Source organism: Spirosoma oryzicola (assembly GCF_021233055.1).
GTDB classification, from domain to species: Bacteria; Bacteroidota; Bacteroidia; order Cytophagales; family Spirosomataceae; genus Spirosoma; species Spirosoma oryzicola.
On record NZ_CP089538.1, the window covers coordinates 1,955,317 to 2,012,987 of the forward strand.

At 50.0% G+C, this 57,671-nt stretch carries 48 protein-coding genes (2 of these 48 only partly in view); 22 read left to right on the forward strand and 26 right to left on the reverse strand.

What is annotated here, in order from left to right; genetic code table 11:
- On the reverse strand, window positions 1–1,268 hold the beginning of the coding sequence (locus LQ777_RS07925) for a ligand-binding sensor domain-containing protein (protein WP_232561981.1). The gene continues 1,825 nt to the left of window position 1, outside the view; only the first 1,268 of its 3,093 coding nucleotides appear in the window; its start codon is at window positions 1,266–1,268; its stop codon lies beyond the left edge, outside the window.
- Between the two features lie 278 nt (window positions 1,269–1,546).
- On the opposite strand from LQ777_RS07925, the gene LQ777_RS07930 reads away from it, so the two are divergent.
- From LQ777_RS07930 to LQ777_RS07945, 4 genes are all read left to right on the forward strand, one after another.
- The gene (locus tag LQ777_RS07930; RefSeq protein ID WP_232561982.1) at window positions 1,547–2,308 is read left to right on the forward strand and encodes an HpcH/HpaI aldolase family protein; all 762 of its coding nucleotides are present in this window, start codon (window positions 1,547–1,549) and stop codon (window positions 2,306–2,308) included.
- 235 nt (window positions 2,309–2,543) lie between these two features.
- A complete protein-coding gene (locus LQ777_RS07935) occupies window positions 2,544–3,761 on the forward strand; it encodes a class I SAM-dependent methyltransferase (RefSeq protein WP_232561983.1) in 1,218 nt (405 codons plus the stop codon).
- A gap of 68 nt (window positions 3,762–3,829) precedes the next feature.
- Complete coding sequence (locus tag LQ777_RS07940; protein ID WP_232561984.1) at window positions 3,830–4,189, forward strand: hypothetical protein; 360 nt, start codon at window positions 3,830–3,832, stop codon at window positions 4,187–4,189.
- A 565-nt stretch (window positions 4,190–4,754) separates the two neighbouring features.
- Window positions 4,755–6,749, forward strand: coding sequence for a hypothetical protein (locus LQ777_RS07945; RefSeq protein ID WP_232562817.1), 1,995 nt, complete (start codon window positions 4,755–4,757; stop codon window positions 6,747–6,749).
- Between the two features lie 299 nt (window positions 6,750–7,048).
- Here the strand turns inward: LQ777_RS07945 and LQ777_RS07950 are convergent, their stop codons facing one another.
- On the reverse strand, window positions 7,049–8,068 hold the full coding sequence (locus LQ777_RS07950) for a transglutaminase domain-containing protein (protein WP_232561985.1): 1,020 nt from the start codon (window positions 8,066–8,068) through the stop codon (window positions 7,049–7,051).
- Between the two features lie 72 nt (window positions 8,069–8,140).
- Between LQ777_RS07950 and LQ777_RS07955 the strand changes: the two genes are divergently transcribed.
- Entirely contained in the window at window positions 8,141–8,608 is a 468-nt protein-coding gene (locus LQ777_RS07955; protein ID WP_232561986.1) for a PPC domain-containing DNA-binding protein, read from the forward strand.
- 62 nt (window positions 8,609–8,670) lie between these two features.
- On the opposite strand, the gene LQ777_RS07960 is transcribed toward LQ777_RS07955, so the two are convergent.
- From LQ777_RS07960 to LQ777_RS07970, 3 genes are all read right to left on the reverse strand, one after another.
- Window positions 8,671–9,267 carry a bifunctional nuclease family protein gene (locus LQ777_RS07960; protein ID WP_232561987.1) on the reverse strand — a complete coding sequence of 199 codons (597 nt, stop codon included), beginning with the start codon at window positions 9,265–9,267 and terminating at the stop codon, window positions 8,671–8,673.
- Between the two features lie 110 nt (window positions 9,268–9,377).
- Entirely contained in the window at window positions 9,378–10,340 is a 963-nt protein-coding gene (locus tag LQ777_RS07965) for an electron transfer flavoprotein subunit alpha/FixB family protein (RefSeq protein WP_232561988.1), read from the reverse strand.
- A 77-nt stretch (window positions 10,341–10,417) separates the two neighbouring features.
- Complete coding sequence (locus LQ777_RS07970) at window positions 10,418–11,155, reverse strand: electron transfer flavoprotein subunit beta/FixA family protein (protein ID WP_232561989.1); 738 nt, start codon at window positions 11,153–11,155, stop codon at window positions 10,418–10,420.
- A 162-nt stretch (window positions 11,156–11,317) separates the two neighbouring features.
- On the opposite strand from LQ777_RS07970, the gene LQ777_RS07975 reads away from it, so the two are divergent.
- Window positions 11,318–11,647 carry a tetratricopeptide repeat protein gene (locus LQ777_RS07975; RefSeq protein WP_232561990.1) on the forward strand — a complete coding sequence of 110 codons (330 nt, stop codon included), beginning with the start codon at window positions 11,318–11,320 and terminating at the stop codon, window positions 11,645–11,647.
- Between the two features lie 48 nt (window positions 11,648–11,695).
- Here the strand turns inward: LQ777_RS07975 and LQ777_RS07980 are convergent, their stop codons facing one another.
- The 4 genes from LQ777_RS07980 to LQ777_RS07995 all read right to left on the reverse strand — a co-directional run bounded on the left by LQ777_RS07980 (window position 11,696) and on the right by LQ777_RS07995 (window position 15,728).
- Window positions 11,696–12,499, reverse strand: a complete 804-nt coding sequence (locus tag LQ777_RS07980; protein ID WP_232561991.1) for a hypothetical protein — start codon at window positions 12,497–12,499, stop codon at window positions 11,696–11,698.
- Window positions 12,500–12,945: 446 nt separating this feature from the next.
- Window positions 12,946–14,133 carry an NRAMP family divalent metal transporter gene (locus tag LQ777_RS07985; protein WP_232561992.1) on the reverse strand — a complete coding sequence of 396 codons (1,188 nt, stop codon included), beginning with the start codon at window positions 14,131–14,133 and terminating at the stop codon, window positions 12,946–12,948.
- Between the two features lie 89 nt (window positions 14,134–14,222).
- On the reverse strand, window positions 14,223–14,696 hold the full coding sequence (locus LQ777_RS07990; RefSeq protein WP_232561993.1) for a Dps family protein: 474 nt from the start codon (window positions 14,694–14,696) through the stop codon (window positions 14,223–14,225).
- 93 nt (window positions 14,697–14,789) lie between these two features.
- Window positions 14,790–15,728 (reverse strand): sugar phosphate isomerase/epimerase family protein, encoded by a 939-nt coding sequence (locus LQ777_RS07995; RefSeq protein WP_232561994.1) that lies wholly within the window; start codon window positions 15,726–15,728, stop codon window positions 14,790–14,792.
- 344 nt (window positions 15,729–16,072) lie between these two features.
- Between LQ777_RS07995 and LQ777_RS08000 the strand changes: the two genes are divergently transcribed.
- A complete protein-coding gene (locus LQ777_RS08000; protein ID WP_232561995.1) occupies window positions 16,073–17,221 on the forward strand; it encodes a hypothetical protein in 1,149 nt (382 codons plus the stop codon).
- Between the two features lie 12 nt (window positions 17,222–17,233).
- Here the strand turns inward: LQ777_RS08000 and LQ777_RS08005 are convergent, their stop codons facing one another.
- Genes LQ777_RS08005 through LQ777_RS08015 form a run of 3 tightly spaced genes read right to left on the reverse strand, consistent with a single transcriptional unit; the run spans window position 17,234 to window position 22,570 of the window.
- Entirely contained in the window at window positions 17,234–17,980 is a 747-nt protein-coding gene (locus LQ777_RS08005; RefSeq protein WP_232561996.1) for a class I SAM-dependent methyltransferase, read from the reverse strand.
- Window positions 17,981–17,986: 6 nt separating this feature from the next.
- On the reverse strand, window positions 17,987–21,814 hold the full coding sequence (locus LQ777_RS08010; protein ID WP_232561997.1) for a hydantoinase B/oxoprolinase family protein: 3,828 nt from the start codon (window positions 21,812–21,814) through the stop codon (window positions 17,987–17,989).
- A gap of 3 nt (window positions 21,815–21,817) precedes the next feature.
- Window positions 21,818–22,570: a DeoR/GlpR family DNA-binding transcription regulator gene (locus LQ777_RS08015; RefSeq protein ID WP_232561998.1), complete on the reverse strand. Its 753-nt coding sequence runs from the start codon at window positions 22,568–22,570 to the stop codon at window positions 21,818–21,820.
- A gap of 45 nt (window positions 22,571–22,615) precedes the next feature.
- On the opposite strand from LQ777_RS08015, the gene nudK reads away from it, so the two are divergent.
- The 3 genes from nudK to LQ777_RS08030 all read left to right on the forward strand — a co-directional run bounded on the left by nudK (window position 22,616) and on the right by LQ777_RS08030 (window position 24,268).
- Complete coding sequence (gene nudK / locus LQ777_RS08020) at window positions 22,616–23,227, forward strand: GDP-mannose pyrophosphatase NudK (protein WP_232561999.1); 612 nt, start codon at window positions 22,616–22,618, stop codon at window positions 23,225–23,227.
- A gap of 1 nt (window position 23,228) precedes the next feature.
- The gene (locus LQ777_RS08025; protein ID WP_232562000.1) at window positions 23,229–23,576 is read left to right on the forward strand and encodes a DUF4406 domain-containing protein; all 348 of its coding nucleotides are present in this window, start codon (window positions 23,229–23,231) and stop codon (window positions 23,574–23,576) included.
- A gap of 155 nt (window positions 23,577–23,731) precedes the next feature.
- On the forward strand, window positions 23,732–24,268 hold the full coding sequence (locus LQ777_RS08030) for an REP-associated tyrosine transposase (protein ID WP_232562001.1): 537 nt from the start codon (window positions 23,732–23,734) through the stop codon (window positions 24,266–24,268).
- 91 nt (window positions 24,269–24,359) lie between these two features.
- Here the strand turns inward: LQ777_RS08030 and LQ777_RS08035 are convergent, their stop codons facing one another.
- On the reverse strand, window positions 24,360–26,894 hold the full coding sequence (locus LQ777_RS08035) for a PIG-L family deacetylase (RefSeq protein WP_232562002.1): 2,535 nt from the start codon (window positions 26,892–26,894) through the stop codon (window positions 24,360–24,362).
- A gap of 223 nt (window positions 26,895–27,117) precedes the next feature.
- On the opposite strand from LQ777_RS08035, the gene LQ777_RS08040 reads away from it, so the two are divergent.
- Together LQ777_RS08040 and LQ777_RS08045 are read left to right on the forward strand one after the other, a co-directional pair.
- The gene (locus tag LQ777_RS08040; RefSeq protein WP_232562003.1) at window positions 27,118–28,998 is read left to right on the forward strand and encodes a beta-N-acetylhexosaminidase; all 1,881 of its coding nucleotides are present in this window, start codon (window positions 27,118–27,120) and stop codon (window positions 28,996–28,998) included.
- Between the two features lie 448 nt (window positions 28,999–29,446).
- Window positions 29,447–32,128 carry a sodium-translocating pyrophosphatase gene (locus LQ777_RS08045; RefSeq protein WP_232562004.1) on the forward strand — a complete coding sequence of 894 codons (2,682 nt, stop codon included), beginning with the start codon at window positions 29,447–29,449 and terminating at the stop codon, window positions 32,126–32,128.
- Between the two features lie 100 nt (window positions 32,129–32,228).
- Here LQ777_RS08045 and LQ777_RS08050 read toward each other — a convergent pair whose 3' ends face one another.
- Together LQ777_RS08050 and LQ777_RS08055 are read right to left on the reverse strand one after the other, a co-directional pair.
- Window positions 32,229–32,798: a 50S ribosomal protein L25/general stress protein Ctc gene (locus tag LQ777_RS08050; protein ID WP_232562005.1), complete on the reverse strand. Its 570-nt coding sequence runs from the start codon at window positions 32,796–32,798 to the stop codon at window positions 32,229–32,231.
- 55 nt (window positions 32,799–32,853) lie between these two features.
- Window positions 32,854–33,795, reverse strand: coding sequence for a ribose-phosphate pyrophosphokinase (locus LQ777_RS08055; RefSeq protein ID WP_232562006.1), 942 nt, complete (start codon window positions 33,793–33,795; stop codon window positions 32,854–32,856).
- 205 nt (window positions 33,796–34,000) lie between these two features.
- Here LQ777_RS08055 and LQ777_RS08060 point away from each other — a divergent pair, with 205 nt between their 5' ends.
- From LQ777_RS08060 to LQ777_RS08070, 3 genes are read left to right on the forward strand one after another with little or no spacing between them, the layout of a single operon-like run.
- On the forward strand, window positions 34,001–35,158 hold the full coding sequence (locus LQ777_RS08060; RefSeq protein WP_232562007.1) for an acyl-CoA dehydrogenase family protein: 1,158 nt from the start codon (window positions 34,001–34,003) through the stop codon (window positions 35,156–35,158).
- Window positions 35,142–35,903 carry a PIG-L deacetylase family protein gene (locus LQ777_RS08065; RefSeq protein WP_232562008.1) on the forward strand — a complete coding sequence of 254 codons (762 nt, stop codon included), beginning with the start codon at window positions 35,142–35,144 and terminating at the stop codon, window positions 35,901–35,903. Before LQ777_RS08060 ends, LQ777_RS08065 begins: the two co-directional genes overlap by 17 nt.
- 44 nt (window positions 35,904–35,947) lie before the next feature.
- Window positions 35,948–36,529, forward strand: coding sequence for a class I SAM-dependent DNA methyltransferase (locus LQ777_RS08070; RefSeq protein ID WP_232562009.1), 582 nt, complete (start codon window positions 35,948–35,950; stop codon window positions 36,527–36,529).
- A gap of 42 nt (window positions 36,530–36,571) precedes the next feature.
- On the opposite strand, the gene LQ777_RS08075 is transcribed toward LQ777_RS08070, so the two are convergent.
- From LQ777_RS08075 to LQ777_RS08100, 6 genes are all read right to left on the reverse strand, one after another.
- A complete protein-coding gene (locus tag LQ777_RS08075; protein WP_232562010.1) occupies window positions 36,572–37,738 on the reverse strand; it encodes a glycosyltransferase family 2 protein in 1,167 nt (388 codons plus the stop codon).
- A gap of 140 nt (window positions 37,739–37,878) precedes the next feature.
- A complete protein-coding gene (locus LQ777_RS08080) occupies window positions 37,879–38,454 on the reverse strand; it encodes a phosphatase PAP2 family protein (RefSeq protein ID WP_232562011.1) in 576 nt (191 codons plus the stop codon).
- Window positions 38,455–38,521: 67 nt separating this feature from the next.
- Window positions 38,522–39,436 carry a sugar phosphate isomerase/epimerase family protein gene (locus LQ777_RS08085; RefSeq protein WP_232562012.1) on the reverse strand — a complete coding sequence of 305 codons (915 nt, stop codon included), beginning with the start codon at window positions 39,434–39,436 and terminating at the stop codon, window positions 38,522–38,524.
- Window positions 39,437–39,557: 121 nt separating this feature from the next.
- Window positions 39,558–39,800 carry a response regulator transcription factor gene (locus LQ777_RS08090; protein WP_232562013.1) on the reverse strand — a complete coding sequence of 81 codons (243 nt, stop codon included), beginning with the start codon at window positions 39,798–39,800 and terminating at the stop codon, window positions 39,558–39,560.
- A gap of 316 nt (window positions 39,801–40,116) precedes the next feature.
- Entirely contained in the window at window positions 40,117–40,311 is a 195-nt protein-coding gene (locus LQ777_RS08095; protein WP_232562014.1) for a hypothetical protein, read from the reverse strand.
- A 139-nt stretch (window positions 40,312–40,450) separates the two neighbouring features.
- Window positions 40,451–41,308, reverse strand: a complete 858-nt coding sequence (locus tag LQ777_RS08100; RefSeq protein ID WP_232562015.1) for a dienelactone hydrolase family protein — start codon at window positions 41,306–41,308, stop codon at window positions 40,451–40,453.
- Window positions 41,309–41,589: 281 nt separating this feature from the next.
- On the opposite strand from LQ777_RS08100, the gene fumC reads away from it, so the two are divergent.
- Window positions 41,590–42,990: a class II fumarate hydratase gene (gene fumC, locus LQ777_RS08105; RefSeq protein ID WP_232562016.1), complete on the forward strand. Its 1,401-nt coding sequence runs from the start codon at window positions 41,590–41,592 to the stop codon at window positions 42,988–42,990.
- Window positions 42,991–43,097: 107 nt separating this feature from the next.
- Here fumC and LQ777_RS08110 read toward each other — a convergent pair whose 3' ends face one another.
- Window positions 43,098–45,437: a glycoside hydrolase family 3 protein gene (locus LQ777_RS08110; RefSeq protein ID WP_232562017.1), complete on the reverse strand. Its 2,340-nt coding sequence runs from the start codon at window positions 45,435–45,437 to the stop codon at window positions 43,098–43,100.
- A 456-nt stretch (window positions 45,438–45,893) separates the two neighbouring features.
- Here LQ777_RS08110 and ygiD point away from each other — a divergent pair, with 456 nt between their 5' ends.
- The 5 genes from ygiD to LQ777_RS08135 all read left to right on the forward strand — a co-directional run bounded on the left by ygiD (window position 45,894) and on the right by LQ777_RS08135 (window position 51,679).
- Window positions 45,894–46,775: a 4,5-DOPA-extradiol-dioxygenase gene (ygiD, locus tag LQ777_RS08115; protein ID WP_232562018.1), complete on the forward strand. Its 882-nt coding sequence runs from the start codon at window positions 45,894–45,896 to the stop codon at window positions 46,773–46,775.
- A gap of 346 nt (window positions 46,776–47,121) precedes the next feature.
- Window positions 47,122–47,559 (forward strand): MarR family winged helix-turn-helix transcriptional regulator, encoded by a 438-nt coding sequence (locus tag LQ777_RS08120; protein WP_232562019.1) that lies wholly within the window; start codon window positions 47,122–47,124, stop codon window positions 47,557–47,559.
- A complete protein-coding gene (locus LQ777_RS08125; protein ID WP_232562020.1) occupies window positions 47,556–48,878 on the forward strand; it encodes a TolC family protein in 1,323 nt (440 codons plus the stop codon). The genes LQ777_RS08120 and LQ777_RS08125 overlap by 4 nt, the downstream gene beginning before the upstream one ends.
- A 20-nt stretch (window positions 48,879–48,898) precedes the next feature.
- On the forward strand, window positions 48,899–50,008 hold the full coding sequence (locus LQ777_RS08130; RefSeq protein WP_232562021.1) for an HlyD family secretion protein: 1,110 nt from the start codon (window positions 48,899–48,901) through the stop codon (window positions 50,006–50,008).
- Window positions 50,009–50,122: 114 nt separating this feature from the next.
- Window positions 50,123–51,679 (forward strand): DHA2 family efflux MFS transporter permease subunit, encoded by a 1,557-nt coding sequence (locus LQ777_RS08135; RefSeq protein ID WP_232562022.1) that lies wholly within the window; start codon window positions 50,123–50,125, stop codon window positions 51,677–51,679.
- A 179-nt stretch (window positions 51,680–51,858) separates the two neighbouring features.
- Here LQ777_RS08135 and LQ777_RS08140 read toward each other — a convergent pair whose 3' ends face one another.
- Both LQ777_RS08140 and LQ777_RS08145 read right to left on the reverse strand, forming a co-directional pair.
- Window positions 51,859–52,542: a DUF3667 domain-containing protein gene (locus LQ777_RS08140; RefSeq protein ID WP_232562023.1), complete on the reverse strand. Its 684-nt coding sequence runs from the start codon at window positions 52,540–52,542 to the stop codon at window positions 51,859–51,861.
- A 171-nt stretch (window positions 52,543–52,713) separates the two neighbouring features.
- A complete protein-coding gene (locus tag LQ777_RS08145; RefSeq protein WP_232562024.1) occupies window positions 52,714–53,367 on the reverse strand; it encodes a hypothetical protein in 654 nt (217 codons plus the stop codon).
- A gap of 158 nt (window positions 53,368–53,525) precedes the next feature.
- Here LQ777_RS08145 and LQ777_RS08150 point away from each other — a divergent pair, with 158 nt between their 5' ends.
- Window positions 53,526–54,278 carry a LytR/AlgR family response regulator transcription factor gene (locus LQ777_RS08150; protein WP_232562025.1) on the forward strand — a complete coding sequence of 251 codons (753 nt, stop codon included), beginning with the start codon at window positions 53,526–53,528 and terminating at the stop codon, window positions 54,276–54,278.
- A gap of 132 nt (window positions 54,279–54,410) precedes the next feature.
- Here the strand turns inward: LQ777_RS08150 and LQ777_RS08155 are convergent, their stop codons facing one another.
- Together LQ777_RS08155 and LQ777_RS08160 are read right to left on the reverse strand one after the other, a co-directional pair.
- Complete coding sequence (locus LQ777_RS08155) at window positions 54,411–55,940, reverse strand: malate:quinone oxidoreductase (RefSeq protein ID WP_232562026.1); 1,530 nt, start codon at window positions 55,938–55,940, stop codon at window positions 54,411–54,413.
- Between the two features lie 506 nt (window positions 55,941–56,446).
- Window positions 56,447–57,671, reverse strand: partial view of a heparinase II/III domain-containing protein gene (locus LQ777_RS08160; RefSeq protein WP_232562027.1) — the 3' portion only. Its footprint extends 731 nt past the window's final position; only the last 1,225 of its 1,956 coding nucleotides appear in the window; its start codon lies beyond the right edge, outside the window — the gene reads right to left on this strand; the stop codon is at window positions 56,447–56,449.

Here is a 57,671-nt window from a genome sequence, read left to right on the forward strand (position 1 = left end):
ATGTGCCGAACATTGCCCTCGGTGGTGACGCCCTGCTTTGCGGTGTAAGCCTTCATGGAACCCGTAGTAGAGTTGTAATAACGGATACCGCCGTCGATAGTGCCGATCCAGATAGTACCACGCTGATCTTCGCTCATACCTCGGATCGGGTGATTATTCAGATCGGTGGTATCCGTCGGATCATCAGCGATCGTTTCGACCATGTACGCATTGGGATATATGACGTCAATACCAAACGGATCACTGTTAGTCCAGACCAACCCCAGGTTATCGACGTACACTTCCGCTACTTGATTGGTTAGCAGCGCACCTACCTTCGGTCCACCAGGAGTTATTTCTCGTAGCAAGCGCATCGAGTCGGGGTTGTAGAGCCATACTCCCGATCCGGAAGCGCCTAACCACCAGCGACCCTGCGCGTCTTCGTCCATGCTGACAAAGCGATACAGTGAAGTACCTGACCGCAAAGGATGATGGCGAATTAGTCGGGTAAGGGTGGCATCAAACTCAAAAATTCCCTGTGCGCCAGCCAGGCAGTAGTTGCCGTAGTGAGGCCCTCGGACGTGACAACGGTGAATCGAGTGAAATAAAATTCCTTTCGTGGAAGGAGATGCGCGTTTGTTCTGGATAGGCTGATCGGTGGGGCTGCCCGTCAGGAATGTTTTGAGTTCGTGAGTCTGGTAGTTGTAGCGGGCAAATCCGGTGGGCAAGAGGTAGATCAGCGTTTTTTGAGTGGGTTGTAGATCGATCCATTCAGTGCTGATGCTAAACTTGGGTTTCACAGACGGATGAATACTCGTTTTACGCCCGGTACGGTAATTCAACTTCATAATCCCTTCCTGATTACTGGCGTACCAAACGGTCGAATCATCGGCAAAGAATGGTTCCTGGAGAGCGGACAGTCGTCGTCCCTGCCGATCCGTAGCGTAGATTCGTCGGAAAGTATTCGTTCGCCGGATGTATTGATTCAGGCATTCTTCAGTGCCTATCCATAAGTCGCCGGAAGGTGCTTCGACAATGCCCCGAACCTCACCCTTGCCAATCGTCGTCGAATCCTGATCGTTAAAACGGTAAGCGGTAAATTGAGTACCGTCAAAACGATTAAGCCCGTTCTGCGTACTGATCCACATAAAGCCACGTGAATCTTTTATGATGTAGTAACAAGACCCCTGAGAAAGTCCGTCGGCAGTAGTAAGATGACGGACATAGAAAGGACGTTGCGCCCGTGCCAACTGAGTTGAGACAAGTAAGCAGAAGAACAGCCAGCGCATACCAGAAAGAGAAAGTAAGTTTAAATCTACGCGACAATCTCCACTTGTAAACTATCAGGGTATCAGTATTTCGCAGGAAGAAGCCACTTCTAGATCTGTAAAAGCGGCAACAACCCGATTTTCTTGTTGAGCGTTTCGGTTTTGGCTGATTATGTATTCAAACTAGATTCAGTCGTATCTTGCCACACGAAGCAATCGAACCGTACAGCACATCGGGTTGGTCGTTGACAATATCTAACGCAAAACGAGTTCGTTCACAAACCGTTCTGCATGACTCTATGAAGCAAAATATCGTTAAAACGCGGCTTAAAAACAACCAGCCAGTGCTGGGTATTCTTTCGAACAGTACCGACCCAACGGTTGCCGAACTCTGTGGTTTTTCGGGGCTGGATTTTTACATGATCGACGGTGAGCACAGCCCAGTCACAACGGCGCAGGTGCAGGACATTGTACGAGCTTGTGAGGTGAGTGGTATTACGCCCCTGGCCCGTGTTCGCAGCAACGATTCCAAACTTATTTTACAGTATCTGGATGCCGGTGTCATGGGAATCATGATGCCGGGTGTTAACTCGGTAGCGCAGGCCGAGGCTCTGGTGCAAGCCGTAAAATACCCGCCGATGGGTAGCAGGGGCTTTGGACCTGCGCGGGCTTCGGATTATTTGCTGGGTACGATGAACCAGGGTGAATACGTCGAATTTTCCAATGAGCAAACGTTGGTGCTGCCGCAGATTGAAGATCGGGAAGCGATTGATAACCTCGACGATCTGCTGACGGTCGAAGGAATAGATGGTTTTGTAATCGGACCGCGCGATCTGGCTATGTCGATGGGCTATTATGATGGTCCCGGTCATGACGAGGTTAAGCGGACGATTGCGGGCGTTGTCGAAAAGATTCGTAAAGCCGGATTAATCGCTGGGACCACATCCGCAACGGGTGATCAGGCCCGGGCGCTGATTGATCGTGGGGTACTGTTTTGCCTGAATTCGTTTGCGGGGCTGCTCAAGTCAGCAACGACCGATTTCATGAAAGGTCGTGAGTAACAATCGAGGATTTAATCGTCATTCTTGGCAGAAACACTGCCGAAATAGGCACAACTCGATTAAACGCAGGGAACCAGTTCACAAGTACTCATCCGTCATTTGATAAAGTCAGAACTAGGACATATAAATGATTAAATAGAAAGCAATTTGTAGGGATTCGGTAAAATAAGGTAGTCTTAAACCTTTCAGATAACTGGCAGTTAATAACCAGCACGAGACAAAACTGAATTGCCTGATGAACAAAACCGACGAAAAGGATCAAGCTGTACACCTGCCGCCGGTCTATAATAATGCACAGAAGCACGCCGTGTTTCCTAATGTTTCGCAGGATGAAAAGGCTCGCTTTAATTTTCTGACCGCCTTACAACAGCACCTTGCTTCGACGGTTGAGTTAGGGAATAAAGCAGCTTTCGACAAACGGGTGAAACCCCAGTCGCTGGCGCGTACCGGTCGGGATTTTAAAACGCCGGAGGAGGTAGGGGAGGCCATGAGCCAGGACCTGTATTACCAGATGTGGTGCGCTTTACAGCGGTCCGCTCAGGAGATGATTCAGCAGGCAGGTCGTTCGGTGGTGTTGCGCCAGATTGAGAACTTGGTCGAAAAAGTTAAACAATACAACGCGCAGCGTCCCGAAACCCTCAGCCTTGATCCCTCATTGGCGATTCCTCACTATTTAACCCGCGTCGATCACCAGTGCATGCCCGGCGGTTACCATACCGAATACATCGCCGATGATGTGACGAATGCCGCTGTAGAGGAGATTACGGGATCACTGGAAATTGGTAAGGGAAGCGGTCTGTTATCCGATGGAAAGGGATATGCCGTCGTTGACTGGTTAAAAAAGAACTACCCTGATTTCAAGCCCAAACGAATTCTTGACATTGGTTGTGGTATAGGTAATAATACGTTGCCGTTGGCTGTTGGTTATCCTGAGGCTGAGGTCGTAGGCATTGATGCAAGCGCAGTAGCATTACGGTATGCTCATGCACGCGCAACGGCCCTAAAAACACCAAATGTTCGGTTTGTTCAGGCCAATGCTGAAACATTACCCGTTGATAACGGTTCATTCGATTGGGTCCAGTCAACCATGTTTCTTCACACAACGTCGGCTAGTGCTATAAACGCTGTCGTTCGCGAAACGTATCGGGTGTTGACTAGCGGTGGGCTAATGTTACATCTCTGTCCAGCACCCTACCCACCCGGAACATCGTTATTCGAACAGTTTATGGGCAACTGGGAAACCTTCAATAACAACGAACCTTTTCTAGGAGTTGTGCATAAAATGGATCAAGTAGAGTGGATGAAATCGGCTGGTTTTCTAGAACGGAATTTACTCCAGTTTGGGCTATCAGTTGCCAGTAATAATGACAACAAAAGTCAGTCGTTAGTTGATCATTCATATGGACATGGGGTCCTGACTACGCAAAATGCATTTGGTGCCTGGAAAGAATAAATTCTAGGGATTATATAAATTGATCGTGATTTATATAGTAGCCTACACTACAATCATAACCTGTAATTATGATTAATGACATTCTGCTTTCGAACAATAAAGCAAAAGGCCAGCGGCCCTATTTTTTTGGTGATAAATCGGTTGAGCGGGTTTTAAATATTACAATGGCGGTTGCTGGTGAATTAGCCGTTACGCGCGAACGTTTAGACACCCTGGAACAATTGTTAATTACAAAAGAAATAATTACTAAAGATGAAATTGAATCATTTCAGCCAACGCCTGAGCACGCAAAAATGCGGCAACGCTGGCATACGGAGTACGTAGCCCGTATCCTTCGTATCGTGCAACAGGAACTGGAAGCTATCCAACAACCGGCCGAAAACGATCGAAATATGGAAGAAATCCTAGAAGAATTGGGAAGAAGCTAGGAAATTAAAAGTTATACGAAACCTTTTGTTGGGTAATTAGCAGTTAATACCTATACTTGACGGTCAATATAATTTGACTGTACGTAGCGAAGAACCGCTTTATTTCGACGGGTAAACATGGTTAGGTAGACTAAGAAAGTAGCGTAACCAACTGTAGCTTTTACTGAAACCTTTCCAGACTTTTTTTATTTTTTCCAACGAAAAACTTGCAAAAGGAATCCTGTAGCAAGAAGTTGACTAAAAGACTTTTGGACGATCAGTGCTTAGCAATGAGCTTCGTCTTTTTTGGAAAAAAATAGGCTCGTTTACTAGAATTGACCGTCTTTGTAATAAAGTTATCCTAGTTTTGCGTGGCAAAAGAAGCGGTAAACCGTATGAGGGCCATTGACCGAAACTAACAAGAAAAGTACTTGATGAACAAAAAGTAAAATGAGTTAGTCAAGTAATTTGACCGTTCCATAAGTTTCTTTAGTGGCTTTTGGTAGAATTAAAGTTTAGTTTGAAACATTGCGTCAAAATTAATTACGTACCTATGCGAACATTTATCCAACGACACCCCCTGCGGATGCTGGCTGGACTCGTGTTGCTGAGTTTTGCTGCCCCTTACGGCACACAGGCCCAACAGGCCGACACTGTTCGGACTACTTCTCCGACAACGACAAATCAATCTTATCCACGCGAGAATATCTATCGCTTAGGGAAAGGAGTTTATACCGATACATTACGTCGAGATGAATTCAAAGCCCAAGCTAGCGATGTTGCCGAGTTGGACGATTGTGACACAACTTTCCAGACGTTCGTGTTGGTACGCAGACTCTCACCCTGGCGTATCGGTTTGTTTGCTGGTCCCAACTTCGCTTATTGCGGTACTTGGGAGAACACGTTCGGACCAACCAAGCGGGATAATACATTGTACAACGGTGCTGGTTTCAACATCACGGCCAATGTAGACTATTTCTTCACGCCTGCTACCCGTCGGCTGCGTTTTGGCGTAGGAACGGCGTTTGGTTACCAGAATTACATCACTCGCAGTATCTACCGCGATTATTTGTATGGTCTGGCTGCGGCCCGCACACCAAGCGTCGGTCGTGATCAAGTAACAATCAACCAACGGGCTTCTGAAGATATGTTCCTAACGGTTGGGCCGGTGCTGACGTTTACCATCGCCCGGAGCCGCAAGAACCCAGATGCAACGACGTTTATTGAAGCAGGTGCACGCGGAGGTTTGTTCCGTACGGAAGCCGCTACGATTGCCGCCTTCATCCCGTCGCAGGGTGGTGTGATCCAAAGCGGACCGCTTGTAACGGGTGGTAGCCTGATTCGCTCGGTAAATCCAAGCTCTAACCTATACCACTTAGGTGCTATCGGTAACCTGGCGATCTTCTTCCCGATTGGTCGTAACAACTGGAACATCGGTATTCAGGGACAAGGGTTCATCACCAAGCTTAACTACCTGATCGTTAATGGTCAGCAAGATCTGCTGTATGAATTCAAACGGACTCACGGTGGATTCAGCGCTGGCTTGGCCGTTCGTAAAGGATTTGTTCAGAAGAAGCTTATCCCAAAAACACCAACGGTTTGCCCAACTTGCGACTCTATCCCAGAGCTTCGTGTGCAGTTCAATGGCAACTCGCTTAAAGGTGTATCGCTTGCTTACGTTGACAGCACAAACGCGCAACAACAGCCACCCGTTAATACGTCAGCAACGGCTCCCGTTATTAGCTGGCGCAGCACAACCCCGAATCCGAAAAACGAAACCTTCACCGCTCGTCTGTACTACCGTCCGGATTCTGTAGTGGCTGGTGCATCGGATCAGGTAATTGCTCAACTGGAGAACACGACAGATACAACATTGACGTTCCCAACGACCTACTTCTCGAACGGTCAGGTGAACCCAGGTTTCTACTATGTAACGGTTCACAACCGTCAAACAGCTAAGTGTGGTACCTGTATGAGTGAGGTTGCAACAACAAGCTTCTCGGTGGTTCGTCCGAAGAGAGACGTAGTCGAGTGCGAATACCGTCACCGTCTGGAACGTCTGGAAGTATACTACCGGACTCCATACACTCGTGAAGTTGCTAACGTTTGTTACTGTAACGGTACGATCACTTCGGTTGGTGACACAGTTACTCGCCTACGCTACCGTGGTCTGAACCGTCGTCTGGCAACCAGCGCTATCGAATTTGATACAAACACGGTTATCCTGAACCTGCGTGATCTGCCAGGTGATCTAGCTCAACAGCTACAAGCTGAGAAAGCTAAAATCGAAAGCGGTAACGCGATTCGTTACAAAGGCCGTCGGGTACGCCCACAAGTTCAGTACTTCCGCGCAGTGTTCACGGTTACGAAGCTTCCATGCAACGGTCAGCCTGAACAACCAGTGGGTAGCTTCAACACGACGATTAGCGACAACAGCTACTCGATCACTGACCTGAAGCCGCTGACAGATGCTCAGAAAGCGAAACTGTTGACACCACCTGCTCCAGCTAAAAAGAAAGCGACTCGTCGCCGGGCTGGTAACAGCGGTCGTCGTTCAGACGTAATGTTCGGAGTAGAATAATCTGATCTGAACAACACAATACAAAAAAGCCGGGAGCCAACGCTTCCGGCTTTTTTGTGTATAAAAATGATTCTTCAGTAAAGGACAACGTTACTAAAAATGGCTACCTAGTGATCAGAATAGGCTGCGACTGCTTACGGCTTCATTCTATACGCTGAGGCCGTAAGCAGTCGCAGCCTATCGCTGTTGAAACAAGAGTAGTAGGAAATCAATTAAAGAATGCCTCTTATGATATCAAGCAAATTGACACCTAATCAAGACCATTGATCGGCATTCTTCTAAGTTCTCTTGTTAGTAGCTTAGTTTTTAACCACCGTAAACGAGGCAATTCCTTCGTATGATTTTACCCGCTCCATACGGGGGCCTTTAGGCTTTGCAAAAACGTAGAGTGTTGAGTTACCTCGTTGCGCGACCGGAACAGTAAGTTCATACTTGTTGCCTGATCTGCGTACAAAAACCGGCACATGCGAAGCGGTTGAACCTCCCTGACGACCAATCGAGCACATGAACTCAACGTCTTTATCGTTTTGCAACGACAGCGTTAAGCCGTCACTAGCTCGCATCAAACCCGACTTGGGAAAGTCAGAATCGAAACCTAAGCGGAAGTAAGCGTCGTAAATTTTAGGGAACAGATCGAATTGCTTTTTGCTAACAAGTGGATCGAGAAGTTGCCAGCGTGTATCTGTTGGGAAATGGTTGGCCGCAAAAGCAACGGGTTCAGTCAGAAAAAAGAAATCATTGGGCTGTACTTTCCCGTCAGGACCGGGCTTTGCAGTTGTTTGCGCCCAGGCAAGGTCTAGCAGGTACCAGTCGCCATCAAGCTGAACGGCATTCCATTCGTGATCTACGCGTTGAGTAGGCTGACCGGCTTCGCTGTCATTCGTTCGTGAGTAGCCTTTGATGTTAGCGACCTGAATCCCTGTTTGATTTAACAGATGCTTGAACAGCAAAGCAAAGCCAGTACATACTGCTTTCCGACTCCGCAATACGCGGTTTGCATAATCAACCTCGGAAGAGTAGCGCTGACCACTGAATGCCGATTCGTCATACCGGATATGTGAAGTAATCCAGGCATATACCGAACGGGCTTTTGCCAGATCCGTTCGAGCGGGTGACGTGAGGTACTCGCTAAGCGTCGTTAAGTTTTTAGCTGCCGACTCAGGTGCACTACGAGCATAGTTGTCAATCGTGCTGTAGTCGATTTCTACAAACTTCGAAGGGCGTGGAATATCCGGCCCGGTCTGAGTTGGAAAAGTAAGCGCTGTGCTGAAAGATAAAAGAAAAAAAAGTAATATAGGGCTTCCTGTGTAGTTTCGCATTCCTCGGTTCTGTCTCACAATCTGATAACACAAATGCGAAGATTTTTATTGCTACTTGTCCTGTATTGCTTTATGACACCTTCTGATGCACAACCACAACCCAGTCACGCAAGCGCGGTAGCCGTTGATGCAACCATGCATACGTACTCTGTTCGGCTACGGCCGGGACAGGATTTAAAGAAAGAGTTGGACGCGCTCGTGCAAAATCAGCGAATCGGTGCAGGAGCCATTCTGACCTGCGTTGGTAGCCTAACCCATGTGAAGCTTCGTTTAGCGAATCAGGAAAGCTTTACCGAGTGGCAGGGGCACTTTGAGATAGTGTCGCTTGTCGGAACGTTATCCGCCAATGGGAGTCATGTTCATTTGTCGGTGTCAGACTCAACGGGCCGTACGCTCGGAGGGCATTTGGTGGAAGGCTGTAAGATTTATACGACTGCTGAGTTGGTAATTGGAGTTATGCCTGATCTGGATTACGTTCGGGAGCCTGATCCAACCTTTGGCTACCGTGAGTTAGTCGTTCGAAAGCGTAAACGAAAATAAGGCTGTCTATAAAAAACAAAAGCCACCCGGTAGGATGGCTTTTGGTGTATAGTAGAAATAACTTAGTTGCGCTTACTCATTTCGTCACGAATCTTGGCGGCACGCTCGTATTCTTCGTTGCCAAGCGCTTCTTCAAGCATGCGCTGTAGCTCTTCAGAAGAAGCATTTTTCAACTGATCGCCAAACGACCGGGCGGTCGAACGACTGGATGAGCGAACCAACTCTTCCTGCTCTTCTTCTTCGTCATTCGAGCTGGCCGTGATACCTGCTTCCGACAGGATCGATTCATTGGTGTAAATCGGTACATCAAAGCGAATACCTATAGCAATAGCGTCGGATGGACGAGCGTCAATAACGGATTCCCGAACACCGTCAAAGCAAACGATCTTAGCAAAGAATATACCTTCGCGCAAATCAGAAATGACGATTTCTCGTACCGTAAACTTGAATTGTTCGGCAAATTGCTTGAACAAGTCGTGCGTCATTGGCCGATTCGGTACAATCTTTTCGATCTCGATGGCAATTGCTTGAGCCTCAAACATGCCGATAATAATTGGTAGCCGACGGTTACCGTATTCTTCTCCCAATACCAGTGCAAACGAACCCGATTGCGACTGACTGGGCGATAGTCCTAATATTTCCAGTTTAATCTTGTCCACGGCGCGAATTTAGCAATTTTTAGTCGTCAGTCGTTAGTCAACAGGCGTCAGTAATCGTAAGTTTTTAATAAAAAAACGGCTTCCAACGACTATTTTCCAACGACTCCGGACTATAAAGCCTTCACCGCTTTTGTCAGACGTGGCAATACGTCGAAAACGTCGCCGACGATGCCATAATCAGCTGATTTAAAAAACGGTGCATCAGGGTCTTTGTTAATAACAACAATTACCTTCGAGGAGTTTACTCCTGCCAGATGTTGTATAGCACCGGAAATCCCACAGGCGATGTAAAGATTTGGACTAATCTTTAAGCCTGTCTGACCGACGTGTTCAGAATGGGGACGCCAATCCAAATCGGACACGGGTTTTGAGCAAGCAGTTGCCGCATGAAGTGTGTTGGCTAACTCCTCGACAATACCCCAGTTTTCCGGGCCTTTTAAACCTCTGCCCGCCGATACAACTAGATCCGCTTCGGGTAAAAGCACGTCGCCAGATGCTTTCTCAGTACTTTTCACCGAAATTACAAAATCGGCATCGCTTAGTGAAGGATTAAAAGCCTCAACAGGAGCCGTTGCCTCAGATTCTACAGGAGAAACCGTATTTTTCTTGATTGCCAGGATTTTAACGTCGGCTTTCAGGTCGTTGTACGCGAACGCTTTGCCCGTATAGATACTGCTTTTAACCCGAAATCCATTCGAAAGATCGGGTAGCTCGATTACGTTAGCGGCCAAGCCTGCTTTTAATTTACCCGCTAGTCGTGCCGTCATCGCATCAGCTAATGAGGATTTGGCCAGCACGATTACTTTTGAACCCTCCTGTTGAGCTGCCGCAGCGACGGCTGTAGCATAGGCCATTCCGTTGGGTTCGTTCAGTTTTGCATCTGCCGCATGCAGCACTTTGCCCGCACCAAAGCGGCCCGCTGACGCCAGTTCGCTGTCGTCAGCCTGACCAATGACAATAGCCGTTGCTTGCGTTCCTAGCTTTTCGGCAACTTGAGCACCGTAGAAAATAGCTTCCTGAGACGACTTTCTGATTTTGCCTTCGTCTAATTCGGCGAATATGAGAACAGACATAAATCTTGATTTTTTAGTGTAAGGGTTTCGCTTTATCGACATTTTCAGTAAACCACTGGATATCGATAAGTCGAATACTAAATTACTTTTGCTTCGTTGTGGAGCAGCTGAATTAGCGTTTCGGCTTCCTCGGCCTTGATCATCTTTACAGCGCCACGGGGAGCTGGTAATTCGTAACTGGCAACGGTCGTTAGTTTGTCCGTACCCGTTGGTTCAACGAGTTTAAGGGGCTTTGTCCGGGCGGTCATAATACCACGCATATTCGGAATTTTCCATTCGGCGATGGGTTCCTGACAGCCTAATATCAACGGTAATTTAGCTTCCAGTTGCTCTTTCCCCCCTTCAATTTCGCGAGTGATTTTTGCTGTATCACCGTCTATGTCGAGCTGCATTACGGGTGATATGGAGGGGAGGCCAAGCATTTCGCCAACAATACCGTGAACCTGACCACCGTTGTAGTCGATAGACTCACGACCCATCAGGATCAAATCGTAGCTGTTTTCTTTGGCGATGGCCGCAATCTGCTCAGCAACGAAATAAGCGTCGGTTGGTTCGGCGTTTACCCGAATGGCATCGTCAGCTCCGATCGCCAGACACTTACGAATGACAGGCTCGGCATCGGCTTCGCCTACATTGAGTACTGTTACGGAGGCTCCTGTTTTCTCTTTTAATTCGACCGCCCTAGCCAGTGCATAGTCATCGTAGGGGCCAGTAATAAATGTCACCCCTGCCTTGTTCAGCTTCGTATTGTTATCCGTAAAGGCAATCTTGGTAGTGGTGTCGGGCACACTCGTCACGCACACTAAAATTTTCATGCTTATTGGGGTTTTGTTTGCGTAATCCGGTAAATCAAGGCATTTAACCTAATTGCGTACGTCAAGCACACCACATTGATAGAAGTCAAATCCTTAACTTGGCGGCTAAATTACAAACTGTCTTAAATAAAAGTATGCAAGCATACTATTTTTTATCAGCAAATGAATAACGAACGTATCCAACAATTAATTCGATTTGTACAGGAAGAACCCAACGAGCCGTTCAATGTTTACGCGTTGGCTATGGAGTTTTTGGCTAGTCAGCCTGAGCAGGCTAGTATTTATTTTAATCAGTTACTAACTGAACACCCGGATTATTTGCCAACGTATTATCACGCAGCAGCGCTGTACGCTAATCTCAATGAGCGTAGTAAGGCCGCCGATTTGTACGAAAAAGGCATAGAGCTGGCGCGCGTGCAGAAAAATCAGAAGACGCTTCTAGAGTTGCAACGAGCTAAGCAGGCGTTCGAGGATGATGAGGATGAATGGTAGTCTCCTGCCAGCGAATCGATAGCTGGACGGTAGCCTTTGCGCAAGACGTTACCGGCGTTGTTTCTTCTGCTGAACATACTCCTGCTTAAACAGCACAGGTACAACTGCTTGTTCAGGAACGGTATAGGTCATGGCCAGATAAGTAGCGTTGGCCAGCTTAGGTACGTAGACAAAACCGCGTACGGATTCACCGGGAGCTAGCGTATTTGCGCGCAGTGCCAATTCACGCCAACGATACTCTTCATAATCGTAGCGTTGCATCCGATCGGCGAAAGTGCTGTGATCAATAGCGCGCTTAACGGCAATACCCTGGTAAGCCAGGTAATGCGCAGCTTGTTTGTTCGCGTATTCATGGTATGAACGGCTGTTGCTCGATGAGGATACGTCGGAAGCGATAGCTGCTACCATCAAAACGGTGTTGAAAATTTTCGCCCGTTTCAAGCGCTTCTCTTCCTGTTTTCGTTTCAGCTTGACACGTCCGGCTTCGTAGTTTGGATCGGCAGCGGATCGTTGTAAAACAAGCGCCGTGTTGGTAGGCTCGGATAGGGTATCTTGGCTGGCACCGAGGGCGACAAAATGAAAATCGGCTGGATTAACCTCAATGGAATGATCAGTTCGATTTTTCACCTCGATGTCCAACGTAATAAACTCCATATCCTCCCGCTCAAACGAAGCGACAACACCGATGCCATTTTGCTCGGCTTTAGTGACCGGACGACCATCAATCGTGATCACATCACCCGTGACGGGTTCGAGTCGGTAGGAGGAAGTAACGGAAGGTGCACAACCAATCAGCGTACCGGCCAGCATACCAACAGCGAGGATCGCTTTTAGAGAGGAAAAAGATTTCATACGCACAACTATTAGCTGTCAAACCATCGCGTTAACCGACGTAAAGGTAGATATTTCAATGATTCTAATCAGCTGATATACGGTTAGTTTCGTAGACGGTATTTTATTTTCTGCCGTTCTTCTTTACTTTTCGAAAGGAGGTGTATCTAAGTTCGCCACATCCCAACCATTTTCGGGTACAGAGATTTTAACACGCATCAAATCAAGCCGTTGACTTAACAACATTATTGGCTACGCTGGTGCAGAAAAACGAAGAGCTAACCCTGCACCTGATCGATCAGCAGAAGCGTATTGAGCGGTTAGAAAGACAGAATCGGCAATTACTGAAAAAGAAGAAATAGAGCGCAGTTTACACCCAAAAACGGCAAGGCGACTGAATTTCTCCAACAGGGAAATTCAGTCGCCTTGCCGTTTTTGGGTATCTGTATAGCATGAGAAAACAACTACTAACCGGCCTGAATAGCTAGCCAGATATTCCAGATGCCTAGTACGGCAGTAACCAGAACAACCAGCCCCATGGCCAAATTCTGCGCCGGCGAATTGCGGTGATCGCCTAATAACGACCGATTGTTAACGGCGGCAAACAAAAAGATCGTTACGAAAGGAAGTAGAATGCCGTTGATAGCCTGCACCGCGACGATTACCGGGATCGGTGTCACGTTAAGCAAACCAAAGGTTAATCCAGTTGCCATGACAGCAATCCAGATGCCTCGGTAAGCAACCGAATTTTTACGGATTCCCAGTAGACTATGCGCCGTTACCGAAGCCGCCAGAGGAGCCGTCAGTGATGACGCAAATCCAGCGGCAAATAAACCAAAAGCAAATAAAAAGCCCGCCCAGGAGCCAAGACGGTCGGTCAATACCTGCGCCATGTGCAGATAGGAAAAATCGTTTGGGATAAGCAGCCCCGCCAGTAGCAATACGACCGAAATAATACCACCTAATACCACCGCAACCCAAATGCCGAGCCGCATCTCACTCAATGATTGACCCGGTACAATACTGGAGCCGAAGAACAGGTTATAAGGAACAATGGTTGTGCCGATTAAGCCGTTGATCAGCAATAATGAGCCATCCGGAAGAGCGGGAGTTATTAACGCTTTAGTCAGTTCGATAGGGGTAACCGGCGTACCGAAGGCAACATATACGAAAGCGCCCCCCATGGCAAAGACAATCAAACCCAAAAAATTGGCCAGGCTCTGCGTTGATCCGATCCAAAGGAGAACGATACAGACTAGCCCAACCACGACTGTCAGTGTCGGAACCGGAAAGCCCGTAAGCAAGGCTAGCCCCGATACCGCGCCCAGGATATTACCTGCCTGATAAGCCGCACAGCCCAAAAAAATTGCCAGAAACAAAGCCCACGCGATCCGGCGACCTTTTGCGCCCGCGTAGGTTTGTGTAATGACCTGCCCCAGATCGCTACCGGTGGCAATCGTGATACGGGCGGCTGCTTCCTGCAACCAGACGGTACCTAGCGTAGCAAAGGTTAAAACCCAGAGTAGCTGAAGCCCGTATTTGGATCCGGCAATAGCACAGGCAGTGACGGAGCCAGGACCAATAAAAGCAGCTGAAATAACGGACCAGAACAAGACGCTGCCAAGACCGGCACGCAGGGAAAGGGATTTGGGCACGAGGGTATAAAAAAGTGATGACTGCGCAAAATGCCAATTTTTTCGGCACTTTACACAGTCATCACCTGACAAAATTTGGTCGTGTCGAACTACGACAAGTATTTGCGTAGCATCCAGGCCATAGCTTCGTGGGCCTCCATCAGACCGGTCAGGAAGTCAGCAGTACCCGCGTCATTCAATTCTTCGTCGCATTTGTCTACGTCTTCACGGAGTTCGCGAACGATTTGCTCGTGGTCAGCTAGCAGATTTTTGAACATATCAGGTGTTCCGTTTGGCGTACCTGTATCTTCTTTCAGGCTGGTGTTGTGGATAAATTCAGCCATCGTTGCCAACGGCTTGCCACCTAACTGACGGATACGTTCAGCTACCTCGTCGATTTCGGCTTCAATCGCTTTGTACTGCTTCTCGAAAAACTTATGGTACTCCATGAAGTTCGGGCCAGCAACATTCCAATGATATTTGCGGGTTTTGATGTACAGGACGTGTAGATCAGACAGGAAGTCGTTCAGTAATATATTGTCCTGTTTGAGGACATCTTCTTCTAAACCGATATTGGGCTGCATAATAACGTGAGTTGGTTGTGTTGTTAAGTTCGTTGCAGAATGCGTGATGCAAACTACTTAGCAGAATAACTGACAAGTAAACGGTTTGTTTTGTTATTCGAGTAAACCAGCAAACACCGCTTTGGCATGGATCAAATCCTGCTTGTGAGCATTGAGTGCTTGCATCGTATTAGGGGATTCATTCTCTAAACACTGTTCCAGAACTAAATTGGGCCGAACGTTCAGCGTTTCCAAATCAGCAGCCAACCGTTGGTAATCAATGTCGCCACTACCGAACGTTTCCTGCCAGACTCCGTTCTTCGACTGCCGGATGTGTAGCTCAACAATGCGTTTCCCGTATAGCTTTACTACATCGAACAACGCTACTTGTGAGTTACCTGAGCCCCGATACACCCAATGCGCGTCCAGGCATAACGATACGTTTTTGGGATCTGATGCTAACAGCATATGGTGAAATTCGCGGGCTCCCTGGCGATGTTCGGGCGCGTGTGTATGATAAGCCAGTGTGATGCCACGCTTACGGAGTTCGGCTCCGAGTCGGTCAAGGTTTTTGGCTTGTTCGGTGAGCTGAGCATCAGTTTTGTCGTCGTTACTTCCCCATTGGATTGGGCTGGGATTCGTCACGAAAATGGTTGTGCCAGCCGATTTTGCGGCATCCGCGATAGCCAGTACGGAATCAATCGATTGCTGCGCTTCGTCCGCTTTGTGAAGGGTACTATTTACGTACAGCGAATGCATCGACAGCTTGTACTTCCGAAGCAAAGGTATCAGCCGGGTTACTTCCTCGGCTGCGTTGATGCTTGGCTCATAGGCGGTTATGCCTGATTGAGCCAACTCAGCCAGCGATGCATCGGGGTTGGCCATCCAGGTTTTTCCCTGACGTTCGTAGAAGGTCAGCCAGCTATACGAGTTGCAGGCAATAGGAAACGATTTTACCATCGGATGGGCCTGGGTTAGCGGGTGGCCAACTAGGGTTGCGGCTCCGGAACCAGCGAGTAAAGAGCCAAGAAAACGACGACGGGACAAGGGCATATTTTGAGTCAGACTTGCGATTCTATAAGTAGCCCCAGGTCTTTTTTCTACCGTTTAAAAAATAATCTATTTTGGTAGGCCTATGGTCGCGTTCTATCGTATTTCTTGCGCGAAGAATGATCAATTGGTTAGGTACCTGTTGTTGAAAAGGGTATCTGACAGAAAATTTGTTTTAGATATACATGCGAAAACGTTTACTCTTCATTTTTACCCTTCTTTCTTTCTACCAAGTCTACGCTCAATCATTCATTCCGGCTTCAATAGTATTGCTTAACGGTGATAGCCTATCGGGTTGCATACGACCTGACTATTCAAATGATGACTTTTATTTCAGACGTGATTGTATGGCTAAGGCTATACGGTATTCTGCTGCTACTGTAAAACAGTTACGAGTGGGCAGCCTGATCTATGACCGCAATGAGGTTGACGATAAAATGATTTTCATTCAAAAGGTCGTTGGAGGTAGTGCTACGCTGTATACGTTGGAACATAAGCCATTGGGAAAGACGCGCTATTTTCTGAAAACAGGGAATGCGTTTGAAGAACTGGTGTACACGAAGGAGGAAGTCGTAAATAACGGCCAACGGTACCAGCAAACGGATCCTAAGTTTCTGAAAACGTTCGCCAGACTTCTTTCCGACTGTAACGAATTTACCAATTCAAAATGGGAAGCAGCCTTTACGACTAAAACATTAGCCAAGATGGTAGACGCCTACAATAGGTGTAAACAGCAAGATGGATCAGGAATACAATCGGTTGTCTACCCGGTGTCGGCCAAGATACCGGCTAAGTTCTTTATTCGTTTGGGCATTAACTCAGCCTTGGTACCATCACCCGTTGTTCGCGAAACAAAAGAGCTTTATACCAGGCATATAGTTGGAGACAGTAGAGTCTTTGGTACACCTACGTACGCATTTGAGGACCAAGGTAGTCGTACATCGACAAACTTAGGATGGACAGCTACTGCTGGCTTAGAGCAGAAGATACTGGGGGGTAGATATGCCTGGGGAGGTCAATTGTCATATAGTTCGTCGTACTACAAGCGTCAATTACTAACAGGTGGCACAACGGACGCTTATACCGATCAATACAACTACATGACCCCACAAAATTATGAATTGAGCATACCTAGTCAACAGCCAGTACGCTTTGATGGAATTGTGAAGGAGCAGACATCCATAGCTGAACTCAGTATTTTCGCCAGGAAATATCTATTTACCAACCAATCAATTTGGTACCTTGGGATAGGTTTGGGGTATGGACTGGTCCAGTCAGACTATACCTCATCGATAAAACTATCTACCACCGATAAGACAGCTCCCGTTTATCTGGGAGAGATCGTTCGCTATGCTCAACCGCATACAATTCGACGTGGGCAGCTTGGAGGATTTGGCGAAGTCGGCTGGCAAAAAAGCCCGAAATTTGGCGTTGTAGCCCAATTCAACTGGCTGTACACCGGCTTGTTAAATCTCCAGGTAAATCACTATTTTTAACGTCGGTCTATATTAAGTAATCGGCTTCTCACCGACAATCCCCGACGCGCATCCGAAAAAGTAGTTTGTTTGGCGGCAGATCAGACCAGCATTTTCGAAAAGCTGTAACGCCTGATTGGTGTTTTTGAACTGGGCGCAGTAAATACCAAGCATCCGATAGGTCTGTGGATTACCCAGAAACAACGCGCCCAGAATCGGAATAATCCGACGTAAGTAGAACAGGTAAAAAGCGCGTAACAAAGCGGGTTTGGGAACAGATACTTCTACACACGAAAATTGTCCGCCGGGCTTTAAGATGCGATAAATTTCTTTAGATAACTGACTAATTTGATCATCGTTGAACGTTTTTAGCCCGAATGCGACAACCACATGGTCGGCGCATTGATCGGGTAGAGTGCTGGCTAGTACGTTCTGTTTATGAATGGTGATGGCATAGGACGCGTATTGTTTTCGCTGTCGTTTCTGATTGGCATAATGAAGCATTCCCTCGCTGAAATCAACGCCCAGTAAAGCTCCGTTCGATTCGATTTTCGGGCAAATGTAACCCCACGTTTCGCCCATGCCCGACATTAAATCAACGACGGTCTGGCCGGGCTTTATGTCGAGTTCAAATACGCATTGCCGACGCCAGCGGTTCGAGAAGCCAAACGACGTGATCGTGTTCATCCGTTCGTAGGTCAAACTCATCTCGTTGAAAAGCGCCTGAACGAACTCCGGCTCGTAAATAGACTGCGTAGCTTTTGGCCGTTGAAATGCCATACATGATTACGGTTTGTCGTTAGCACCTCCACCGCCCGGCGTTTCCAGCCGTATCCGTTCGCCCGCTTCCATCGCCCGCGTAAAAATGCCGGGTAGTGCTTCTTGCTGGCCGTCTGCGTAAATCAACGTTTGCCGCCCCACAAATCCCGACGCTCCTCCGTTCAACCCATAAGGAGCCGCGACGCGATGCTGACTGACGAGTGTTGCCTGTACCGGCTCTAAAAACTCAATCTCGCGAACGATACCGTCGCCACCCTGCCACTGTCCCAAACCGCCGGAACCCTGCCGAATCGCAAAGCGGTGCAATCGAACCGGGTAACGTCGTTCGAGTTCTTCCGGGTCAGTCAGTTTCGTGTTGGTCATGTGCTGATGCACTGCCGAACGCCCGTCAGCGCCAACCGTAGCACCCGTGCCTCCGCCAATGGTTTCGTAATACCCGAAACCACCCAGTGCGGATGATCGGCCAAATAGAAAATTGTTCATGGTACCCTGGCTACACGCGGCTAATCCCAGCGCTTTGAGCAGAGTATCCACCAATCGTTGGCTGACTTCGGTATTACCTCCGACAACGGCCGGGCACTGCGCTGGGTCATCCGGAAAGATCGGGTTGAGGAATGATTCGTCGGGTAAAATCAGATTAACAGGTATCATCAGCCCTTCATTCAGAGGAATGTCTTTCTGGCACCAGAGTCGGAGAACATACAGCACAGCGCTGTACAGGATAGAAATATTAGCGTTGAGATTATGCGGATGGACGCCTGATGTACCCGAAAAGTCGAAGGTAATCTGTCCGTCGTTTATCGCCAGATTGACCCGAATGACATGACCGTCGTCAAGGGCTTCCTCGGCGTAGAAATGCTTTCCGTCGAGTGGTCGCAAGACGGCAAGGATGGCATCGGTAGCGGACGCTTGCAGTCGGTTCATGTACTGGTGTACAGTTGGTAAACCGTGTTGCCGGACAAGGTTTTGCAGCGCTGTTTCGCCCGCTCTCAGCGAGGCAAGGGCTGCTTCGATGTCCGCCCGGTTTTCGGCCAGCGCGCGCGTTGGGTAAGGTGCTGTCGTAAAGCGTTCCTGCAATCCGTCTGGCTGGTCCCATTGGAAAACACCTTTTCGGACAACATACTGAGGTTCCAGTACAACGCCTTCTTCAACCAACGATACCGCATCGGGAGGCATCGAGCCCGGTACTTTACCGCCAATTTCGGCGTGGTGGGCTCGGTTGATTACGTAACCAATCAACTCGTCTTCATCGGTGAAAACGCCACTGAGTAACGTCACGTCCGGCAAATGCGACCCACCGTATTTTGGGTGATTCGTAATAACCACGTCGCCTGGTTCGAGTCGGATGTTGGCGAGAACCAGCCGCGCACAAATACCCAAGCTACCCAGATGCACCGGAATGTGGGGAGCGTTGGCGACGAGTTCGGCGTTCGCGTTCAAAAGTGCGCAGGAGAAATCGAGTCGTTCCTTAACGTTGACCGAAAAAGCCGTTCGCTGCAATTGAGCACCCATTTCTTCGGCAATTGCCCGGAACCGCTGCGTAAACAGTTCAAGCTGAATAACGTCCTGGCTTTCGGGATCAACGCCATTGGCCGATTGCAGCGGCAATGTGTCAACATCCTCAATGTAATCAACAAGCACGTTTTTGTCGGACTGCACAATTACCCGCCACCCCGGTTCGATAAAGGCCGATGAGGTCGTATTCAGTAACAAAGTAGGGCCGCGAAACGTATCGCCTTCCTGTAGCTGTGTCCAGTCGTAAGCGGGGTAAGTATCTGTTTCGAACGAAGCCACCGCATGACGATGACTGTTGGGCGGACCACTCACGGCCGTTTCGGTAGTCTCAGTGCTGGCAATAACCCGGATGCTTTCGACTTCGATAGGGCGCGGCTGGCCGTTGGAATCGGTGGGGAAGTGGCCGTATAGCTGTTGGTACCGATGTTGAAAAGCCATAGCTAAACGTTGCCTCTTGGACCAATAGTCCACTTCGACGGACGACTCCTGACCTTGCAGCCGCAGGTAGATCAATGCCGACGATATTCGGACCGGCGTTTCTGAACCAACGTCCGTTTGCAAGGCCGTAATGGCCTGCGTACTCAGTTCGTCGAAAAGAGGTGATAGGGTGTCGTTAACATGCGCAAGCGGTTTCAACACGGATTGCGATGCTATTCGCTCGATCTGCGCTTTGCCGATTCCGTAGGCGCTGAGCAGACCACCGTCGAACGGTAGGATCAGACGCTCCATGTTGAGCAAACGGGCAATGGCGCAACCGTGTAAGCCACCCGCCCCGCCAAATACCAGCAAGCTATATTCTGTCGGATCGAAGCCACGCGCTACCGAAATCTTACGAATCGCACCGGCCATCGTTTCGTCCGCAATGCGTTCAAAACCGCGCAGCACGTCGAGCTGATCGGGACAGTTGCCGGTACGAGCTTCGATTTGGCGAATGATTTCCTGTAAGGCTAGCTGCGCTTTTTCCGGAAAAACGGGAATACCAAATTGCTTAGGATGCAGCTTCCCCAGCAACAGGTTCACGTCGGTAATCGTGAGCAAAAGCGGTTGGCCGGGGGCACTCGCACCGTAGCAGGCCGGACCGGGATTAGCCCCCGCACTTTGCGGACCAACCCGCAACTGACCGGAAGCGGCACCGTGCTCTTCGAACCAGCATACCGACCCGCCACCCGCAGCTACGGTTTCGATAGCCAGCGAGGGCAATTGTAAATCGAATGGTCCAATCCTGGTTGTGAACCGATAATCCAGATTGTGCTGGATGCGGGCAACGTCGGTACTTGTGCCGCCCATATCGAGGGTTAATGTGCGGGCAACGGAAAGGCTTTCTGCAATGCTCGCTGCCCCGATGACACCACCCGCCGGACCACTCAGCAAACTGTCTTTGGGACCAAACAGATCAGCGCGAACCAGTCCACCTGCGCTGGTCATGATGCGGACGGTTTGTTGCGGTGCTTCACCATTTGCCAGTTGCTTCTGTACATTGTCCAGGTACGACCGCATCACCGGCGTCAGGTACGCATCGACAACCGCTGTTTGCGTACGAGGCACATAGTGCGGAGCGACCGAAACTGCCGTCGAGCGGGTGATGTACCGGAATCCTGCCGTTGTCAGCGCATCCTGAAGTTGGCGTTCGTGAATTGGATTTTGATACGCGTTCAGAAACGAGATAGCGACCGCATCGGGCTGAACCCCGCGAAGCTGTTCAATTAACTCCGTAATGGTCTGGTCGGAGAGGGGAGTCAGCACCTGACCGTCGGCGGCAATGCGTTCATCGACTTCGAAAACCGAATCGTACAAGACTTCGGCGGGTGGGATTGCCAGTTGAAACAAATCCGGGCGTTGCTGGGTGCCAATAGTCAGCAGGTCTTTAAAGCCTTGGGTGACCAGTAAAGCGACGCGCCCTCCCTTTCGTTCGAGCAGGGCGTTAGTGCCTTTTGTGGTGCCTAGCCGCATTTCGAGTGGCGGAAAGGGCTGATGCAATGGCGTTTTAGTTAACAGACGGGCGGCTAAGACCGGGGCTTCTTCGCCGGTGAATAACTCAACAGTGGTGGTTTGTGACGGAGCAGAAATCGGGTGGTCGAGGATGAGTGTCCCGTCTACGTTTAGGCTGACAATTCGGTAGAGTTCATCCGTATCGACAACGCGTATTTGATAATCGTCAAAGATAGGTGCCGTTAGCCAGGGAGCAGTAAGTTTGTCGTCGGTTAAGAGGCCGCGCAGTCGGCTGCTGCTCAGAACTTTGGTGCGGTGAATGGTGCCGTTGAGATCCTGGGCAAGACCGTCCGTAAACGTTCCGCCCGTATCAATCCAGATTTGCCACATGAGTTAATTAATCAGCGTAATGCCTGCCTGGCGATAAGCCGTCATCATATCGGGCTTCGCTTCCTGATCGGTGATGAGCACATCAAATAGGCTTAATGGCGCAAAATAGAGGTATTTGTCGGTTTCCAGCTTCGACGAATCGCAGAGAAGATAAACTTTTTCGGTTTGTCGGGCCATTGCCGTGGCTGTACTGGCTTCTTTTTCGCCGTTGGCGCTCAGCCCGTTTTGCAACGAAATACCGTCTACGCCGATAAACGCCCGATGTGCACGGTACCGGGCAATGTGCTCTTCGGCGATCAACCCGTGCATGGCCCGTCGCTCCTTATCGACTTCGCCACCAACCAAATTAACGGATACCGTCGAATCCATCAGTTCGGAGAGAACAGGCAGCGAATTCGTAACAACGGTGATGCGTTTGTTGCGAATGAATTGACACAGCCTGAATACCGTACTGCCGCAGTCCATAAAAATAATGTCGCCTTCCTGAATTTCCTGAGCGGCCAACTGGCAGATGTAATCCTTGCGCTCGGCATTGACAGCGGTTTTGTTGGCAAACGTGTGCTTGTCCGTAGCCAGGCTTACTTTCATAGCGCCACCGCGTGTTCGGTAGATCAAACCGGAGGATGCCAACTGGACCAGATCGCGCCGAACAGTCATCTCCGAGGTTTGTAGCAACTGTGCTAATTCGCCTACATCAACAGAGCCACGTTCATCGACCGTTTGTACAATTATCCGCTTGCGGTGTTGAAAATTCATGACTTTCTTTTTGTTTTGTTCAAAAATAAACAAGATCGAACAATTATGAACAATTTGCTGTCTGAACGTGTGCAAATCACGGAAGAAAAATTGCTATCCGACAACTGGTACATTCTGAAACGCTTTACGTTCAATTATTTGGGAAAGAACGGGCAGTGGTCTACCCAGCAACGCGAAGCATACGACCGGGGGAACGGAGCCACGATTTTGCTGTACAACCCACAAACGGACAATGTGATCTTAACGCGTCAGTTTCGGTTGCCCACGTTTGTGAACGGTAACCGCGACGGTGGACCGACTTCGGGTATGCTCATCGAAGCCTGTGCGGGTCTGCTCGATAACGACGATCCCGAAACGGCTATCCGGCGCGAGACGGAAGAAGAAACCGGTTATCGGATTCAGTCGGTGCAAAAAGTGATGGAAGCGTACATGAGTCCGGGTTCGGTGACCGAAAAGCTGTTTTTCTACATCGCTGAATACACGGCGGATACTGAGCGCTATGCCGGTGGGGGCATTGACGAGGAAGAGATCGAGATTATGGAAATACCTTTACAACAGGCGCTGGCCATGATGACAAGCGGTGAGATCCGGGATGGTAAGACGATCATGTTACTACAGCACCTGCGCCTTCAACAATTAACCCCATCCGCCAATTAACATGCTCATTCTGATTGCCGGACCATACCGTTCGGGTACCAACGATGATCCCCGGCTTATTATGCAGAACATGCACCGGATGGAAGAGGCTGCGCTGGCCGTTTATCGTAAAGGGCATACACCCGTATGCGGTGAGTGGCTTGCGTTGCCGCTCATCAAAGCCGCCGGTTCCACTCAACTGGGTGACGCTGTTTTTAACGAATTTTTCCATCCCGTAGCTGTGCAGTTAATCGACCACTGCGACGCTGTTTTACGCGTGGGTGGACCATCCGCTGGAGCCGACGAAATGATGCGGCAAGCAAGGCTAAAAGGCAAACAAACGTTCTGGACGATGGAAGAAATGTCCTGAGAAGCGTCAGGTTGGAGAGCTAGCACTGTCCGAAATAGTTCTCTTTGTAGTGGTGTCGGTTTTGAGAAACCGACACCACTACAAAGAGAACTCCACAAGTGACATAAATGCATCCGTAGAGTCTTATACCTTCAAATCGCTGACAATCATTGGCTATGGGGCTTAGGAATCGTACGTTACTCACCGAAGAGCGGTGCTTTTTCGTTACCACCACGTGTTGGCACCATCAACCACTTCTGTTCGACAATAACTGTTACAAAATACTATTCGATAGCTTTGCCTTCTATAACCAGAAATACCATGCTCGGCTAGTGGCTTATGTATTTATGACGAATTACATTCACTTTATAATCGTCTTTCTGGAGAAGAATCATCTGATCGAGTACATGCGCGACTTTAAAAAGTTTACCTCGCTCAAACTACGGGAGTACATCCAACTCACTCGACCGCATTTTTTGGACGATATAGCTTACGCCTATCAAACTCAGCATTTCAAAATCTGGACAGATCGCTTCGATGATGTTTATCTATACTCCCGTGATGTTTGCGAAACGAAGATTGAGTATATGCATACCAATCCCGTACGAGCAGGTATGGTAAGCTGTGCCGCTGATTATCGGTACTCTAGTATGGCTTTCTATAACGGTCTGCGGCCGCAATCACAATTACTCCATTACCGAGAATTGTTTTAGCTCTATGTCGTAGGTGTCGGTTTTAAGAAACCGACATCACGAAGCCAGACGGTGGTGTCGGTTTCTTAAAACCGACACCACCAACTTTCTGCTACTTACCTACCGAAATCATATTGGCAAAGAGCCGGTACGCACCCGGTACGCCAGCGGGCAATTCGCGGAAGAAGACGAGACCCGTATACATAAAGCTTCCTTTGCCGTATTTGGCGTAGATCAGGCTACCTTGTTTGGCTGCTTCGTTCTGATCGTGCGACGAGAAAATCGGTTCGTAGGCTTTGTCCCAGTCCTGGGCAAAGTAGATGCCGCGTTCCTGAATCCAGCCAGCAAAGTCGTTCTGCGTGATTTTATTCGGGTAGTTGAGCAACCGATGCTGCGGATTGATAAACTCAACCGGCGCGTCTTCTTCGGTTACGCGCTCGTTGACCACTTTGAACGGGTAGGGGCCGAGTTGATTTACTTTCAACCCGTTCTGAAGGATACCTGAACCGCCGGGTGTCACGTACTGTACGATCATCGTCCCACCGTTTTTCACGTAGTCCATCAAATTAGCCTGGTAGTTGGCGAGGTAATCATTGATGTTGTAGGCTCTGATACCGACTACAATAGCATCGTAGGCCGACAGGTTTCGGCTAAGTTCGGTAGGACCAAGAATCGTGACGCGACAACCCATCTGTTGTAAGGCCGCCGGAACTTCGTCGCCCGCGCCAACAATGTAACCAATATTCTTGGCGGTTACTTTTACGTCGAGTTTCACCACTTTCGCTTCGGCAGGTGGGAACAAGGTTTGCGTGGGAATGTGCTTGTAGGCAATTACGCGAAGCCCCGTGGTAAACGTGCTGTTGGCCTGACCTGATCCGCTCGTCGTCATGACGGCCTGCAATTTACCGGTCTGTGCCTGAGCCGTTGGTGTAACGGTGAACGTGATGCGCTGTTCACTGCCTTTTCGGTCCAGCGCAAACGGCTGCGACGCCGGTTCAACTCGCCAGCCAGCCGGGGCTTCCAACTTCACCGTTCCTGATACGTTGGCCCGACCCGCGCGTAGCACTAATTCCGCCGTTTTTGGCGTGTCGTCCGAGAAGGCATACACGCGCTCGGCCAGATTGGCGGTAACAGCTGGTTGAATGATAAAAGGTCGGTAAATCTCCCCGTCAACCGGGTCCGTCGATTTGTAGACGACGGGACGGGTAAACGTGAATTGTTGCCCGCTGATGTCGAACGTGTAGGTGGTCGAGATAGCCGGCGGATTTTCGGGTAAGCCAATCAACTGCTGATTATCGACCTGAAATACACCCTTGACAATCGGTTTTTCGAGCCAGTATGGCTGCGAAATCTTTTGGTTTTGTGGAATGGTAACGGGCGTGGACAGCACAACAACGTCGTTTGGTTTGAGCGGCACGTTCAGGGTTGTGTCCTTGCCAACCGAATACCGTACATTCAGCAACGTAACCGCAGCATCGGCCCGGTTAACAACGTTGGTCGTAAGCCGAATTGTTTCTCCGGGGGTAGCGGCATAGTCAACGGGATTGGTCTCAAACCACAAGCCCAGACATTGCCGGATCAGTTGCTCAACTTCCTGACGCTTGGCCTTGACGTAAATATTCGCCGTATCTAGCTTGCTGATCGCACCGTACAGTTGCACCAGCGCGGGTACGGACGCTTCCGGCTGGTCGGGTTTAAATCCGGCAATAACCTGGTTGACCTGCCCTTGCACGGCCTCGCTTTTGGGAACACGTTTCCAGCTGATATCCACACCGTCGAGTGGATCTTTTTCAACGGGGCTTCCGCCTTTCAGCAACAGATAGTCGATCCGCGCATTTCGATTAGCGGCCACGCCAAAACCCTGACTTTTATGCTGACTCCGGCTTTCGGCGGCAATTTCGCCGTACGATTTGCCGAGTAATGGATTGTATAAGCCCGTTTCAATACCAATCAGGTTGCCGGCTTCGTCGGGTTTTTTGTTGCTCATGAACGCTCCCGGAATAAAGACGTTCCAAAGAATGCGCTTTGCCTGCCAGGGTTTTACGTACGCTAACTGTTCGGGGAACTTGGTCGGATCGTTGGCGATTTTAAAGCCTTCTTCGGCCAGAAAGCCCGATGCGCTGTGGTGACCGTGACCCGCGCGCGAATCGGGCGGAAAACGGGTGATGATAACGTCGGGTTGATACTTACGAATCATCCAGACTACATCGGCTAGGACCTTTTCCTGACCCCAGGTCCGAACAGCTTCGTCTGTTGACTTCGAGAAGCCAAAATCGTAAGCCCGGCTGAAAAACTGGTCGGGACCATCGACGCGTCGGGCAGCCAACAATTCCTGGGTACGGATGACACCGATGTTTTCGCCCTGTTCGGGGCCGATCAGATTTTGTCCGCCGTCGCCCCGTGTCAACGACAGATACCCCGTGCGGACAAGCCGGTCTTTCGCCAGATAAGCCAGCAGCAGCGTATTCTCATCGTCGGGGTGGGCGGCTATGTATAAGGCCGAACCCAGAACGTTCAGCTTTTTCAGGTTTGACAAAATTTCGCCGGGGGGCGTCGGCTTGATGGGGCCGTACGGAACCTGGGCGATGAGCGTCGAGCTAAGCGAAAGAGCAAGAGTAAATGCGGGTAGAAATTTACGTAGCGACACAGTACAGAAGCGGATTATAGGCTAGTCGCCAAATTTACACCTTGTCTGCGATTTTTAAGTTGATCTATTTTAGGCTTTTGTTTCACTAATTGATGTTACGGAGGACTTGCTTCCCGTTTTGGGCTTGTCTGCGAGAAAGAGAGGTTTAACAATGTGCCAATGTTGGGATCATTGAGACCGCGTCGTAACTTGCTTTCCATTCTAATCACTAACTAGTTTCAGCATGAAAATACGTATCGCTGGTGTTCTGCTCCTGATTACAGGCATGACCGTTGCGAATGCTCAGCAGCCCATTAACCTTATTCCGCAACCGGTTGACGTACAGCCGCAGCGGGGTACTTTTACGCTTACCAAGACGGCCACAATCGGCTACGACCAGCCTAAAGCGCAGGCTGCCGCTGATATGATGGCGCAAAAACTGAATGCACCGACGGGATTTGGCTTAAGACCGAAAGCCGGTACAAAAGCCAGTATTCAGTTTGATCTAAACGAAACGCCCAACCCGAAATTGGGCAAGGAAGGATACACGCTCGACGCGTCTTCTAAGGGCATTACGATTACGGCCAATGAGCCAGCAGGTTTATTTTACGGCATGCAGTCGTTGCTCCAGTTGCTGCCGAAAGAAATCGAAAGCAAGACACCGGCCCAATCCTCGTGGACCATCCCTGCCGTTCGTATTACGGATTACCCGCGTTTTGGCTGGCGGGGTATTATGCTCGATGTGAGCCGACATTTCTTTCCAAAAGACGATGTGAAGCGTTACATTGACGAGTTGGCCCGGCTTAAGTTTAACACCTTCCACTGGCATTTGACCGACGACCAGGGCTGGCGGATTGAAATAAAATCGCTACCTAAGCTTACCGAAGTAGGGGCTTGGCGGGTACAGCGGGCCGGTCATTTCGGCAACCGACTCGATCCTAAACCCGGCGAAGCCGCTTCGTACGGTGGATTTTATACCCAGAATGACATCAAAGAAATCATTAAATACGCCCAAGACCGCAACGTCACAATTGTTCCGGAGATTGATGTGCCTGGTCACAGTATGGCAGCGCTGGCGGCTTACCCCGAACTGAGTTGCACCAAAACGCCTGTTTCCGTAGATCCGGGTACCGCGTTCTCGGAATGGTACGGCAATGGCACGTTCAAGATGCTGGTCGAAAATACGCTTAACCCCTCCGATGAGAAAGTGTATGAATTTCTGGACAAGGTTTTTACGGAGGTAGCGGCTCTTTTCCCGAATCAGTACATCCACGTCGGCGGAGACGAGTGTTACAAAGGGTATTGGGCGCAGGACCCTGGCTGTCAGGCGTTGATGAAGCAACTGAATATCCGGCACGTCGAGGATTTGCAGGGGTATTTCATGAACCGCGTCGAGAAAATCCTCAAAGCGAAAGGCAAAAAGCTGCTGGGCTGGGACGAAATCCTGGAAGGCGGTATTTCGCCGGAAGCGACTGTGATGAGCTGGCGGGGGATTAAAGGCGGTATCGAAGCGGCCCATCTGGGACATGATGTGGTGATGACGCCTACCACGTTTGCCTACCTGGATTATCAGCAGGGCGACAATGATCCGCCCATCTACGCGACTTTGCGCACTAAGAAAAGCTACAGCTTCGAACCGGTTCCGGACGGGGTTGACGCGAAGTACATCCTGGGTGGTCAGGCCAATCTGTGGACTGAGCAGATTCCTACGCTCCGCTATGCCGAATACATGACCTATCCGCGCGGTTGGGCCTTGGCCGATGTGTACTGGTCGCCGAAAGAAACGAAAAACTGGGAGAAGTTCGTCCCACGGATGGAAGCCCACTTCGACCGGGCCGATATTGCGCAGGTCAATTATTCCCGTGCCGTTTATGACGCCATCGTCCGGACAAGCATGAAAAATGGCAAGCTCACGCTGACCTTGGAAAGCGAAGTACCCAATCTGGATATCTACTACAGCATCGACGACACCATGCCCGACGCGTTTTCGACGAAATACAGCCAACCGGTCGAACTGCCCGATGGCCCTATTACGCTTCGGGTGATTACGTACCGCGCTGGAAAACCAATCGGCCATTTGATCGTTCTGTCGCGGGATGCCTTGCAGAAGCGGGCAGGACGCTAGTTCGCTCACTAATCCATTATAGCGTTTAATACCTCTGAATAGAAAGAGAAGAGGCCACTGCTTAACGTCAACCGTTGTTGTCGTTGAGCAGTGGCCTCTATCTTTTTATAAGCAAGTCAATCACTTTTTACCTGTTCCGTACAGCGCGCTACCCTCAACCGACAATCTGGTTTGAATCTACTTACTATCCCTAGTTCACCAACAGCAGGGAAAACCAAGGGTAGCCAGGCGGCACAAGCCCGAAAATGATTTAGTGTAATCGATAGCCTAAGCCTATTCATTCAGGGTGGCTCACTACGGACGATTACCAGTTATTGTTCGTTCTTCCTCGAATAAAACCAAAAATACTTAAAAAAAGTCAAGATCAACGATTGTTGTGTAAGGGCAAATTCTATATTTGTGCGCATTCCTATTTCTAAATCCATTCTTTAACTTATTAGCTAATCGCATGAATTACAGTGTCTATCTAGTCCCTGTGCTGGGTATCATTGGCCTTTTGCTAATGTATACCAAATTTATGTGGGTATCACGGCAGGATGCCGGCGATGCCCGGATGCAGGAAATTGCCAATTACATCGCAAATGGGGCGCTGGCCTTCCTTAAAGCCGAATGGCGAGTGCTTACCTATTTTGGTATTATCGTCGCCATCCTGCTGGCGTATTCAGGAACATTAGTTGAGAATTCCAGTCCCCTTATCGGTTTATCGTTTGTGCTTGGGGCTTTCCTTTCCGCACTGGCTGGCTATATCGGTATGACCATCGCCACGAAGGCGAACGTTCGGACGGCCCACGCGGCTCGTACCAGTCTTACCCGTGCGCTGGAAGTGTCGTTTACGGGTGGTTCCGTGATGGGTATTGGTGTGGCAGGTCTGGCCGTGCTGGGGCTTGGCGGTTTATTCATTGTATTGTATAACCTATACGTTGGCCCGACGGGTGATGTAAACGGCTTGCCGATGGAGAAAACCCTCGAAGTGCTGGCTGGCTTCTCGCTCGGTGCCGAATCCATTGCCTTATTTGCGCGCGTAGGCGGAGGGATTTATACAAAAGCTGCCGACGTAGGTGCCGATCTCGTCGGTAAAGTAGAAGCCGGGATTCCCGAAGATGACCCCCGCAATCCGGCTACCATTGCCGATAACGTCGGCGATAATGTGGGGGATGTCGCGGGTATGGGTGCGGATTTGTTTGGCTCGTACGTGGCTACCATTCTGGCGACGATGGTACTTGGTCGGGAAATCGAGATACCTGCCGACGCTAATATTTACGGTCATGCACCAATTGTGTTGCCAATGGTTATTGCGGGTCTTGGTCTGATCTTCTCCATCATTGCTACCTATTTTGTGCGGGTAAAAGACGATACGGGCAACGTGCAGGGAGCGCTGAACTTTGGCAACTGGGCGTCCATTGTTCTCACATTGATTGCTTCCTACTTTCTGGTGAGAAGCTACCTGCCGGACGTTGCCATGGAAATTCGGGGTGTTGAGTTTACCCGGATGGATGTGTTTTACGCTATTGTCACGGGTCTGGTTGTTGGGGCATTAATGTCCATCATTACGGAGTATTACACAGCAATGGGCCGTCGTCCGGTATTGTCCATTATCCGCCAGTCCGCGACGGGAGCCGCAACGAATATCATTGGTGGCTTGTCAGTGGGAATGGAGTCAACAGTGTTACCTATTCTCGTATTGGCCGCTGGTATTTATCTGTCCTACAGCTTTGCCGGTCTGTATGGGGTGGCTATTTCGGCGGCTGGCATGATGGCTACCACCGCCATGCAACTGGCGATCGATGCCTTTGGACCAATTGCTGACAATGCCGGTGGTATCGCCGAAATGAGCTACCTACCCGAAGAGGTTCGGGGCCGTACCGACATTCTAGATGCCGTAGGTAATACCACGGCTGCTACCGGTAAAGGCTTTGCCATTGCTTCTGCTGCCCTAACCGCGCTGGCTTTGTTTGCTGCCTTTGTAGGTATATCCGGCATTTCGACCATCGACATTTACAAGGCCAATGTACTGGCAGGTCTGTTTGTTGGCGCCATGATTCCGTTTATTTTTTCTTCGCTGGCGATTGCGGCTGTTGGTCGCGCTGCCATGAAGATGGTAGAAGAAGTTCGTCGCCAATTCCGCGAAATTCCCGGTATTCTGGAAGGAACGGGTAAACCTGAGTACGACAAATGCGTCGCTATCTCTACCCAGGCGTCCATTCGGGAGATGATATTGCCCGGCGCTATTGCCTTATCGGTTCCCGTAATCGTCGGGTTCACTTTTGGACCGGAAGTACTGGGTGGCCTACTGGCAGGTGTGACGGTTTCGGGCGTGCTGATGGGTATTTTTATGAACAATGCCGGGGGAGCCTGGGATAACGCTAAAAAATCGTTCGAGAAGGGGGTTCTGATCAATGGGGAAACGTATTACAAAAAATCGGAACCGCACAAGGCGTCTGTAACGGGCGATACGGTCGGTGACCCCTTCAAAGATACCTCCGGCCCATCGATGAACATCCTGATTAAGCTCATGTCTATCGTGTCGCTGGTTATCGCTCCCTACATCGCCGTGCCAAGCAGCGAGTCGGGAGAAGTCGAAGTTGATGAGGTAGACGAAGTAGTTATGACCATGCCTGATGAAGCGGACGTACCGGAAGGAATGGCCGAGTCGGACCCGACGGCGGCTAATCTGGGCGCTTTCCGAAAACAGAAACTGACTAGTGGCGTTGAGTTGAACATCCCCGAAAATGGAATCGAGAATAATCTGCTGCGGTTTATCAGCAGTGAAAATCCGGTTGACAAAACAACCTGGTTCGACTTTGACCGCCTGTTGTTCGAAACCGGGAAGGCAACATTGAAGCCAGCGTCGCAGGAGCAGCTAAAAAACATCAGCGAAATTTTGAAGGCGTACCCAGCGGTGAACGTAAAATTGGGCGGCTATACCGACAACACGGGCAATGCGGCTAACAACCTGAAACTCTCACAGGACCGGGCTAATTCTGTACGGGTTGCGTTGGAGAAACTGGGTATTGACAAAGACCGGCTGGAAGCAGAAGGCTATGGTCAGGCGCATCCGGTAGCTTCCAATGAAACAAAGGAAGGACGTGCTCAGAACAGGCGCATTTCAATCCGGGTAACGAAAAAATAGTGCCGACTGAATGATAGTGAGACAAAAAAGCCCTTCCTGTTTCTCCAGGAAGGGCTTTTCGCATCTATTAGTGTACTGGTACTCGCCAATAAAGGCGGTATTATTTGGCCGAAACCTGACCACGCAGTGCACGTGGGATTTCAATGCTGGCTACTGGGTTCGATGCTTGCTCGAGCAGCTCAATATTGCTAACCGGGATCTGTCCAACACGAACCGATTTGCCCAGGTCAAGACCAGAAACGTCAACGTCAATAAAGTCAGGGATGTTTTCAACCGTACCTTTTACGCGCAGTTTCCGAACGCGGGTTACCAGTTTACCCCCTTTTTGTACACCCGGAGCCGATCCAACCAGACGAACAGGCACCGCAATTTTAACGGGCTTGCCATCGGCTACCAGCAGGAAGTCTGCGTGCAGCAGCGAATCGCTAACTGGGTGGAACTGGGCTTCCTGAAGAATAGCCCGGTACTCAGCACCTTCGATATTCAGCGCTACTTCGTACACATTAGGCGTATACAGCAGGTCACGGAACAGGATAGCTGGTGCATAGAAATGCACTTGGTCCTGACCACCGTATAATACGCACGGAACATTGCCCTCGGCCCGAATCGCTTGTGATTCCGTGCGGCCGAGATTCGCTCGTTGATACCCTACAATCTCGATTTTTTTCATATCTGTAAATTAATTAAACGCATGAATGATAGATTGGGCCTTACATGGCTGTCTATCAATTTCTTATAAACAATGAACTAATAGATTCGTGATCCCGAATGCGACCGATTGCTTTCGCAAATAGCTCGGCGACCGATAGGACTCTGATTTTTTCGTTTGGCTGCTGCATCGGTAAGGTGTCAGCAACAACCAGTTCTTCCAGCACCGAATTAGAAATATTCTCGTGTGCTTTGCCCGACATAATGGGGTGCGTACAAATCGCCCGTACCGAAGCCGCTCCTTTATCCATGATAATCTGAGCCGCTTTGGCCATCGTTCCGCCCGTATCGATCAAATCGTCAACGAGGACTACGTTGGCTCCTTCAACGTCCCCGATTACCTGCATCGAGGCAATTTCATTCGCCCGCTTCCGGTGTTTATCGCAGAGCACGATGTCCGCGTTGAAATGCTTCGCGAACGTCCTGGCGCGGTTAGCACCACCAACGTCGGGTGAAGCAACGACCAGATTCTCTAAATTCAGACTTTTGATGTACGGAACGAATACCGAGGTTCCTTCCAGATGATCGACCGGGAAGTCAAAGAAACCCTGTATCTGTCCGGCGTGTAAATCAATGGTCATCAGCCGATCCGCGCCCGATGCTGCCAGCATGTTGGCCACCAGCTTAGCAGCAATGGCTACGCGTGGTTTGTCTTTTCGGTCCTGACGGGCGTAGCCGAAATACGGAATGACAACGGTAACGTAGTGCGCCGAGGCCCGACGGGCAGCATCAACCATCAGCAACAATTCCATCAGATTGTCGCCGGGAGGGGGTGTCGACTGAATCAAAAATACGTCGCAGCCCCGAACGGATTCTTCAAAGCTAGGCGACATTTCACCGTCGCTGAATCGCCGACACGTGTAGCCACCTAAGTCTTTACCGTAATAATGCGCGATTTTTTCGGCTAAGTAGATGGATTGGGTTCCTGAAAAAATCTTAACCGGATTGAACGAAGCCATTGGTACCTGACAAATTTCCCGCAAAGGTACGAAAAAAATACCCAGCTGGCACTGCGTTTTCTGAGTTTATTCAAATCGACTGAAAATCAGTTGTTGTGATTTGTTAGAACCTGTTAATAAGTAACGGGATGTAGAAAGGTGTTTAGACAAACAATTTACGTCAAACAACGGGTTGTCGGGTGAACTCTACTACTTATCAATATATATGACTATAAACCCTGTGTTATCACAGAAGTCATGGCTGTCTGATCCGTTCAAGATGAATCGGTTAATCGACCGGATTGCCGGTGATGCTGCTCATACGGACAACGAAGCCATTTTTCCGGAGAAGGCTTTCGACTGGTTATCCGAAGCTGGACTATTAGCTGTAACCGTAGCTGGTGGTGAACTGGACAATCGCTTACCCACGACCGAACGGCTCCTGAATCTATTAAAGCGGGTTGGTACGGGCAATCTGGCGGTGGGGCGAATCTACGAAGGCCATGTGAACGCCTTACAACTCATTGCCTTGTACGCCAAGCCTGATCAGGAACACCGTTGGTACAATGACGTGCAAGTGCATAACCACTTGTTTAGCGTCTGGAATACACAGGCGAACGACGGTGTCCGCATTCACGCGTTGGGCAATGGTCGGTATCGTCTGGAGGGATCAAAAACGTTCTGTTCGGGTGCTGGCTGGATTCATCGACCACTGGTGACGGGTGAGTTGATTGGTGCCCAAAAGCAAGGATGGCAGATGTGTATTATACCCACCGAATCCGTCAAACCAATCGCCCAGGATAAGCGGTTCTGGCAGCCGTTAGGTATGCGTTCCTCTGTTAGTTACAAACTAGATTTTACCGGAGTCGAGATTGATGAAGCGGATTTGCTGGGGCAACCCGGTGACTACTTCCGGCAGCCGTATTTTAGTGGGGGGGCGATTCGGTTTGCCGCTGTGCAGTTGGGTGGAGCAGAGGCTTTGTTTAATGAAACACGGGCTTTTCTGGCGTCGATGAATCGGATTGACGATCCAATGCAAAAGGCCCGGCTGGCTGAAATGGCTTATTTGCTTGAATCCGGTAATCAATGGATTGCGACGGCTGGATCAAAAAACGACGAATGGTTGGGCCGAGGTGGAGAAATAGACAAAATTGTTGCCTACGCCAACATGACCCGAACGGCTATTGAAGAAATCTGTTTGCGGATGATGGCGCTGGCTGAACGATGTGTAGGAGCACGGGGACTTATGGGGCCTCTTCCGTTCGAGCGGATTCACCGCGACCTGACGTTTTATCTTCGCCAGCCCGCTCCCGATGCTACGCTGGCTGACATTGGCCGTTACGTGCTCACCAATCAAACCAAAGCGCATGACCTCTGGCATTGATAAAGCGCATCTTTTGGAAGACCTTGCTGTCTCGATTGATCCTCAGGACCTGAGTCGTATCGGACGTACGCTGGTCATTGCCCCGCATCCCGACGACGAATCGTTAGGATGTGGTGGTACGATTGCCCTTTTGCGGGAACAGGGCTATAGCGTGCACGTGCTATTTGTGAGTGATGGAACGCTGTCGCACCCTAATTCGCCCAGCTACCCCGCTGAGCGGCTGCGTCAGTTGCGTGAATCAGAAGCACTGGAAGCCCTCCGTATTCTGAACGTGTCACCCGACAACTGTACATTCATGCGACAGAAAGACAGGCAGGTTGCGACACCGGATCGGGCAGGCTTCGACGATGCCGTCCATTTTATGCATACGCTGCTGTTGGATGTTGACCCGCAAACCGTACTGGTACCCTGGCGTCGCGACCCCCATCCAGACCATCGGGCTTCCTGGCAAATTCTGACGGGGGCGATTGCCCGGCTTCCGAATCGTCCGCGCGTGCTGGAATACCTGATCTGGTTGTGGGAGTTAGGCCATGACCGTGACATGCCTGGACCGAACGAAATGCAGGTGTGGCGTATGCCCATTCTGTCGGTTATGGACCAACGCAATCAGGCTATTGCGGCTCATCGCTCGCAGGTGACCCGATTGATCAACGACGATCCGACGGCTTTCTATCTGTCGCCGGAGTTACTTACGCATTTCGAAGCACCGCGTGAGTTATTTCTGGAGGAAAAGAAAAAAGCTTAACGAACGAACTACCAATCCCTAATTCGAACCTTTCTATTACAGTCATGCAAAGTTTGCCAACTACCTATTTCGACGATGTTTACCGGGCTAACAGCGATCCCTGGGCGTTTGAAACAAGTCCTTACGAGAAGGCCAAGTACGAAGCAACCGTAGCCGCTTTACCGAACGATCGTTATGAAAATGCGTTCGAGATAGGCTGTTCCATCGGAGTCCTGAGTGCACTGCTGGCGCAGCGGTGCGAAAAACTGCTTTCGGTAGATGCCAGTGAATTGCCGCTTGAAGCCGCCCGTCAGCGGTTAGCGCCTTATCTAAACATCGCTGTTCGTCAAATGAGTATACCTAACGACTTCCCGGATGGCCATTTCGATCTCATCGTGATGTCTGAAGTCGGGTATTATCTGGTGATCGACGACTTAAAACGAGCGCGGCAATTGATGGTTGATCACCTCGATACGAACGGGCATTTACTGCTTGTTCACTGGACACCTTTTGTGCATGACTATCCGCTGACGGGCGATCAGGTTCACGAGCATTTTCTCGAAATTGCGGGTGAAGGAAAATCGCTAACCCATCTGCTGGGTCAGCGGACAGACAAATACCGGATGGATCTTTTTGTCAAGCGATGAGCGGAATGGAGGGCAGTTGATGAATCAACTGCCGAGTCATTTTTACGCATCGATATAAGGCCGAAGAAATGTGCGCAGGTCCTGAATAGCCGTTGTTATCGGGACCAGCTGCCAGCAGGCTGACCACTGCCCCTGCTGCATTTTGGCTTCTACCTTTTCCCAAAGCTGTCCAAAGAATGGGTTCATTTTTAGCTCGATCTTAAGCCACTGATCGTCAATGCATAGTTCCTGAGCAATCGGGGTCAGGTCGTTTAGCCCCGTTGCCTGACTGCGGTTATGCCAGTAAGCACGTAGTTTTTGCCGATTTCGAAATTTAAGAATAAGGGCTGCGGGTGGTTCTACCAGTTGGTCTTTGCCGGAATGATCGAGATTCGCCCAAAAGCGCAACTGCTCCGAAAAGCCTATGTCTACCCGTCCGTCCGTGCGCGTTGAGGTAAACACTTTCACGTGCGGGCTTTGTCGAACCTTGGCGTCCATCCGCAGGAGCGCTTTATAAAACGCTTCATCTTCCAAGTACGGCTTTTCGGGCAGGCGACCCGCCTGGTCATACACGCGACAGGTGACGGCAATGCTGGCTCCAAAATGCTGAAAATGCCGGGGCCACGGGTCGTTCGACGATGGATCGAGAATCGCTTCGGCTCTGGCGACCAATGTCCGGTACATCACGTTGCGCAAGTGATAGAGCCGCACCAAACTCTGTTCAGGATGGGTCAGAATGCGTCCGCCAACGGCATCGTTACCCTTGGCGATTTCCTGCATGATGTAATAAACCCAGTGCTTGTCAACGACCGTATCGCCATCCGTCGAGGCAATAATCCCGTTTGAACTTCCGGAGATTGTCAGTCTTCGGTACGCTTCATCCATCAGGAGTCGGCGAACCGTACCAATATTGGCTTTTGTGGCTGGCAGATGAATTTCGGAAATATGCAGGGGAAAGTCAGAATACGTTTGCTGGTACTGACGAGCCACTTTGTAAGAATGATCAGTGCAGTTATTAACCAGTAACAAAACTTCGTAAGTAGCCGGATCGAGCGGATTGCCCGCGCTGTCCTGTTGATTTCGAAGTGCATCCAGCGTATGGGTAAGGTGGTGTGCTTCGTTGCGAGCCGGAACAATTACACTTAGTTGCAGCAGTGTAGAAGGGGGAGCCGGGAACAAAAATGGATTTACAGACGGATCAGTCAGTACTTCGTCAACTGCGGTTTGCATAAAGTAGTGTATGCCCTAATGGCTTGTTACGTCGTCAGGGTACGGGGCAAACCGGCTGTTATATATGATTGTTGGCTTACTTAATGGATGTTTAATCGATAAGTAAAGAATCTTTTACAACGGTTCAAACGGCTGCTGTCCTAAACAGCCTTTCGATTGGCGGATCGCGCTTGTAGTGAGCGAAGTGTGGTTACGCAAAGCGTTGCTGCCAGCACGCCAATGCCCGCTCCGGCTAACACGTCGAGTGGATAATGAGCCGCTACATAAATACGACTGTATGAGACAAAAACTGCCCAAAGAAAGACCCACTTGGCCCAAGGATACTGCTGCCCAACGAGCAGCCAGAGACCCGTTGCCAGCGCGAAGGTATTGGCGGCATGAGATGAGGCAAAGCCGTAAGGACCACCACATTCCATCACGGGGTGAATCAGTTTCTGCAACGCCGGAACGTGACAGGGTCGTAACCGAAGGGTGAGCGGTTTGAGCAGGGCCGATGACGTCTGATCGCTGATGGCTACCGCTGCGGCTAGGGTCAACACCATCCAGAGGGCCTGTTTGCGATAACGAAATATGAGCCATCCGATAAGTAGCGCGTAGAACGGAAACCAGGTATTTCGCTCGGTAGCGAAAATCATGACCGGATCAAGCCAGGATGCGTACAGGCTGTTGAGCCACAAAAAAAGTGCGGTATCTACTTGATTGATTGCGTCGCGCAAGGAACGAAAAATTTATAGCGTTCGGTTTACGGCTGACTTCAACAACCGTAAACCGTTACACTCGATCTTACAAAACCAAAAATTGACTCAGGTAATTGCGGGCCGTTAGAATAGCCGTGCGTACGTCTTCGGCGCTACCTTCATACGCTTTGTCTTCAACCTCAATGCAAACCGGACCCCGGTAGCGTACATCAGTCAGCGCGGCAAAGAAGTTACGCCAGCGCACATCGCCCAGACCCGGCAGCTTTGGTGAATGGTATTCCAGAGGGTTTGCCATAATACCCACCCGGTCTAATTTGTCGCGGTACAGCTTCACGTCTTTCAGGTGAATGTGATGCAGTCGGTCGCGGTAGTCGTAGATGGGTTTTACTTCGTCCATGATCTGCCAGATCAAGTGGCTCGGATCGTAGTTCAGTCCTAACGCGCGGGAGGGAATGATGTCAAACAGCCGATCCCAGATAGCCGGAGTCGTTGCCAGGTTTTTACCGCCCGGCCATTCGTCATCCGTAAACCACATGGGACAGTTTTCAATACCGATTTTGACGTTGTTTTCTTCGGCCACCTTGACAATAGCGGGCCAGTGCTCAGCATACAGTTTCAGGTTGTCTGCTACGCTCAATAATGGGTTGCGCCCAATAAACGTGTTGACAACGGGAATACCCAGCTTGGCGGCTGCCCGGATAATTTTCTTGATGTGTTCGCGGTAGAATTCAGCCTGCTCCGGATTCGGATCAAGGGGGTTCGGATAATAACCCAGGCCAGAAATGGAAACGCCGTGCTGCTGCGTTAGGTGGTGAACCTGCTCGACGTTCAGATGATCTACGTCAATGTGGGTCACGCCCGCGTACCGACGTGCATCAGCGTTGCCGCTTGGCCAGCACATCACTTCGACGCATTTGAAATTGTGTTCAGCGGCAAATTTCAGGACACTATTCAAATCATAATCGGCCAGAATCGCCGATACAAAACCAAGGTTGAGCATGAGAAAAGATCGTAAGGAAACAGCCGCTAAGATAGGCGATTGTCGGGATAGTAGCTGAACCTATCGTCCGACAATCGCTTCCTGAACGGCTTCGTTGTTGCTCAACCCGCATGGCTAATTCCTACAATACGACCAGTCCGGCCTTTACAGCCCACAGGGCCAGGCCAACCCGGCTTTTCACTTCCAAACGCTCGAAGAGAGCCTCCCGGTAACCGTCAACGGTGCGCGGGCTGACATGCATACGATCCGCAATCTGAACATAGGTCAACTCTGAACAGGCTAGCTGAAGAAAGTGCAGTTCACGATGGTTCATTTTAGGCAAACCGGGGTTCTTACCCGGAAAGGAAGATTGAGAAGATGTCATACAAGGGTGTGATTTGGCTGCTACTTGTATCGATGGATAACTGACTGTAAGTTAGGGTATTCGATTGCTCAGCGCAATATGAAGTGAGTTAACGGTAGTATAGATTAAACGCAATAATGGTACTTTGTAGATATGTTGTAGGTTTATAAAAAAACCAGCAATAAGCGGTCCGTTCGTAACTACGAATAGCGTGCTGAAAGGACAAACTGGTTTAACCGGCGAACGGAATTATGAACGGCAAAAAGACAGATATACCAATAAAAAAAAGACCCGCCTTGCAGCGGGTCTTTTCTCAGAAATTATAGACTGGATTCAATTATTTGATTGAATCTCTTTTGGTCGTGTCAGTCGCCATCGTTGAATCACTTGACATAGTCGAAGTCGAATCCGAAGACATCGTAGACGTTGAATCCGTTACCGTTGCCGATGTAGAAGTCGTTTCGGTTTTGGTGCTCGAGCAAGCGGTAGCCAGCGTCATCAGCGAAAGCAGGAAAAATGCAGTTTTAGCCATGAGTATGATACGTTTAGACAAATTCATTGTTTTCAGCCTATTAATCCGATTGTAAAAGAAAAGTAACCCAATCTTTTACAGAATTTTTCGACTATCTGACGCAAGTAGCCGATACACGATCAAAGGATAAACTATTTGTCTACACTAATTTGTCTTTTAGGAACTTTATCGTTCGCCCCCAGGCCAATTTAGCGGCTGCTTCATTGTAGCGGGTAGGGGCGGTGTCATTGTTGAAAGCATGTTGAGCACCTTCGTACACGTACAACTCATACGGTACACGCGCTTTTTTTAAAGCTTCTTCGTATGCGGGTATTCCGGCATTGATGCGTTCGTCAAGACCGCCATAATGCAGTTGTACCGCTGCCTTGATCTTGGGAACGTCCGCTGCTTCGGGCTGACGACCGTAGAAGGGCACAGCCGCTTTCAGGTCCGGGTCGTGGACAGCCAGTTGATTCGCCATAGCGCCACCCCAGCAGAACCCGACTGCACCGAGTTTGCCCGTACTGTCTGGTCGGGATTTCAGGTAATCGAGGGCTTTGACAAAGTTTTCGCGCGTTTTCTGAGCGTCCAGTTTGCCAAATAACTCACGAACCTGTGCTTCATCGGTGGGCGTTCCTCCTGCGCCAGAAAGCGCATCGGGAGCCAGCGCGAGGAATCCGGCCAAAGCCATCCGACGCGTGACATCTTCAATATGCGGATTTAACCCCCGGTTCTCGTGAATAACGACGACAGCCGGATACTTGCCTGCCGCAGCCGGTCGAGCCAGATACCCTTTCATGGTCGTATCGGAACCCGGAAACGTAACCGATTCTGCTTTGATGCGGTCATCCTGTCGGGTTATCGTTTCGGCATGGGCGTAGTTAATTTCCAATAGGGGTAAGGTCGCGAGAGCGGAGGCCATACTACCCGTCAGCTTGGCGAGTCGTTTGAGGAAGTCGTCACGTTTGAGAGGCTTGTGCGTGTATTCGTCGAAAAGATTGATAATCCGCTGATCCATGAGTAGTTAGTTTTGGGCTTGTTCCGTAAAGCTCACCAATGGCCCCGTAAAACACAAATTCCCGACGGTGGATAATCCCGGTGATGAATGGGTGTACGATAAGGATCATACAGGATGGTTGCTGAAACCTGGCGAATGGCATGGTAAAACACCGGCCTCGTTCTACCTTTGCGCCCGTATAGAACGAGTGAGCGAGTCGCAGCGTGCCGGACCGATTGAGCAGTTCCGACGCTCGAAGGCTCTTTCACTCGTTTGCCTTTTCACCCTTTCGTTTATTAACAATGGAATACCGCATCGAGAAAGACACGATGGGTCAGGTGCAAGTACCGGCCAATGTTTACTGGGGCGCGCAAACTCAGCGTTCCATCGAGAACTTCAAAATTGCCCAGGATATCAATAAAATGCCCCGCGAAATCATTCAGGCATTTGCGTATCTCAAAAAAGCAGCCGCACTGACGAATCTCGACGCGGGCGTTTTGCCGCAGGAAAAAAGCGATCTGATTGGTCAGGTGTGCGACGAAATTCTGGAAGGTAAACTGGATGATCAGTTTCCGCTGGTGGTGTGGCAAACGGGTTCGGGAACGCAGTCGAACATGAACGTCAACGAAGTGGTTGCGTACCGGGGACATGTGTTGCACGGTGGTCAGCTTACCGACGAGAAGAAATTTCTGCACCCTAACGACGATGTAAATAAGTCGCAGTCCTCGAACGACACGTTCCCGACGGCAATGCACATTGCCGCTTACAAAATCCTGCTCGATGTAACGATTCCGGGAATTACGAAACTGCGTGATACGCTGGCGGCTAAATCGAAGCAGTTCATGAACGTCGTCAAGATCGGACGGACCCACTTTATGGACGCTACGCCGTTGACGGTTGGTCAGGAATTTTCGGGCTATGTGTCGCAGCTTGACCACGGTTTGCGGGCGATCAACAACTCACTGGCTCACCTGAGCGAACTGGCGCTGGGCGGTACCGCCGTCGGTACGGGAATCAATACGCCCCCGAACTATTCGGAAAATGTGGCGAAGCACATTGCTAATGTAACCGGTCTGCCTTTCGTGACCGCCGAAAACAAATTTGAAGCGTTGGCTGCTCACGACGCGATTGTCGAAGCGCACGGTGCGCTGAAAACCGTGGCGGCAAGTTTGATGAAAATCGGTAACGATATCCGCATGCTGTCTTCGGGACCACGGGCGGGTATCGGCGAGTTGCACATTCCTGACAATGAACCCGGTTCATCGATCATGCCCGGTAAGGTGAATCCAACGCAGTGTGAGGCTATAACGATGGTAGCCGCGCAGGTGATGGGTAACGACGTGGCGATCAACTTTGGCGGTGCTCTGGGACATTTCGAACTGAACGTGTTCAAGCCCGTCATGATCTACAACTTCCTGCACTCGGCCCGGCTCATTGGCGATGCCTGCGTATCGTTCAACGACAAATGCGCCGAAGGTATCGAACCGATTGAAGCGAACATCAAAAAACACGTTGATTCTTCGCTGATGCTGGTAACGGCGCTGAACACCAAGATCGGCTATTACAAAGCCGCCGAAATTGCGCAGACGGCTCACAAAAACGGTTCTACACTGAAAGAAACCGCGCTGCAACTCGGCTACCTGACCGAAGACGAGTTCAACGAGTGGGTAAAACCAGAAGACATGGTCGGCGAGATCAAGTAAATAGAACAATCCAATATAGTTCGGGCTGTTACTGGTTGTGGTGTCGGTTTCTCAAAACCGACACCACAACCAGTAACAGCCCGAACTGCTTTTCGTAGAGTGAAGAATTACTTCATGCTTAGGGCGGCTTTTTTGTACTTCGCCGTGCGGGCATCCTGAATGATCCCTTTCCAGTTCAGGCCAAAGCCGAAGTCATACGCGTGGCCGTCGGCGTCAACGTACGGCTTCATATCGCGGGGTACGTCTTCCGCTTGCGCTTCTACCGTTTTCATATCAATGGGCATCTGCATAGGCAGTAAAGCCGATGGTTCGCTGGAACCCGTTAGAATATCCATCAGCGCCTGGTCCTGAACGCCAAAATGGGCCAGTATTGCATTGGTCTGCTTTTCAAATTCGCCAACAACGGTTGGGTTTGAGACAAGGAGCGAAACGATAACCGGTTTCCCGTTCATCTTTGCGTAGGTCTCCGTAACCATCCCTAAATCCGTGCCGTTGATGGTCTTGGCCGTTTTGCCGTTGTAGGATCGGTTTGTGAATTTCTCCAGCTGATCGCCACCGGCAATGCTTGGGTTGCGTGCTCCCTGGGCAGTGTAGTCACCGTATTGAAGACTCACCGGCACGTATCCGGTACCACCCGCTTTTGCATCAGCGCTGTTGTAGCCACCGCCCGAGTCGGGGCTCTGGATAAATACCAGCGCGTAATCGGCTTCGGCTGGATTGTCGGTCACGGTAAAGTATTTTTTCACAACAGTCAGATTGACCGGATATTCCAGCTTTTCGGGTATTTCCATGCCTAGGAAGTTGCGGCCTGCGGGGGTAAAGCGTTTAGGGATGTATACCGTTTTGCCCTTGGTTAGCGGTAAGGCCTTCGCTTTATTTTTCAGCATCACGACCGATTGCAGTTGGGCCTGATAACCATTCTGCATAAAATCGGCTTTGCCCACCACGTTGCGAGACGTTTGTGGTTCCAAATACGGATTTTCAAACAAACCGACCTGAAAGATATTTTTCAGCAGCCGAACCGCCGATTGCTCGAACCGCGCCCGCATGGCGGCTTCGCCTTTTTCTTTAACGCCCATCTTGTAGGCTTCGATAACCGGAGTCGCATCGTTATTGCCACCAAACTGATCGGCTCCTGCCATCAATATTTTATAATGACGCTCGGGAAGCGATAATTTGTCAACGCCCCACGATTTTCCGGTCAGGAAAAGATCGACCGCCGTTTCATTAGCCGTGATGTTCCAGTCGGTGCAGACAACACCATCATATTTGTATTTGCCCCGCAGCAAGTCGCCGATGATGTATTTGTTGTAGCTGTTGCCGACGTTTTCACCGTTTTTCTTGTCCTGATTGTACGAGATGGTGTAATAAGGCATGACCGCAGCCGCCGAACCTGTTTTGCCGTTTAGCTTGAAGGCTCCCTGTGTGAAGGGCAGAAAGTGAGTTTCAAAGTTGTTGCCCGGATAAACGGCATATTTTCCGTACCCGTAGTGCGCATCGCGACCACCTTCTCCCGAGCCACCACCCGGCCAGTGCTTGACCATGGCGTTGACGCTGTTGTAGCCCCAGCCACCGGTTATTTCGGCGGCACCAGCCGACGTCTGAAAACCATCGATGTAAGCGCGGGCCATGTCGGTCGCGAGCTGCGGGTCTTCGCCGAAGGTGCCGCTCGCCCGGTTCCAGCGGGGGTCAGTGGCTAAGTCAACCTGTGGCGATAGGGCCGTAGCGATCCCCAGTGCCCGGTATTCGGTAGCCGCGATTTGCCCGAAGCGTTTGACCAGCTCCGGGTTGAAGGTAGCCGCTAAGCCTAACGAACTGGGCCACATCGAGATAGAGCCACCCGCGCCCGCGTTGAATTCGGCGTTGGCTCGCGTTCCGTGACGCGGGTCAGAACTGCTGTTGATCGGAATGCCCAGGCCAAGTCCTTCTACCAGTGCCTGCGCGTTGTTGTTCCACTGCGCGGCTGCTTCCGGACTTTGTACGGAGGTGATAAGTACATGCCGTAGGTTGTCTTTGGTCAGGAATTCTCGTTGCTGATCAGACAGATCCGAGGCATTCGCACCGCTTTGGGCAAAGACTTTACCATTGTACGTACCCGCAAAAGGGCCGCCTGCCCCCGCTGGAATAGGCTGGTGTTTGCTGTAAAGCATCAAGCCCGCTATCTGCTCAACAGATAGCTTCGAGGCCAGGTCTTTGGCGCGAGTAGCAACGGGTAAGCGCCAATCTTCGTAAGAATCAAGTTTGCCGTTTTTGTTTAAATCTTTAAACGCCAGCCCGTTGACGGTCAACAGTTTTACACCGGAATTTGGGGCATAACCCAGCGTTTGGCCGCCTTTGTTAGTCACCTTAGTCCAGGAGTCGACTTTGGTCTCCGTCCAGTTTTGCCCTATGGCAGCCGAGGCTGTCAGGAGCGTAAAAAGTCCTGCGCAAGTAATCCCATTCCTCATAGATCAGTAGGTTGTCAAATAAATGTTTAGGGTTGTCAATGCAGATGCGGTGGAAGAAAACCGTGTCCATGTCAAAATAATCGCTTTTCTTCGAGAAACAGTGCAACTAGGCAATAAATAGCTGCGCTATTTCTGGCTGTGCCGTCAGTTTTTAAGAAACCTACCGGGTTAGGCTTAAGAACTCGTATTGTTTGAAATCCCTAAAATGAGTATTTATTGCTGACGCCAAAGGTCGGTTTTGTCTGTGGAGTCGGCTGAGCCGTGGTGTCGGTTTTGAGAACCGCGCGGGCGGCCCCGCCGACACTACGATTCCATACACTTTGTTGGTTGAGCTTACGTAGTTAGTGTCGGATCAACAGTACATCGAACTAATATCGCATTTTAAATGTAGATACATATAATGTAGTCGTACGCTTATGGGTAGTCGTTGAATAAGCGTATTTGTTTTTCAGAACGATGAAGCGAAACGAATTTTTAACCACCCTACTGGGTACAACCATGCTGACTAGTTTCAAACAGTTCACGAAAGACCTTACGGAACAAGGATCAGAAATGCCCGTATTATTTGTCGGACATGGTTCGCCGATGAATGGGATTGAACATAATGAATTCAACCAGTACTGGAAGCAGCTAGCGCAGGAAATCCCGGTTCCGAAAGCGGTTCTGGTTGTTTCGGCGCACTGGTTGAGTCGAGGAACGCACATTACGGCAATGGATTTTCCGAGAACGATCCATGATTTTGGCGGATTCCCTAAGGCGTTGTTCGATGTGCAGTACCCCGCACCCGGTAGCCCCGCACTCGCTAAAGAAACAGCGGGGTTGATCCATTCGACGGTTGTTGGGCTAAACCACGACTGGGGGCTGGATCATGGGACCTGGAGCGTTGTGCGGCAGATGTACCCTGATGCTACAATTCCTGTTTTGCAGCTGAGTATCGACTACACGAAGGACGCGCAGTACCATTATAACTTGGCAAAAGAGTTAAGCGCCTTACGCCGAAAAGGCGTGTTGATTCTGGGCAGTGGCAACATGGTTCATAACCTGCGCATGATCGCTTTGCCGCCATCCGGTGATTTCAACACGGCTTATGGCTACGACTGGGCCATCCAAATGAACGATACGTTTAAAGAACTGATCGCAACCGGAGACCATGCGCCACTGATTCACTACGATCGGCTGGGGCCAGAAGCCCGTCTGGCTATTCCATCGCCTGATCATTACTTACCCTTGCTGTACACGCTGGGGCTTCAAGGCAAGCAAGATTCTGTTTCCTTCTTTAACGACAAAGCCGTTGCTGGCTCGCTGACAATGACGTCGGTTAAAATCAGTAGTAACTAGGCTCATCACGAACGGTCTATTCACGATCTGTAAAGGCGCTGGTAACGTTACCGGCGCCTTTATCATAATTGGACAATAATAAGATCGGTCATTGACCCATTTCCGATTAAAATAGTATTAAAAATAAGCACCTTACAGCGAATAGTTTAAATGAAAGTTTACTGAATTAATTGCATTTTATTAGATAATAATCTGATAATGAGTTATAATTTGAGGTAAAATTAGTCACCCTTAGTAGACTTACTATTAGAAAAATTAAAATATGGATGCACGGCGGATTATGGTCGTTTAGACAAAACTTGTTTAAACAAATATTGGTTATACCTTTGTCGCACCTTTAGAAAACATGGAAAAGTTGTTTCGAAATGAATACCACAGATTGATTGCCAACATCCATCAAACCGACGGGTATATCTTCAATCATTTTCAGCAGAAGCTGTCGCCGTTCGATTTATCGGTACAGCAGTACATCGCTCTTCGCCGGCTCTCGGAAGTTTACCCAAACAGCTTAACCGCAGGTGAACTGAAAGAAAAAATGACCGATATAAACTCTGATATGACCCGGCTGATGGACCGTTTGGTTGCCAAGAAATTGATTGTTCGGGAGATTGATCCTCAGAACCGTCGTCGGGTTAACCTTTCCCTCACAGAAGAGTCGTATCAGTTTGTTGAAGCTGTCGCCGTCGAGTTTAAAGATTTTGAATCGATTGTCAGTCAGTTGACTGATGAGGAAGTCCATACAATGAATACGCTCCTCGAAAAAATTAGAAAACCGTTACAATGAAAAAGTATCTGATAGGCGTTGGCGTTTGGCTGGCGGGTCTAAGTCTGGCGGTTGCTCAACCAGCTCCGACCGTGATGCCGCTGGATAAAGCCGTTCAGCTGGCGCTGCAAAATAACAAAGCAATCAAGCTCGCCGATGCCCGTACGCAGGCGGCTGAAGCGCGTTCGCAAGAAGCCAAAGATCGCAGTTTACCCCAGGCTAATGCTTCGTTGGCGTATTCGCGCTACAGCCTGACGGGTCCGTTCTCGCTGGGTGCTGGTGGGGAAGCCTTAACGATTCCGGCTGGCGCGTTCAATGCGACCATTGGTGGGGTTACGATCAGTAAAGAAGTGTTTGGCGGTTTTGCCGAGAAATCAGCAGAAAAGTCGGCCGAACTGCTGGCCAAAGCGGGTCACCTGGATGCGCAACGCAATCGTTCGGAGTTGGTTTACACCGTAACCGATGCGTACTATAACATTGTCAAACTAGCCCGTTCGATTGGTGTGATCGAGCAAAATATCCGTCAATTTGAAGAACGGGAGCGGGATGCGAATAACCTGCAAAAAGAAGGAATTGTGACTGCCAACGAGGTGCTGAAGATTCAGTTGCAGAAAAATAACCTGAACCTGAGTCGTCTACAGGTAGAAAAAGCTCGTCAGACCGCCCTTTATAACTTTAACCTGCTGGTTGGTTTGCCCGACGATCAGACTATTTCCATCGACACGACGCTGGTCAACCCGGTTTCTTCGCTTGAACCGCTGAACTCATTTCTGACCAGAGCGGTACAGGCCCGTCCCGAAGTACAAGCCAATACGCTCCGGGTTCAATCGGCTGAAGAGATGATGCGTAATACGAAAAGTGCCAAGTATCCGCACTTAGGCGTATCTACGGGGTATAATTACATCAATCCGACGGCCAACGTATTTCCTACGTCGGGTGCGTTCGTTAGTGCCTGGAATGTGGGGGCTGGATTGACGTATAACATTGGCTCGCTGTATAACCTGAAAGGTAGATTGCATACGGCGCAAAACAACATCGATCAGGCAAACCTGCAAAGTCAGCAGCAAACCGATCAAATCCGCAGTGAGGTGGTGACAGCTTACAACAACTACCAACTGGCGCTGGAACAACAGAATGTGATTCGCACGGCGGTAGGGCAGGCCGTTGAAAATTACCGCCTGACCGAGTCTCGTTTCCGCAATGGCTTAGTCGGATCGACGGATTTGCTGGAAGCCAACAGTTTTCTGGTACAAGCTCAACTCAATGTAATTAACGCCACCGTGGACGCGCAACTGGCTTACCAACGCCTGCTCAAAGCCACTGGCAACAACCTCAATTAATCTTGTTTCGATAAGTAGTCATGGATAAGAAAACAGTATTCCGCATAGTGGGCGTCATTGTTCTGGCCGTTGCCCTCTTTTTTGGGTACAGCGAATTTCGCTACCTGCAACGGCACGAAACCACCGACGACGCCCAGATCGACGGCGACGTAAACCCGGTTATTCCTAAGGCGGGTGGTTACGTAAAAGCCATTCGTTTTAAAGACAATCAGTTTGTAAAAGAAGGTGATACGCTTGTGGTTCTCGACGATGCGGACTATCGCATTCGCGTCGCGCAGGCTGAGTCTGCCCTGCAAAGTGCCATGGCGGCCGCTGGCGTAAGCCGCTCGCAGGTGAACGTAGCGTCGGCAACGGTACAAAGCGCGCAAGCAAGCGTACAGACGGCCCGTGATCAGGTTGCTACCGCGCAGGCTAACGTGGCGGCTGCTCAGGCCCGTGCCCGCAGAGCCAATCAGGATTTTGAACGCTACAGCCGACTATTAGCCGAAAAAACGGTTCCGCAGCAGCAGTTCGACGCAGCTCAGGCCGAACGGGATGCGGCTCAGGCTCAACTACTGGCGGCTCAGGCTCAACTACGCACCGCGCAATCGCAGGTGAATGCGGTCGGAACGCAAACAGCGGTATCAAGCTCGCAGCGTCGGGCAACCGAAGGGCAGATCACGGTCGCCCAGGCTACCATTAAGCAGCGTCAGGCCGATCTGGACATGGCTAAACTGCAACTTTCGTACACGATTGTACGGGCTCCGGCTTCGGGTGTTGTGTCGAAACGGGCGGTGCAAATCGGTCAGTTGGTACAGGCTGGTCAGGCCGTCTGTTCCGTAGTCGGTAATTCGAACCTGTGGGTAACGGCTAACTTTAAAGAAACGCAGTTGCATCAGATGCAGCCCGGTCAGGCGGTCGATATCGATGTCGATGCGTTTGAAGGTGACAAACTGGTAGGCCACGTAGGGTCGTTTGCCGGGGCAACGGGCGCGAAGTTTTCCCTGCTGCCTCCCGACAATGCAACGGGTAACTACGTGAAAGTGGTTCAGCGGGTTCCGGTACGAATTGAACTCGATAAAAATAGTCCGCTGTACGCGAAAGTGCGCCCTGGTATGAGCGTATCCGTAGCGGTGGATTTGCAGAAATAAGCGCTTGCCCTTGGTGTCGGACGGTCGGCTCAGCCGTTCGCAAGCCCGATACCAAGGGCAGCAGAAACACGTCAGGTTCTCGAACCTGACACCACCCAATTAATTACTAACCGTATGAAGTTAGGATTTGATAAATGGATTGTTGTGATTACGGTTACAACAGCCGCCCTGCTGCAAACCATCGATTCTTCCATCGTTAACGTAACGCTGAACCAGATGATGGGTAACCTCGGCGCTTCGCTGGGGGATATCAGCTGGGTCGTGACGGGCTACGCAGCCGCCAGTGCCGTGATGATTACGATGTCGGGCTGGCTAACGGCTAAGCTGGGACGGCGTAATTACTTTGCCGCTTCGATTGTTCTTTTTACGGTCGCATCCATATTTTGCGGTACCTCAACCAACGTTTGGGAGCTTGTTTTCTTCCGGGTTGTGCAAGGAATCGGGGGAGGAGGGTTGCTGACAACAGCCCAGTCGATTCTGATTCAGACCTTCCCGAAAGAAGACTTAGGGATTGCTAATGCCATTTTCGGGGTGGGCGTTATTATCGGCCCATCCATCGGACCTACGCTTGGGGGCTACATCACCGACAACCTGTCGTGGAACTGGGTGTTCTACATCAATATCCCCTTTGGTATTGCGGCTACGGTGCTGACCTACTTGTTTATCAAAGAACCCGCCGAGAAGGTCGAAGCCGGTAGCATGGACTGGCTCGCGCTGATTCTATTGGTAATGGGTATCGGTGGTCTGCAAATCGTTCTGGAAAAAGGTCAGGAAGAAGACTGGTTCACGTCGGAGTTTATTGTCGGCATGTCTATCACGGCAGCCGTTGGACTGATCGGATTTATCTGGCGTCAGTTAGCGGTAAAACTGCCAATCCTGGATCTAAGTCTGCTTCGTCAGCGCCGGTTTGCGGTTGGTACGCTGTTTAATTTCATTCTTGGTTTCGGGCTGTTTGCTTCCGTGTTTATCATCCCGGTTTTCTGTCAGACCATTCTGGGCTTTACGGCTAGCCAAACCGGATTGCTCCTGATGCCGGGTTCGATCATGACGGGCTTGATGATGCCTGTTGTTGGGGGGTTGCTAAGTAAAAACTACATCTCTCCGGTCTGGTACGCGGGTATCGGCTTTCTGTTGTTTTTCGGCTTTTGCTTCGATCTATCGGCGATCAGCCTTGAAGCTGGACCCGACTATTTCTTCTGGCCGCTAATCGTTCGGGGCATCGGGATGGGACTGATTTTTATTCCGCTGACCACGATTACACTGGCCGATCTGCCGGGCATCAAAATCCCGCAGGGATCAGCCCTTACGGGGATGATTCGGCAATTAGGCGGTACGTTCGGTACGGCGATCATGACCACGTACATCTCGACGCGCACGGTTCTGCATTCATCCCGCCTGGCCGACAACATATCGATTTATAACCCGCTGTCTGCCGAGCGGATTCGGCAGTACACGAATTTGTTTTTGTCCAAAGGCGATGCCTTGATGACGGCGACGGGTAAAGCCTACGGGGTTATGCAAGGATCGCTGATCAAGCAGGCGCTGGTGATGACGTACGCGGATGCTTTCCTGATCATTGGCGGGTTCTTCCTCATTTGCGTACCGCTTTTGCTACTGTTTATCGGGAAGAAAATCGAAGCCTCAGGCCACACCGAAATGGTGATGGAATAGGGAGTAGAAGGGTATATATGAAATTCTGGCTTACTGCCAAAACGGAACGTCTGAATGCCAGGAGTTCGCAATTGTTTTCGCCCGCCGTCAATGCGTGTTGACGGTGGGCGATTGACTTTTACCGAAGGCGGGTACGAAGAATGGCCATACTACCCGTTGTAGGGATCAAGACTGTTCGACTACTTTATTGCCAGATCAACCAGCGTTCCGAGTAATAGCGCTGCCAGCGAGAAGGTTATCATGCCTAGCACATATGCACCAAATGCTTTTACATAATTAACGATCTTCCGCTTATCGAAAAACTGACCGATTGCCCACGTGCAGTACCCTATACCAACGAAACCGGCAACCCGCATTGAATTCAGGTGAGTCAGTCCCTGAAAAACGGCAAAAACGGCAAAGATCAACATCCCCATGCCCATTACGAAACACAGGAGAATCAGAATTTCGAAAAAATTATACGCGTACTTTCTAAAAAATAGCTTTGCCCAGAAAGCGATAAAGACGCCCATAATGATATTGGCATAACCGTAGTGGGCCTGAATCCACTTAAAAATGACACCCGTGCTCGTCTCTTCGGCTTCGTCAAGTTTCATGTAACCATCTCCGATATGGAAAAAGTGGTTTACGAGCGTATACGCCAAAGAAGTCACGATGATAAAAATGATAGGCTTTACGAGTCGACTTCTATTTTCCGAAATAAAATGTCTGACGTTATCGCCCGGACTTACCAACAATTCCCGGACCGTATACAGAAGGCCCCGCTCAAAATGTAAGACGTGTTCAATTTCGTGTTTGATGTAATGACCATCAATACGCTTCACGGCAACCGGCTGCCCGCAATGAGCACAGTACTTGTGCATAACTTCTTGCTGGCAATTCGAGCAACTCAATACTTGCATTTTTGGCTAGATAAAAGTAACAGGTACGGGTTCGTCAACTCCCGACTCATCGTTGATGTCGACGGTCGCATAGGTTGACGGATAAGTGCACAATATAGAAAAACTAGCTTAGTTCTCACGTTGCCACACGGGCTAAATCACCGGATATGCCGAATTGCTTCTCACACGCGCTCGTTTCCAGATGAAATAAACAATTAGGCTGAAGCCAATTGCCGAGGGGAGGATCTGGCTGTACGGCTTGAAATCGGATAATACGGCACCGCCAAAAGCCGACGCGAGACCGCTATAAGCAGATACTAATTTGTAGATGTGTTCGTAGAGCCACCCTTTTTTAAGCCGTTGGAATAGCCAGATGTGTTTGACCAAATCATACCCTGCCACCAGGACCAGCGCCAAAAGCGTGGGGTAAATTACAGTGGGAGACCAGTTGCCGCCCGATAGCTGCATGGATCGTACGTACAAGCCACCCGCGATCAATACAACCACGGCAAGCAACGCGTCCAGCCACGAAGCGCGTCGTTCACGAAGTCGAACAACACGGTACCCCGAATAGCCTACGTAGCCAGACAGTAGGGTCAGGATAATCAAAAAAGAGCTGGATCGAAAGAAGAGTACGCCCACAAAAGCCGTGGCCACTACGACTGCCAGTACGCATAAAAACCAGCGTCCATAACGAACGTGTTGCGGGGAGCGATTCTGGTAGAAGAGGGTTATTGAACCAATAAGTAAGCCAAGAATGCCAAAAATGATGTGGACAACGATGTTGACCGTATGAAGCGTTTGCATAGGAAAACCTCCGGGTTGTTTGCGGGCCGGACGGTCGTAAAGTTGGGCAGGTACAAACGGGGCGGCAAGCCTTTCGTGACGAAGTAATCTGGACTGTGACGAACGTCTTTTGTCACGTAATGCATGGCTGTACAGGTTCTGGATTGTAATTTGGAGGTATGAAACGCAATCCGCTTCTGAATCATTTCGTCGTACGTAATTTGCTGGGACTGCTCGCTTTGCTGGCGGTTCACTTCCTGGCCGATATGTACGCTATGGATCAGCGGGTAGGCTTTTCGAAGCTGTCGCCTTACGTGTATTTGTTAATGCTGTACGGTTGGCTGGTGTTTCACAACCGTATCCTGTTTGAACGGCTGTTCCTGCAAGGAAAAAAAGCGGCTTATTTCGGCTGTCTGATCCTACTCATGGCGCTGGGTTCGTTCAACATGAGTTTTATACTGCAAACGCAATTTGCCATTGTGCGCCCGCTTCCGCATCTGGTCAATTTTTGGGTGTACACCGTGACGGGCCTGGGCGTATATGTTACGTACCGGTATATCCGTATGCAAGGGCAAAAAGAACGGCAACCCGTCGAAGAAACAAAGGCAGTGACCGAAATGACGGATAACTTTTCCTGTACGGTGGATGGTGTCCGTCAGGTGATCGCCCATACCGATATTCGCTATCTTGAGAGTCTGGAAAACTACGTCAAGATCTTCACGAAATCGAAAACGTACATTACGCGGATGACCTTGAAGGAAGCCGAAGATCGGTTGCCCAAACGGCTGTTTGTTCGCATCAGCCGGTCGTCCATTGTGAATACGGCGTACGTTGACACAATCGAGTCTGACACGCTTCGAATCGGAACAAAGGAGTTGCGCATCGGTAAAGTATACAAACGATATGTCGCCGAGCAGTTTACCGGGGATTGAGAGACCGTCTTTATTTTATCATGACAAAAACGATACAGAAATAAATTTTCGGACAGTTTCTGAGCAAGCGCATAAAAAAAGCGGGGCATGATACGATTTGTACCTGCCCCGCTTTCATGCGCGTTTAGACTATTACTCGGCTTCCGGCGTGTATTCGTATACACCAAGTCCAAGCACTTCGTTGGTATGTCTCCGCAACTCCTGGCCTAGTTTTGGGTTGTTAGCCAATACTTGGCCGTAGGAAGGAATCATTTCCGTCAACTTTTGCTGCCAGGCTTCGGTAGCGAGCTGATCCGGGAAACACCGCTTGATCAGGTCAAGCATGATCGAAACGGCGGTCGATGCACCGGGCGACGCGCCCAACAAAGCGGCAATGCTTCCGTCCGCTGCGCTAACCACCTCGGTGCCAAATTCCAGAACGCCCCCTTCTTTCTCATCTTTCTTGATTACCTGCACCCGCTGGCCGGCAACTTCCAACTCCCAGTCTTCCATCTTCGCATCGGGGTAATACTCCCGCAAAGCGGCCAGTCGATCTTCCGGCGACTGCATCACTTGCTGAATCAGGTATTTGGTCAGCGGAATATTGTGCATACCGGCCATAAGCATGGGAGCCATGTTGCTCAGCTGAATCGACTTCGGCAAGTCCAGGTAGGAACCGCTTTTGAGGAATTTCGTCGAGAAACCGGCGTAAGGACCAAACAGCAACTCGCGTTTGCCTTCGATCATGCGCGTGTCCAAGTGAGGAACCGACATCGGCGGAGCACCTACTGACGCTTTACCGTACACTTTCGCCTGATGCCGTTCAATAACATCGGGGTTCACGCACTTGAGCCACTGACCACTAACCGGGAATCCACCAAAGCCACGGCTTTCGGGAATGTCCGATTTTTCGAGCAAGCGTAGCGAACCACCACCCGCACCGATAAAAATAAATTGCGTCTGTACGTCGCGTACCTGATTGGTGGTCACGTTTTCCACGCGGATTTTCCAACCGCCGAGCGATTTCGACCGCCACAGGTCACGAACCTCGTGGGCAAAGTACAAGCGAACGCCCGGCATATCGGTCAGACGCCGGAACATAGCTCGGGTGAGGGCGCCAAAGTTCACGTCCGTACCAATTTCCATGCGCGTAGCCGCTACCGGTTGCGATGGATCGCGGTCTTCCATAACCAACGGCATCCAATCGGCCAGCTGTGCCCGATCTTCGGAATACTGCATTCCGTGGAAAAGGTAATTTTTCTGAAGGGCCTCGTAGCGTTTGCGTAGATAATTAACGTTATCGTTGCCCCACACAAAACTCATGTGCGGGATGGAACGGATAAAATTGGGAGCATCGTTCAGAAACCCTTTCTCAACCAAAAAGGACCAGAATTGCTTCGATTGTTCGAACGACTCAGCAATCTTGACTGCTTTCGACGCATCGATGGTACCGTCTCCTTTTTCGGGCGTGTAGTTCAATTCGCAAAAGGCCGAGTGACCCGTACCGGCGTTATTCCAGGCGTCGGAACTTTCGGCGGCTGCACTATCAAGCCGCTCGTAAATTTCGATGGTCAGATCGGGTTGCAATTCTTTCAGCATTACGCCTAATGTTGCACTCATGATACCGGCACCGATCAAAATGACATCGGGACCTTTTTGTACAGCTTTATTTCGTTTCGCCATGATAAGAGGCAGAGATATATTCTTTCTAATTACAAAATTGGGGGTTTGCTTGTTCCGAAAGGTTATCCAATAGAAAATATGTACTAAACTAATTAATGTAATGACAGTGAAAATAAGCCTGACAGTCCAATTGTGTGATAAATAACTAACTGATAATTAGCAAATTAAAATGGATTCAGGTTTCTAAAAAGTTTATTTAAAATACACCTGTTTTCAGGGATAAAAATTGTGTATTTTATCTATTTGCCATTTGCTGCTTTTCTGATTTTGGCCTTTTCTTAGATAAAATTGATCTTAATCCTTTTGATGAATAAAGTGTGATAGAATAATCGACTAATAGTCAGATGAAGCAGTTAGTGCCGTCAGGTTCTCAAACCTAACGGCACAATCCAGTGGTGTCGGTTTTGCGAACCGCGCGGGCGGCCCCGCCGACACCACTGGATAGGATCAGGATCATCGGACCATCAATTGATAAAAGAGACAAGGGTAGCCTACGAGTCGAAAGATCACTTCGACAGATTGGCGATGGTAAGGCTCAGCCTGTCTGACGGTTTTGGTGTTAGCACATTGAAGTTGATTCGGTAGATGGTATCGCCCCATTTCGTAATGATCCCACGGTCTTCGGGAGCATCCAGCTTTACTTTTTCGATGGAAGGCGTCATCTGCTTGGCGTTATAGCTGACCACGAAATCGCTGGCTTGGCCTCCTTTTGGGTTGTAATGAATAATCAATTCGCCGGGTTTTCCAACTTCCGCCGGGTAGCAAGTCATCACGTGTTGGGTAATAGAGCTGGCATTTTTCAGGTTGACAACGTCGTCAATCTGAACGTTTTTTCCCCGATTCAGTCGGATGGTTCGTTGCCAGTGGTTTATGTTCGCGTCGGTTGGGTACGCCTGTGAAATGTCAACGGTAAACTGTGGCGAAGCGTTATCGGCTTTGTACGAAACATCGGTCGCTTTGAACGACATACCGGGTGGCTGGTTTTTACCGTTGATGGTCGGCAGATTGTGGTAATCCGAACAATTGTACCAGATGTCGTAACGTTTGTTGCTGAACGTTTTGGCTGTGTACGTGCCCCGGCCAACGTCGATCAATAGCGGTTGCCCGTCGTAGTAGACGACATACGTGCCGATGTCGTTGTGGTTATGGCTTTCGTCATTATGGCCTCCCTTGGCCGCTACGTAAAAGCCTTTCGTCGTTCCTGCCTGATCGCGGGCGGCAAACACCTGAAGGTCGGGTAGCCAGATGTTTTGGGGCAGCGGCAACCCCTGCGCGGCTTTCTGGTATTCGTCCTGCATGAACAGGGCGTAGAAGTGTCTGAAGTAATGAAATTTGCCGATGTTGCCTTCTTCGGGTTTGCGATAAAACGCGCCAAACCTCATCATATCCGGGTCGTTGATGGCTTTGCCGTAGCGGTAAATCATCGTTGCGGCCATGCCTGGTTGCGGATCGGCGTCGGCGAAATTCAGAAAGTACTTGTCGCTGATCTGAGCGCGGTAGATGAACCGGCCCATGTTGCGAAATTTCTCATCAGCGTACACGTACTGAAAGGCATCGTTACTAGCCAGATTGAGCATAGCGATGTTATCGTACAGGGAAGCGGCAGCAGCACCCCAGTAGCTGGGTCCTTCGTCGCAACCACCATCTTGCGGATAAGGATTCAAAAATTCGTCGAGCACGTCCAGCACTTTGGCGACCGAGGCCGTTCGCTTATCGTCGTCTTTTTCGAGC

Bases quoted from the DNA above. Each gene is read 5' to 3' on its own strand.
- LQ777_RS07930 (WP_232561982.1), top strand. From the start codon at position 1,547: ATGAAGCAAAATATCGTTAAAACGCGGCTTAAAAACAACCAGCCAGTG.
- LQ777_RS07935 (WP_232561983.1), top strand. From the start codon at position 2,544: ATGAACAAAACCGACGAAAAGGATCAAGCTGTACACCTGCCGCCGGTC.
- LQ777_RS07940 (WP_232561984.1), top strand. From the start codon at position 3,830: ATGATTAATGACATTCTGCTTTCGAACAATAAAGCAAAAGGCCAGCGG.
- LQ777_RS07945 (WP_232562817.1), top strand. From the start codon at position 4,755: ATGCTGGCTGGACTCGTGTTGCTGAGTTTTGCTGCCCCTTACGGCACA.
- LQ777_RS07950 (WP_232561985.1), bottom strand. From the start codon at position 8,068: ATGCGAAACTACACAGGAAGCCCTATATTACTTTTTTTTCTTTTATCT.
- LQ777_RS07955 (WP_232561986.1), top strand. From the start codon at position 8,141: ATGACACCTTCTGATGCACAACCACAACCCAGTCACGCAAGCGCGGTA.
- LQ777_RS07965 (WP_232561988.1), bottom strand. From the start codon at position 10,340: ATGTCTGTTCTCATATTCGCCGAATTAGACGAAGGCAAAATCAGAAAG.
- LQ777_RS07970 (WP_232561989.1), bottom strand. From the start codon at position 11,155: ATGAAAATTTTAGTGTGCGTGACGAGTGTGCCCGACACCACTACCAAG.
- LQ777_RS07975 (WP_232561990.1), top strand. From the start codon at position 11,318: ATGAATAACGAACGTATCCAACAATTAATTCGATTTGTACAGGAAGAA.
- LQ777_RS07980 (WP_232561991.1), bottom strand. From the start codon at position 12,499: ATGAAATCTTTTTCCTCTCTAAAAGCGATCCTCGCTGTTGGTATGCTG.
- LQ777_RS07990 (WP_232561993.1), bottom strand. From the start codon at position 14,696: ATGCAGCCCAATATCGGTTTAGAAGAAGATGTCCTCAAACAGGACAAT.
- LQ777_RS07995 (WP_232561994.1), bottom strand. From the start codon at position 15,728: ATGCCCTTGTCCCGTCGTCGTTTTCTTGGCTCTTTACTCGCTGGTTCC.
- LQ777_RS08000 (WP_232561995.1), top strand. From the start codon at position 16,073: ATGGCTAAGGCTATACGGTATTCTGCTGCTACTGTAAAACAGTTACGA.
- LQ777_RS08005 (WP_232561996.1), bottom strand. From the start codon at position 17,980: ATGGCATTTCAACGGCCAAAAGCTACGCAGTCTATTTACGAGCCGGAG.
- LQ777_RS08010 (WP_232561997.1), bottom strand. From the start codon at position 21,814: ATGTGGCAAATCTGGATTGATACGGGCGGAACGTTTACGGACGGTCTT.
- LQ777_RS08015 (WP_232561998.1), bottom strand. From the start codon at position 22,570: ATGAATTTTCAACACCGCAAGCGGATAATTGTACAAACGGTCGATGAA.
- nudK (WP_232561999.1), top strand. From the start codon at position 22,616: ATGAACAATTTGCTGTCTGAACGTGTGCAAATCACGGAAGAAAAATTG.
- LQ777_RS08025 (WP_232562000.1), top strand. From the start codon at position 23,229: ATGCTCATTCTGATTGCCGGACCATACCGTTCGGGTACCAACGATGAT.
- LQ777_RS08030 (WP_232562001.1), top strand. From the start codon at position 23,732: ATGGGGCTTAGGAATCGTACGTTACTCACCGAAGAGCGGTGCTTTTTC.
- LQ777_RS08040 (WP_232562003.1), top strand. From the start codon at position 27,118: ATGAAAATACGTATCGCTGGTGTTCTGCTCCTGATTACAGGCATGACC.
- LQ777_RS08045 (WP_232562004.1), top strand. From the start codon at position 29,447: ATGAATTACAGTGTCTATCTAGTCCCTGTGCTGGGTATCATTGGCCTT.
- LQ777_RS08050 (WP_232562005.1), bottom strand. From the start codon at position 32,798: ATGAAAAAAATCGAGATTGTAGGGTATCAACGAGCGAATCTCGGCCGC.
- LQ777_RS08055 (WP_232562006.1), bottom strand. From the start codon at position 33,795: ATGGCTTCGTTCAATCCGGTTAAGATTTTTTCAGGAACCCAATCCATC.
- LQ777_RS08060 (WP_232562007.1), top strand. From the start codon at position 34,001: ATGACTATAAACCCTGTGTTATCACAGAAGTCATGGCTGTCTGATCCG.
- LQ777_RS08065 (WP_232562008.1), top strand. From the start codon at position 35,142: ATGACCTCTGGCATTGATAAAGCGCATCTTTTGGAAGACCTTGCTGTC.
- LQ777_RS08070 (WP_232562009.1), top strand. From the start codon at position 35,948: ATGCAAAGTTTGCCAACTACCTATTTCGACGATGTTTACCGGGCTAAC.
- LQ777_RS08075 (WP_232562010.1), bottom strand. From the start codon at position 37,738: ATGCAAACCGCAGTTGACGAAGTACTGACTGATCCGTCTGTAAATCCA.
- LQ777_RS08085 (WP_232562012.1), bottom strand. From the start codon at position 39,436: ATGCTCAACCTTGGTTTTGTATCGGCGATTCTGGCCGATTATGATTTG.
- LQ777_RS08090 (WP_232562013.1), bottom strand. From the start codon at position 39,800: ATGACATCTTCTCAATCTTCCTTTCCGGGTAAGAACCCCGGTTTGCCT.
- LQ777_RS08095 (WP_232562014.1), bottom strand. From the start codon at position 40,311: ATGGCTAAAACTGCATTTTTCCTGCTTTCGCTGATGACGCTGGCTACC.
- LQ777_RS08100 (WP_232562015.1), bottom strand. From the start codon at position 41,308: ATGGATCAGCGGATTATCAATCTTTTCGACGAATACACGCACAAGCCT.
- fumC (WP_232562016.1), top strand. From the start codon at position 41,590: ATGGAATACCGCATCGAGAAAGACACGATGGGTCAGGTGCAAGTACCG.
- LQ777_RS08110 (WP_232562017.1), bottom strand. From the start codon at position 45,437: ATGAGGAATGGGATTACTTGCGCAGGACTTTTTACGCTCCTGACAGCC.
- ygiD (WP_232562018.1), top strand. From the start codon at position 45,894: ATGAAGCGAAACGAATTTTTAACCACCCTACTGGGTACAACCATGCTG.
- LQ777_RS08120 (WP_232562019.1), top strand. From the start codon at position 47,122: ATGGAAAAGTTGTTTCGAAATGAATACCACAGATTGATTGCCAACATC.
- LQ777_RS08125 (WP_232562020.1), top strand. From the start codon at position 47,556: ATGAAAAAGTATCTGATAGGCGTTGGCGTTTGGCTGGCGGGTCTAAGT.
- LQ777_RS08130 (WP_232562021.1), top strand. From the start codon at position 48,899: ATGGATAAGAAAACAGTATTCCGCATAGTGGGCGTCATTGTTCTGGCC.
- LQ777_RS08135 (WP_232562022.1), top strand. From the start codon at position 50,123: ATGAAGTTAGGATTTGATAAATGGATTGTTGTGATTACGGTTACAACA.
- LQ777_RS08140 (WP_232562023.1), bottom strand. From the start codon at position 52,542: ATGCACAAGTACTGTGCTCATTGCGGGCAGCCGGTTGCCGTGAAGCGT.
- LQ777_RS08145 (WP_232562024.1), bottom strand. From the start codon at position 53,367: ATGCAAACGCTTCATACGGTCAACATCGTTGTCCACATCATTTTTGGC.
- LQ777_RS08150 (WP_232562025.1), top strand. From the start codon at position 53,526: ATGAAACGCAATCCGCTTCTGAATCATTTCGTCGTACGTAATTTGCTG.
- LQ777_RS08155 (WP_232562026.1), bottom strand. From the start codon at position 55,940: ATGGCGAAACGAAATAAAGCTGTACAAAAAGGTCCCGATGTCATTTTG.